This is a genomic window from Bauldia sp. (assembly GCF_020442045.1).
GTDB lineage: Bacteria > Pseudomonadota > Alphaproteobacteria > Rhizobiales > Kaistiaceae > Bauldia.
Genome location: NZ_JAGRLA010000163.1, coordinates 1 through 42,609, shown reverse-complemented (window position 1 = coordinate 42,609; position 42,609 = coordinate 1). Strand labels below are relative to the sequence as shown.

At 67.1% G+C, this 42,609-nt stretch carries 46 protein-coding genes; 17 read left to right on the top strand and 29 right to left on the bottom strand.

The genetic code is table 11. The features are described from left to right. The coding region (locus KDJ86_RS18170; RefSeq protein ID WP_291749100.1) for a Gfo/Idh/MocA family protein at positions 1-704 on the top strand (704 nt) is incomplete at its 5' end. Between the two features lie 10 nt (positions 705-714). Here KDJ86_RS18170 and KDJ86_RS18165 read toward each other — a convergent pair. The 5 genes from KDJ86_RS18165 to KDJ86_RS18145 form a co-directional block, all read right to left on the bottom strand. Next, positions 715-960 (bottom strand): type II toxin-antitoxin system VapC family toxin, encoded by a 246-nt coding sequence (locus KDJ86_RS18165; protein WP_291749098.1) that lies wholly within the window; start codon positions 958-960, stop codon positions 715-717. 167 nt (positions 961-1,127) lie between these two features. After that, the gene (locus KDJ86_RS18160; protein ID WP_291749095.1) at positions 1,128-1,784 is read right to left on the bottom strand and encodes a lysophospholipid acyltransferase family protein; all 657 of its coding nucleotides are present in this window, start codon (positions 1,782-1,784) and stop codon (positions 1,128-1,130) included. A gap of 1 nt (position 1,785) precedes the next feature. Next, the gene (locus tag KDJ86_RS18155) at positions 1,786-2,733 is read right to left on the bottom strand and encodes a phosphatidate cytidylyltransferase (RefSeq protein WP_291749091.1); all 948 of its coding nucleotides are present in this window, start codon (positions 2,731-2,733) and stop codon (positions 1,786-1,788) included. Then, entirely contained in the window at positions 2,726-3,343 is a 618-nt protein-coding gene (locus KDJ86_RS18150; RefSeq protein WP_291749088.1) for a CDP-alcohol phosphatidyltransferase family protein, read from the bottom strand. Before KDJ86_RS18150 ends, KDJ86_RS18155 begins: the two co-directional genes overlap by 8 nt. Then, the gene (locus KDJ86_RS18145) at positions 3,327-4,199 is read right to left on the bottom strand and encodes a class I SAM-dependent methyltransferase family protein (RefSeq protein WP_291749086.1); all 873 of its coding nucleotides are present in this window, start codon (positions 4,197-4,199) and stop codon (positions 3,327-3,329) included. Before KDJ86_RS18145 ends, KDJ86_RS18150 begins: the two co-directional genes overlap by 17 nt. A gap of 100 nt (positions 4,200-4,299) precedes the next feature. Here KDJ86_RS18145 and KDJ86_RS18140 point away from each other — a divergent pair, with 100 nt between their 5' ends. Beyond that, positions 4,300-4,908: a TetR/AcrR family transcriptional regulator gene (locus tag KDJ86_RS18140; protein ID WP_291749082.1), complete on the top strand. Its 609-nt coding sequence runs from the start codon at positions 4,300-4,302 to the stop codon at positions 4,906-4,908. Positions 4,909-4,910: 2 nt separating this feature from the next. Continuing rightward, complete coding sequence (locus KDJ86_RS18135) at positions 4,911-5,327, top strand: hypothetical protein (protein ID WP_291749079.1); 417 nt, start codon at positions 4,911-4,913, stop codon at positions 5,325-5,327. Positions 5,328-5,348: 21 nt separating this feature from the next. On the opposite strand, the gene KDJ86_RS18130 is transcribed toward KDJ86_RS18135, so the two are convergent. Then, complete coding sequence (locus tag KDJ86_RS18130; RefSeq protein WP_291749076.1) at positions 5,349-5,738, bottom strand: cupin domain-containing protein; 390 nt, start codon at positions 5,736-5,738, stop codon at positions 5,349-5,351. A gap of 486 nt (positions 5,739-6,224) precedes the next feature. Here KDJ86_RS18130 and KDJ86_RS18125 point away from each other — a divergent pair, with 486 nt between their 5' ends. Next, entirely contained in the window at positions 6,225-7,355 is a 1,131-nt protein-coding gene (locus KDJ86_RS18125) for a type III PLP-dependent enzyme (protein ID WP_291749074.1), read from the top strand. A 10-nt stretch (positions 7,356-7,365) separates the two neighbouring features. Continuing rightward, positions 7,366-7,887 carry a GNAT family N-acetyltransferase gene (locus KDJ86_RS18120; RefSeq protein ID WP_291749072.1) on the top strand — a complete coding sequence of 174 codons (522 nt, stop codon included), beginning with the start codon at positions 7,366-7,368 and terminating at the stop codon, positions 7,885-7,887. Between the two features lie 51 nt (positions 7,888-7,938). Here the strand turns inward: KDJ86_RS18120 and KDJ86_RS18115 are convergent, their stop codons facing one another. Then, entirely contained in the window at positions 7,939-9,996 is a 2,058-nt protein-coding gene (locus tag KDJ86_RS18115; RefSeq protein WP_291749068.1) for a M3 family metallopeptidase, read from the bottom strand. Between the two features lie 47 nt (positions 9,997-10,043). After that, complete coding sequence (locus KDJ86_RS18110) at positions 10,044-11,309, bottom strand: S41 family peptidase (protein ID WP_291749065.1); 1,266 nt, start codon at positions 11,307-11,309, stop codon at positions 10,044-10,046. A gap of 150 nt (positions 11,310-11,459) precedes the next feature. Here KDJ86_RS18110 and KDJ86_RS18105 point away from each other — a divergent pair, with 150 nt between their 5' ends. Both KDJ86_RS18105 and KDJ86_RS18100 read left to right on the top strand, forming a co-directional pair. Next, a complete protein-coding gene (locus tag KDJ86_RS18105) occupies positions 11,460-12,896 on the top strand; it encodes a homospermidine synthase (RefSeq protein WP_291749063.1) in 1,437 nt (478 codons plus the stop codon). A gap of 29 nt (positions 12,897-12,925) precedes the next feature. After that, on the top strand, positions 12,926-13,411 hold the full coding sequence (locus KDJ86_RS18100) for a hypothetical protein (protein ID WP_291749060.1): 486 nt from the start codon (positions 12,926-12,928) through the stop codon (positions 13,409-13,411). A 6-nt stretch (positions 13,412-13,417) separates the two neighbouring features. Here KDJ86_RS18100 and KDJ86_RS18095 read toward each other — a convergent pair whose 3' ends face one another. Next, positions 13,418-13,678 carry a hypothetical protein gene (locus tag KDJ86_RS18095; protein WP_291749058.1) on the bottom strand — a complete coding sequence of 87 codons (261 nt, stop codon included), beginning with the start codon at positions 13,676-13,678 and terminating at the stop codon, positions 13,418-13,420. A gap of 137 nt (positions 13,679-13,815) precedes the next feature. Between KDJ86_RS18095 and KDJ86_RS18090 the strand changes: the two genes are divergently transcribed. The 3 genes from KDJ86_RS18090 to KDJ86_RS18080 all read left to right on the top strand — a co-directional run bounded on the left by KDJ86_RS18090 (position 13,816) and on the right by KDJ86_RS18080 (position 15,690). Further along, on the top strand, positions 13,816-14,115 hold the full coding sequence (locus tag KDJ86_RS18090) for a hypothetical protein (protein WP_291749057.1): 300 nt from the start codon (positions 13,816-13,818) through the stop codon (positions 14,113-14,115). A gap of 146 nt (positions 14,116-14,261) precedes the next feature. After that, a complete protein-coding gene (locus tag KDJ86_RS18085) occupies positions 14,262-14,555 on the top strand; it encodes a hypothetical protein (protein WP_291749054.1) in 294 nt (97 codons plus the stop codon). Positions 14,556-14,691: 136 nt separating this feature from the next. After that, on the top strand, positions 14,692-15,690 hold the full coding sequence (locus KDJ86_RS18080) for a DUF4424 domain-containing protein (RefSeq protein WP_291749052.1): 999 nt from the start codon (positions 14,692-14,694) through the stop codon (positions 15,688-15,690). Between the two features lie 13 nt (positions 15,691-15,703). Here the strand turns inward: KDJ86_RS18080 and KDJ86_RS18075 are convergent, their stop codons facing one another. The 4 genes from KDJ86_RS18075 to KDJ86_RS18060 all read right to left on the bottom strand — a co-directional run bounded on the left by KDJ86_RS18075 (position 15,704) and on the right by KDJ86_RS18060 (position 20,186). Then, positions 15,704-16,678 carry a WD40 repeat domain-containing protein gene (locus tag KDJ86_RS18075; protein ID WP_291749051.1) on the bottom strand — a complete coding sequence of 325 codons (975 nt, stop codon included), beginning with the start codon at positions 16,676-16,678 and terminating at the stop codon, positions 15,704-15,706. Further along, positions 16,678-17,712 (bottom strand): CobW family GTP-binding protein, encoded by a 1,035-nt coding sequence (locus KDJ86_RS18070; RefSeq protein ID WP_291749049.1) that lies wholly within the window; start codon positions 17,710-17,712, stop codon positions 16,678-16,680. The genes KDJ86_RS18075 and KDJ86_RS18070 overlap by 1 nt, the downstream gene beginning before the upstream one ends. Positions 17,713-17,811: 99 nt before the next feature. After that, positions 17,812-19,410 carry an ABC transporter substrate-binding protein gene (locus tag KDJ86_RS18065; protein WP_291749047.1) on the bottom strand — a complete coding sequence of 533 codons (1,599 nt, stop codon included), beginning with the start codon at positions 19,408-19,410 and terminating at the stop codon, positions 17,812-17,814. Between the two features lie 29 nt (positions 19,411-19,439). Further along, a complete protein-coding gene (locus KDJ86_RS18060) occupies positions 19,440-20,186 on the bottom strand; it encodes an SDR family oxidoreductase (protein WP_291749045.1) in 747 nt (248 codons plus the stop codon). A 128-nt stretch (positions 20,187-20,314) separates the two neighbouring features. On the opposite strand from KDJ86_RS18060, the gene denD reads away from it, so the two are divergent. Continuing rightward, complete coding sequence (gene denD / locus KDJ86_RS18055) at positions 20,315-21,298, top strand: D-erythronate dehydrogenase (RefSeq protein WP_291749043.1); 984 nt, start codon at positions 20,315-20,317, stop codon at positions 21,296-21,298. Between the two features lie 6 nt (positions 21,299-21,304). On the opposite strand, the gene KDJ86_RS18050 is transcribed toward denD, so the two are convergent. From KDJ86_RS18050 to KDJ86_RS18005, 10 genes are all read right to left on the bottom strand, one after another. Beyond that, positions 21,305-22,276 carry a 2-hydroxyacid dehydrogenase gene (locus KDJ86_RS18050; RefSeq protein ID WP_291749041.1) on the bottom strand — a complete coding sequence of 324 codons (972 nt, stop codon included), beginning with the start codon at positions 22,274-22,276 and terminating at the stop codon, positions 21,305-21,307. 103 nt (positions 22,277-22,379) lie between these two features. Then, positions 22,380-23,222: a DMT family transporter gene (locus KDJ86_RS18045; protein WP_291749038.1), complete on the bottom strand. Its 843-nt coding sequence runs from the start codon at positions 23,220-23,222 to the stop codon at positions 22,380-22,382. Positions 23,223-23,286: 64 nt separating this feature from the next. Further along, a complete protein-coding gene (locus KDJ86_RS18040; protein WP_291749036.1) occupies positions 23,287-24,042 on the bottom strand; it encodes an SDR family NAD(P)-dependent oxidoreductase in 756 nt (251 codons plus the stop codon). A gap of 180 nt (positions 24,043-24,222) precedes the next feature. Then, positions 24,223-24,684, bottom strand: coding sequence for a MarR family winged helix-turn-helix transcriptional regulator (locus KDJ86_RS18035; RefSeq protein WP_291749035.1), 462 nt, complete (start codon positions 24,682-24,684; stop codon positions 24,223-24,225). 83 nt (positions 24,685-24,767) lie between these two features. After that, a complete protein-coding gene (locus KDJ86_RS18030; protein ID WP_291749034.1) occupies positions 24,768-25,349 on the bottom strand; it encodes an NAD(P)H-dependent oxidoreductase in 582 nt (193 codons plus the stop codon). 100 nt (positions 25,350-25,449) lie between these two features. Next, entirely contained in the window at positions 25,450-26,856 is a 1,407-nt protein-coding gene (locus KDJ86_RS18025) for an FAD-binding oxidoreductase (protein WP_291749032.1), read from the bottom strand. Beyond that, complete coding sequence (locus KDJ86_RS18020) at positions 26,853-28,175, bottom strand: cytosine deaminase (protein WP_291749031.1); 1,323 nt, start codon at positions 28,173-28,175, stop codon at positions 26,853-26,855. The genes KDJ86_RS18025 and KDJ86_RS18020 overlap by 4 nt, the downstream gene beginning before the upstream one ends. 4 nt (positions 28,176-28,179) lie before the next feature. Continuing rightward, a complete protein-coding gene (locus tag KDJ86_RS18015) occupies positions 28,180-29,067 on the bottom strand; it encodes an ABC transporter permease (RefSeq protein WP_291749029.1) in 888 nt (295 codons plus the stop codon). Beyond that, complete coding sequence (locus tag KDJ86_RS18010) at positions 29,064-29,891, bottom strand: ABC transporter ATP-binding protein (RefSeq protein ID WP_291749028.1); 828 nt, start codon at positions 29,889-29,891, stop codon at positions 29,064-29,066. The genes KDJ86_RS18015 and KDJ86_RS18010 overlap by 4 nt, the downstream gene beginning before the upstream one ends. 127 nt (positions 29,892-30,018) lie before the next feature. Then, complete coding sequence (locus KDJ86_RS18005) at positions 30,019-31,035, bottom strand: ABC transporter substrate-binding protein (protein WP_291749025.1); 1,017 nt, start codon at positions 31,033-31,035, stop codon at positions 30,019-30,021. A gap of 323 nt (positions 31,036-31,358) precedes the next feature. On the opposite strand from KDJ86_RS18005, the gene KDJ86_RS18000 reads away from it, so the two are divergent. The 4 genes from KDJ86_RS18000 to KDJ86_RS17985 all read left to right on the top strand — a co-directional run bounded on the left by KDJ86_RS18000 (position 31,359) and on the right by KDJ86_RS17985 (position 35,571). Next, entirely contained in the window at positions 31,359-31,754 is a 396-nt protein-coding gene (locus KDJ86_RS18000) for a RidA family protein (RefSeq protein ID WP_291749023.1), read from the top strand. Positions 31,755-31,902: 148 nt separating this feature from the next. Then, entirely contained in the window at positions 31,903-33,252 is a 1,350-nt protein-coding gene (locus KDJ86_RS17995) for an 8-oxoguanine deaminase (RefSeq protein WP_291749022.1), read from the top strand. 154 nt (positions 33,253-33,406) lie between these two features. After that, positions 33,407-34,204 (top strand): creatininase family protein, encoded by a 798-nt coding sequence (locus tag KDJ86_RS17990; protein WP_291749021.1) that lies wholly within the window; start codon positions 33,407-33,409, stop codon positions 34,202-34,204. Further along, positions 34,192-35,571 (top strand): FAD-binding oxidoreductase, encoded by a 1,380-nt coding sequence (locus KDJ86_RS17985; protein WP_291749020.1) that lies wholly within the window; start codon positions 34,192-34,194, stop codon positions 35,569-35,571. The genes KDJ86_RS17990 and KDJ86_RS17985 overlap by 13 nt, the downstream gene beginning before the upstream one ends. 9 nt (positions 35,572-35,580) lie before the next feature. On the opposite strand, the gene KDJ86_RS17980 is transcribed toward KDJ86_RS17985, so the two are convergent. Both KDJ86_RS17980 and KDJ86_RS17975 read right to left on the bottom strand, forming a co-directional pair. After that, positions 35,581-37,131, bottom strand: a complete 1,551-nt coding sequence (locus KDJ86_RS17980) for a permease (protein WP_291749018.1) — start codon at positions 37,129-37,131, stop codon at positions 35,581-35,583. Beyond that, positions 37,128-37,880, bottom strand: coding sequence for an ABC transporter ATP-binding protein (locus tag KDJ86_RS17975; RefSeq protein WP_291749016.1), 753 nt, complete (start codon positions 37,878-37,880; stop codon positions 37,128-37,130). The genes KDJ86_RS17980 and KDJ86_RS17975 overlap by 4 nt, the downstream gene beginning before the upstream one ends. A 79-nt stretch (positions 37,881-37,959) precedes the next feature. On the opposite strand from KDJ86_RS17975, the gene KDJ86_RS17970 reads away from it, so the two are divergent. Next, on the top strand, positions 37,960-38,589 hold the full coding sequence (locus tag KDJ86_RS17970; RefSeq protein WP_291749014.1) for a hypothetical protein: 630 nt from the start codon (positions 37,960-37,962) through the stop codon (positions 38,587-38,589). 37 nt (positions 38,590-38,626) lie between these two features. On the opposite strand, the gene KDJ86_RS17965 is transcribed toward KDJ86_RS17970, so the two are convergent. From KDJ86_RS17965 to KDJ86_RS17950, 4 genes are all read right to left on the bottom strand, one after another. Next, a complete protein-coding gene (locus tag KDJ86_RS17965; protein WP_291749011.1) occupies positions 38,627-39,382 on the bottom strand; it encodes an SDR family oxidoreductase in 756 nt (251 codons plus the stop codon). Positions 39,383-39,462: 80 nt separating this feature from the next. Next, on the bottom strand, positions 39,463-40,356 hold the full coding sequence (locus KDJ86_RS17960) for an alpha/beta fold hydrolase (RefSeq protein ID WP_291749008.1): 894 nt from the start codon (positions 40,354-40,356) through the stop codon (positions 39,463-39,465). Between the two features lie 245 nt (positions 40,357-40,601). Beyond that, complete coding sequence (locus KDJ86_RS17955; protein WP_291749006.1) at positions 40,602-41,270, bottom strand: GNAT family N-acetyltransferase; 669 nt, start codon at positions 41,268-41,270, stop codon at positions 40,602-40,604. Then, positions 41,267-42,112, bottom strand: a complete 846-nt coding sequence (locus KDJ86_RS17950; RefSeq protein ID WP_291749005.1) for an isocitrate lyase/PEP mutase family protein — start codon at positions 42,110-42,112, stop codon at positions 41,267-41,269. The genes KDJ86_RS17955 and KDJ86_RS17950 overlap by 4 nt, the downstream gene beginning before the upstream one ends. Before the next feature lie 123 nt (positions 42,113-42,235). Here KDJ86_RS17950 and KDJ86_RS17945 point away from each other — a divergent pair. Then, positions 42,236-42,609, top strand: a 374-nt coding sequence (locus KDJ86_RS17945; RefSeq protein ID WP_291749003.1) for an aminotransferase class I/II-fold pyridoxal phosphate-dependent enzyme, incomplete at its 3' end; no start/stop codon positions are given.

The window sequence follows — 42,609 nt, the reverse complement described above, 5'->3', positions numbered from 1 at the left end:
TCGTCGATTCCGGCCGGCTCGGCAAGATCTTCCACTACCGCGCCAACTTCCTGCAGGACTGGACGATCTCTCCGGACGTGCCACAGGGCGGCGCCGGCACCTGGCGGCTCGATGTCGAGGCCGCGGGCTCGGGCGTCACCGGCGATCTCCTCGCCCACTGCATCGACACCGCGATGTGGATCAACGGCCCGATCAAGGACCTCTCGGCGATGACCGAGACCTTCGTCAAGAAGCGCAAGGACGCCGGCACCGGCAAGATGAAGGATGTCGGCATCGACGATGCCGCGGCGGTGATGGCGCATTTCAAGAACGGCTCGCTCGGCCTTTTCGAGTCGACCCGCTATGCCCGCGGCCACAAGGCGCTCTACACGCTGGAGATCAACGGCGAGCACGGCTCATTCATGTGGGACCTGCACGACCTCAACCGGGTGGCGTGGTTCGACCATTCGGTGGAGGGACAGCTGCGCGGCTGGACGTCGATCCTCGTCACCGACGGCGAGCATCCCTATCTCGGCAAGTGGTGGGTGCCCGGCCTGACGATCGGCTACGAGCACTCCTTCGTCCACGCGATCGCCGACTTCCTCGAAGGCCTCCAGACCGGCAAGCCCGCCTCGCCGACATTTGCGGAAGCGCTCGAGACCACCAGGGTGTGCGACGCGATCATCAAGTCGGGCAAGTCCGGCCGCTGGCTCGACGTCAAGTAGACCTCACGCCTCAGTCGGGCGCGATGACAGGGAGCCGCGGGAAGTAGCTGCGGTAGCGCCCGGCGTCCCTGATCAGCAGGGCATAGCCCCTGACCGCCGCATGCGCACCGATCAAGAAATCCGGGAGCGGCGAACGTCGGATGCCGCCGCGACGCCGGTATTCGCGAAACGCCTTGCCGGCCAGGAATGCACCCTCGAAGGGGATCGCCTCGCGGCCGACCGAAGCCGACAGGAGGCGTTCGTCCAGTTCCTCCATTTCCGAGAAACGGACCGAGATTTCCGCATAGACGATCGGATTGATAACAAGGCGCGCGGCGTCGCCGGCGCGCGCCAGGGCATCGGCGGATCAGGCGAACCAGCGGCCGTCCTCGGTGAAGAGGTCGAGCAGGATGTCGTAAGAACAGGCTTCGCGGCACCGCAAGCTCAGTCCGCCACGAAACCGCTGAGCCGCGCTTCGCCCGCCATCCTCTCCACCGCATTCTGCAGCCGTTCCGCCATCTGCGCGCCGTCCCCGTCGGAGACCCTGAGCGCCGCGCCGATATGCGCCTCCGAGGCGAAGGGCACGAACCGCCATTCGCCGCGTGGCAGGCTCTTGCCGAGGCCGTGCAGATAGGCGGGCACGAAGGGGATGTCCGGATAGCTCCGCGCCAGCAGCGATATGCCGTGGCGGAAGCGGCTCATTACCTCCGGCGCGCCGCGCGTCCCCTCCGGGAAGATCACCACGATATCGCCGCGGTCGAGCGCGGCACGGACCGGCGCGATCGCCGCCTCGGCGCCCTTCCCGGACCGGTCGATCGGGACGATGTTGAGGAGGGTGCGGGCCATCCAGCCGATCGGCCCGGGCTTGAGGAAATGGTCGGCCGCCGCCACCGGCCGCACGCGGTGGAGCATTCCCAGCGGAAACAGGCTGAGCAGCGCCACCACGTCGAGATGGCTGTTATGGTTTGCCGCGATCACCGCCGGTCCGGCGACCGGCAGGTTCTCGCGGCCGAGGACCCGGAGACCCGTCGCCAGCAAAAGCACCGGCCGCGCGATGACCGCGAAGAAGAGGATGGCGGTAATCCTACGAAAGCGGTCCATCTCAGGCGCCGTAATAGTAGCGGACATAATGCAGGAAGATCGGCGCCGCGAAGACGAGGCTGTCGAGCCGGTCGAGAATGCCGCCATGGCCGGGCAGGATCGCGCCGGCATCCTTGATGCCGAGGTCGCGCTTGACCGCCGACACCGTGACGTCGCCGACGAAGCCTAGGAAGGCGAGGCCCGCGCCGACCGCCGCCGCCTCGAGCGGGCCGAAGGGCGTCAGCCACGGGCTGAGCAGCGCGGCGACCGCCATGCTCGTCATGACACCGCCGGCGAAGCCCTCGACGGTCTTCTTCGGGCTGACATGCGGCGCGATCGGCCGGCGTCCGAAGAGCTTGCCCCAGACATACTGTGCGACGTCGTTGATCTGGACGACGACGAGCAGGAAGAGGAGCAGCCCCGCCCCGCCGGCCGGCAGCGGCGCGGCCATGTCGAGCTGCATCAGGAAGGCGACGTGGCTGAGGTTGTAGACAGTGAGGAAGAGGCCCCATTGCAACGTGCCGGCGGACCGGATGAAGCCTTTCACCTCGCCGGCGAGCACCAGCCGGAAGGCAATCGCTGCCGCCGCGTAGACGGGGATGAAGATGACGAACATCCCGTACCAGTCGTCATGGACGAACCAGTATTGCAGCGGGATCGCCAGATAGGCGAGGAGGATCGCGGTGCGATCGACCTGGCGGACCGGGATGATCGACAGGTATTCGCGGAGGGCCAGGAAGCTGACCACCGCGAAGAGGATGGCCGTGGCGGTCGCGCCGAGCAGCATCGCGATGCTGACCGGGGCGACGATCCACCACCATGTCCGGGTGCGGGCGACGAGTTCCGCGCCATTCGATGCGCCGCGCCGGGCGATGATGGTGACCGCGACGGTCGCGACCACCAGCGCCAGCCACACGGCGCCGAGGCAATAGAGGAGCGGCGCCGGCCAGGATGCGACGAGGTCAGACATCGGAAGGGCTTCCCTCAAGTGCCCGCCGCACCCGATTGACAATCGTTACGCAGCCAAGCCCGAGCGCCAGCCAGAGCACTGCGGGCGGGAGCCACGCGGGCAGAACGAACAGGGCAAGGAGAACCGCGAGCGCGGAGAAAAAGGCGGCCCGGTCGGACTTGCCGAAAGGCCCGTCGTAGCGCCGGTCGCCACCGCTTGCGAGGCCAAGCACACCGGCAAATTCAGTGAGCGCGAAAACAATGACCATCGCTCCGGCTAGCAACGCATGAGCCGGCGCCGCGACAAGCGCCAGCGGCAGGTAGAGCGCGACGTCGGAGACGACGTCGCCGATCTCGTTGAGGAAGAAGCCGAGCCGGCTCGCCTGGCCGTGCTCGCGCGCCAGCATGCCGTCGATCGCGTTGAGCGCCATCCGCACGAACAGCACGACCGGCAGCCCGAGCAGCACGAGCGTCGCGCCGCCGGTCACGGCGATCACCGCCCCGTAGAGAAGAGAGAGGAGCGCAGCGGCGATCGTCACCTGGTTGGCGGTCGCCCCCCTGCCCGCGAGCCACGCCACCAGCGGCCGCAAGGCCAACTGGAAGCGCGGCTTCAGGTCATAGATCGTCGCCATCATCCACCGCCTTCCGCGCGCGCAGGACACCGAAGATGCCAAGCCGCTCCATCGTCACATCCTCTACCACGAAGCCTGCTTCTTCGAGCCAGCGGCGTGTCAGATCCAGCGGCCGGAGCCGCATCGCCCACCGCTTGCCGGTATGCGACCGCAGCACCCGGGCGATGAACTCGACCTGGGGATGGTCCGGCTGGACGGTGAGCAGCAGCGTGCCGCCAGGCGCGAGGATCCGCGCGACCTGTCGGAAGTGAGCCTCGACCAGCGCATCATCCTCGATGATCTCGTGCAGGCCCGAGACGATCGCGACGTCGACGCCGCCGAGGCGGGCGAGATCGCCGTTGAAGAAGGCGTCGCCCCGCTCGATCGTCGCCGTTATCCCGAGGCGCGCGGCATTCGCCCGCGCCTTCACGACATTCTGGCCGCGATAGTCGCGCAACGTCGCGCTGAGATCGGCCTTGTCGCCGATCCGGCGGAGAGCGCCGAGCACGTAGCGGCCGCCGCCGCAGGCGAGATCGACGAGCCGGACCGGCCTGTCCCGCCCGGCGCGCTCGAGGACCGCCTCGACGATCCGCGTCTCGAGCAGGCGGCCGCGATTGCGGATGCCCGCCCAGCCCGGCGCGTTGAGGAAGGCGCGGTCGATGGCGCGACCGAGCAGCCCCGGGCCCTCGGCGCGGTTGGCATAGACGTGGTCGAGCATGACGCCGGAGTCGAAACCGTGATCGAGGCCGATCCTGATTCCGCGGGACAGCCGCCCGACGGAATGAAGCAAGCCTCTCGCCGCGGCGAAATACCAGGCCTTCGGATGCCAGGCCGGCAGCGGCCGGAGGAGGAAATCGTGATCGACAACGGCAGTCATCTCTTGCACTCCCTCTGTTGAACGATGTACAACAACTAGCATCTTGTTGTACATCGTTCAAGTGACCATGATCACAGGCGGACGAATCGGGAGAAGGCCGATGGTGGCGCGAAGGCAGGAACACAGCCGCGAGGAGATGATCGCGATGGTCACGGCAGCGGCGGAGGATATCGGCGCGCGGGACGGGCTCGCCGGCATCACCATGCGCCGGCTGGCGGCGGCCGTCGGCTATGCGCCGAACTCGATCTACCACTCGGTCGGCGACATGGATCAGGTGATCCTGCGGTTGAACGCGCGGACCCTCGACCGGCTTCACCGCAGCCTCCGCCGGCGCACCAGGCCGGAGATGGCCCCCGGCGACGCGGCGCTGGCGATCGCCGACGGCTACATGGCCTTCGTCCGCCAGAACCACCGGCTCTGGTCGATCCTCGTCGACTACTCCCGGCGCGACCCGGGACCGTTGCCCGACTGGTACGACGCGGCGCTCGCCCGTCCCCTCGCCTTCGTCGGGGAAACCCTGGCACCGCTCTTCGCCGGCGTGGAGGACGCGCGCCGCTCGGTGGCGGCGCTGTGGGCCGGCCTCCACGGCATCGCCGCCCTCGCCCTTTCCGGCAAGCTCGGCCTGGTCACGCCGGACGACGCGCCGACACTCGCCCGGCTTCTGGTCAGCCGCTTTCTCGCGGGCACCACGGCTGGCACAGGACAATAGCCATGCGTTCGAGATGGCCGGCGATCGCAGGCCTGGTCTCCCTTGGTCTGGTAACAGCGCCGACCGAGCTCACGCCGGACCTAAGCCTGTTCGACAGACTAGAGCAGATCGTGGGGAATGCCGGGAAGGAAGACGCTGGCGACGGCGTCCTGATCTTGACTGACGTCGTGGACGATCATTTCGCCGGCAACATGTCCTTCGAAGCTGTTCGTCAGGCTCTGGAAGGCGACGGATTCAGGGTTTCGACTATCAAGCCAGGGAACCCGGAGCACAGCGAAGCAGCACGTTACATCGCCACTAGGATATCCCGCCACGCATTTCGCTTTTTCGCCTACTGGGAATACAAGATCGTTTTAGACGTCGCCGAAGGTGGCGCCGTGTATGACCTTTTTGCGGTCGCCAACTACGAGTCCCTGTAGGCGCCTTTCTTGAGCCGGTACCTAGACCGTCGGCTCCCAGGGGCCTTCCACCGGATAGGCCTCGTCCGGACCCGGCCACGGCGGGATCGTCACGCCGACCGCTTCGAGCGGCTCGTCGCCGTCGGCGCGGAACTGGAAGCTGGCGCCGACAGGGATCGCCAGCGACACGCCGGGCGACACCTCGACAGTCTCCTCGGCGTCGCCGGACTTGCGCCACATGCGGCCGCGGCCGGCGACGAAGAACCAGATCTCCTCGACCGTCTTGTGCGCGACCGCCACCGCCACCGCGCCGGGCTTCAGCCGGAAATGCGCCATGCTGCCGGTGCCGGCCGTCGCAAGCAGCCGCACCTCCGAACCGTCGGGCGCGATCGCATCGGCCTCGACACCGAGTATCCGCGTCACAAGCGTCATCGTCTTTCAGTCCCCCTGCCGTCGCAGCCGGCCCGCCGCCGGCGATTTATTTTCTTGCTTAGCCGCAAAGCCCTTGATTGTGAATCTCAAGGGGCATAGGTATCGGCCTGCCCAAATTCGCACGTGCCTGTGGTCGCAACATAGTCCGAGGGCGAACTTGACCGGGGCCTCACCCCGGTTGCTTCGAAGGACGCGACTTAAAGCAACGACGTAGCGGGCTTTTTTGGTCTCTGCCGACTGTCCAAATGTCGGGGTCACTGAAGAGGCACTACTTCCTTGCCGGGCGTGCGGAACGGGTTTCTCCCGCTCCAAGCGAAGGCAGCGGCAAACCGGACAGCCCTGTCCGCTTGACGACTGTCACCCGCAAACCAGCCGGCTAACCACCGGCAAACCGGACCGTGACCATCACGGGACGATCGTCTCCACAACGATCGCCCGCGATCGAGCGGCCGGCGGTTCGCAACCCTTCGCGTGGAGTGACACGCCATGACTGATCGTATCCGCGACTTCCTGCGTCTCCGACGTCCGGAAGGCCCCTGCCTCGTCGTCGACCTCGATGTCGTTCGCGACAATTACCTGAACTTCGCGCGCGCCCTGCCCGACAGCCGCGTCTTCTACGCGGTCAAGGCGAATCCCGATCCGGCGGTGCTCAAGCTGCTCGCCGGCCTCGGCTCGAATTTCGACTGCGCCAGCGTCGCCGAGATCGACATGGCCCGCAACGCCGGCGCCACCGCCGACCGCATCTCCTACGGCAACACGATCAAGAAAGAGCGCGACATCGCGGCCGCCCATAACCGCGGCGTCCGCCTCTTTGCGGTCGACTGCGTCGAGGAGGTCGGGAAGATCGCCCGCGCCGCTCCCGGCGCCCGCGTCTTCTGCCGCATCCTTTGCGACTGCGACGGCGCCGAATGGCCGCTGTCCCGCAAGTTCGGCTGCGACCCGGAGATGGCGATCGACGTGCTCGAGCATGCCCATGGCCTCGGCCTCGAGGCCCATGGCGTCTCCTTCCATGTCGGTTCGCAGCAGCCCAACCCCGAAGCCTGGGACGTCGCGCTCAAGGCCTCCGCCAGCATCTTCCGCACCCTTTCCGAGCGCGGCATCCAGCTCCGCATGGTCAATCTCGGCGGCGGCTTCCCGGCGAAATATGTCCGCGACGTGCCGGCGGTGAAGAGCTACGGCCAGGCGATCTTCACCGCGCTTCGCCGCCATTTCGGCAACCGCATTCCGGAGACGATCATCGAGCCCGGCCGCGGCATGGTCGGCGAGGCTGGCGTGATCAAGGCCGAGGTCGTGCTGATCTCGAAGAAATCGGCCGCCGATCCGGTCCGCTGGGTCTATCTCGACATCGGCAAGTTCGGCGGCCTCGCCGAGACCATGGACGAGGCGATCCGCTACCCGATCCGCACCCCGCGCGACGGCGAGGCGACCGAGCCCTGCGTCCTCGCCGGCCCGACCTGCGATTCGGCCGATGTCCTCTACGAGAAGACGCCCTACGAGCTGCCGGTCTCGCTGGCGATCGGCGACGAGGTGCTGATCGAGGGTACCGGCGCCTATACACAGACCTACTCGGCCGTCGCCTTCAACGGCTTCGACCCGCTCAAGTCCTACGTGATCTGAGGGGGAAGCGATGATTCATATCGACGACGAGACGCCGGCCGATGCCGGCGGCCGGGAGCTGCTGCTCGACCGCGTCATGCCGAACCGGCGGACGAAGCCGTCCGAACGGCTTCGGGAGGGTCGCATGCCGGCCACGGGGCTCGCCTTCGTCGCCCGCGACGGCGGCATGATCGTCGGCTCGGTGCGGCTGTGGCACGTGATGGCGGGCGACCGTCCGGCGCTCCTGCTCGGACCGCTCGCGGTCGAGTCGCATCTGCGCGGCAAGGGCGTCGGCGCCAGCCTGATGCAGGTCGCGCTGAACCGGGCCGAGCTTGCCGGCCATGCCGCCGTCATCCTGGTCGGCGACCCGGAATATTATGCCCGCTTCGGCTTCGTCGCCGACCCGGCCTCGGGCCTCCACATGCCGGGACCGGTGGAGCGCCGGCGCTTCCTCGCCAACGAGCTCGTCGCTGGCAGCCTCGCCCGCGCCGAGGGCCGGGTCGAGGCGCATGGCCCGGATGTCCGTGCGTGGGATCTGCGCGCCGCGGCGTGATGCTTGCCCGTCCGGCGTCGACACGCCGGGCGGCACCTCTGCCAGTCTCTCTCAGGCGACCTCGTCCAGTCCCCGCTTGCGGAGCAGCGCCTCCGGCGTCGGCAGCCGGCCGCGGAAGCGCTTGTATGCTTCCGCCGGATCACGGAGGTTGCCGGCCGAATAGACGTTCTCGTAGAGCTTCCGCGCGGTCTCCGGATCGAAGGGATCGCCCGCCTCCTCGAAGGCGGCGAAGGCGTCGGCATCGAGCACCTCCGACCACAGGTAGCTGTAATAGCCGGCAGCGTAATAGTCGCCGGCGAAGATGTGCAGAAAGTGCGGCATCCGGTGACGCATGGCGATCGCCGGCGGCATGCCGATCCGGTCGAGCGCCGCCTTTTCGAAGGCGACCACGTCGAGCTCGTCGGTATCGCCGGTCATGTGCAGGTCGAGATCGACCAGCGCCGAGGCGGTGTATTCGACCGTCGCGAATCCCTGATTGAAGGCCCGCGCCGACAACAGGCGCTCGAGCAATGCATCCGGGATGGCCTCGCCGGTCTCGTGATGGAGCGCGAAGCGCTTCAGCACCTCCGGCTCCTGCAGCCAGTGCTCGAAGAGCTGAGAGGGAAGCTCGACGAAATCAGTCGCGACGTTGGTCCCCGAAAGCATCGGATAGGTGACGTTGGAGAGCAGGCCGTGCAGCGCATGGCCGAATTCGTGAAAAAGGGTCCGCGCGTCTTCGAAGGAAAGCAGCGCCGGCTTGCCGGCCGGCGGCTTGGAGAAATTCATCACGTTGACGATGATCGGCCGGACGTCGCCGTCGAGCCGGTGCTGGCTGCGGTAGCTGCCCATCCATGCCCCGCCGCGCTTCGACGCGCGGGCGAAATAGTCGCCAAGGAAGAGACCGATCAGCCGGCCATCGCGGTCCGTCGCCTTCCACGCCCGGACGTCCGGATGATAGAGCGGCACATCATCGACCGGGGCGAAGGAGACCCCGAAGAGCCGGCCGGCGGTCCAGAAGGCCGCCTCGATCAGGTTCTCGAGGTTGAGATAGGGCTTAAGCTCCGCCTCGTCGAAGTCGTAGCGACGCTTGCGCAAGCGGTCGGCATAGTGCCGCCAGTCCGCCGCCGCGAGCTCGAAATTACCCCCCTCCTCGGCGACCAGCGCCTGGAGCTCGGCGGTTTCCCTGGCCGCGAGCCGGGTGCCCGGCCCCCAGACGGTGTTCAGCAGCTCCGCCACCGCCTCGGGCGTCTTGGCCATCGCATCGGCGAGGTTGAAATGGGCATAGCTCTCGGCGCCGAGCAGGCGCGCCCTTTCGTTGCGGAGCCGAATCATCTCGGCGATATGGGCGCGATTGTCGCTGTCGCCGGCATTCTCGCCACGCCGGATCCAGGCCTCGAAGGCCTTCTCGCGGAGATCGCGCCGGGTCGAGAATTGCAGGAAGGTCTCGATGCTCGACCGGGCAAGGGTGACGGCATGCCTGCCGGGCAGGTCGCGATCCTCGGCCGCCTGCGCCGCCGCCGCCCGCGCCCAGTCGGGAAGCCCGGCGAGATCGTCCTCGCCGTCGAGCACCATCATCCACGATGCCTCGTCGGCAAGCACATTCTGGCTGAACAGCGTGCCGAGCGTGGCAAGCCGCTCGTTGATCGCGGCGAGCCGCGTCTTGCCGGCGGCGTCGAGCCCGGCGCCGGCCCGCTCGAAAATCGTGTGGTAGCGCTCAAGCAGCCTGAGCTGCTCGTCGCCGAGGTCGAGCCCCTCCCTGTTATCCCAGAGCCTGGCGATCCGGTCGAAAAGAGCGCCATTCAGGTGGATCTCGTCGGAATGACGGGACAATGCCGGCGCGATATCGCGCTCGACCGCCTGCAGGGCGTCGCTGGTATTGGCGCTGGCAAGGCCGAAGAACACCCGCGAGACGCGGCCGAGCGGCATCCCGGAGCGCTCGAGTGCCAGGACCGTGTTGTCGAAATCGGGCTCGGCATCGTTCGTCACGATGCTGCCGACGGTCCGGCGCTGCTCCGCCATCGCCGCCTCAAAGGCCGGCCGGTAGTGCTCGGGCCGGATCCGGTCGAAGGGCGGCGCGCCGAACGGCGTCTCCCATGGGGTCAGCAACGGGTTCTCGTCTTTCACGCTCATCACGGCCTCCGGAAGGATTTCCCTCCATATAGCCATTCGACCGCCGGTCAGGGAGTGCGCGGCTCGGGAAAACCGGTCGCCAGCCGGTGCGTCATGGCGCCCAGCGCCGCCGCGAGCTGTTCGTCCCTGCCGGCGGCGTAGCGGATGTCGAAGGGAACGGCGATATCCGGGGCGACGCCGACATGCTCCAGCCGCTCCCCGTCGACCATGACGTCCGCCACCGCGATCTCCAGGATGCTGCCATCCGGCAGCCAGAAGGCGCGGCCGGCCAGCACGTCGCCGGCGGTGGTCTCGCCGATGAGCCTGACGCCGTTCTGCTTGAGCGCATAGGCGAGGATCTCCATGCCGCTCCGGGTTCCCTCGTCGATGATGGCGACGATCGGCTTGTCCCATCGGGTATGGATGAGCTCGGACTCGCCGCCGCGATAGACCATCGTCATCTCCGGCGACCCGCCAACGAAGGTGTCGGCCGCGTCAGCCGGCGCGCCGCCCCAGCGGCTGCGGAGGTCGAGCACCAGCCCGTCGGTCCCGGCAAGTGGTCCGGCGAGCGCCGCTTCGATGATCCCCTCGATCCGCCGCTCGGTATAGGCCCAGAGCCGGAGATAGCCGATTCGATAGCCGTCGCGCTCGATCACCTCGGCGCTGTCGGCGATTGCCGAGACGAAGGTCTCGGCCGGCGACAGCCTGGCGACCGGCACGGACACGTCGAAGCGCGGTCCGCCTTCCGTCCTGCGGATCGAAAGGACAGCCGATTGTCCGGCCTTGTCGCGGAAGGAGCCGATCTCCGAAAAGGGCGCGCCATCGACCGCGAGGATCTCGTCGCCGGCGAGCAGCCCGGCGCGGTCGGCGGGTGTGCCGTCATAGATGTCGGTGATGAAGACCTGTCCCCCGTCCGAGGTGCTGGCGATCCCGATCCCGTCATAGGTGACGTCGCCGTCGGGCGGGAAGAACCGGCGAAGCCGGTCGCGGAGACCGTAACGAAAGACGTCGGCCAGTTCGTAATAGGCGAGCTGGTCACGGGTGAAGCGACCGGTATGCGACACGCCGAGGCTCGCCGCCACGAAGTCGATCGCGTCGTCGACGACCGCCGCTTCGGCGTCGCCGAGACCGCCGAGGCTGTCGATCGTCAACGCAACCGATTCATTGAAATCCGTCAGCGCTTCCGGTGCATAGAAATTCCGTTCGATCAGCTCGACCGCCCGATCGAACAGGGCATTGCCGGAATTGCGGGCCGGGGCGGCTCCCGCCGAAGCGACGGAAACAGTCAGTGCCAGCGCCGCCGCGCCCAGTCGACTGGTCAATGTCCCGAACATGGGCCTCGTCCTCGATGCCCGCCGCCCCGCTCTCACATATGTCCCCGCCGCGGATTGTCGACCCGTCCGGCCAGACGATCGCGGAGGGTTGACCTCGACAGCCGTTTCCCGCGATGAAGGCCGGAAGCCAGAGATGCAAGGAGACCGCGCATGGCCGGGTGGCCGATCCACGGGAAAATCGATGGGCCGATCGTGATGATCGGCTTCGGCTCAATCGGCAGGGGGATGCTGCCGCTGATCGAGCGTCATTTCGAATATGACGCGTCGCGGATGGTGGTGATCGATCCGGAAGACGCCGGCCGCCACCTGCTCGACGAGCGCGACATCCGCTTCGTCCAGGAGGAGCTGACGCCCGCCAACTTCCGCGAGATCCTGACGCCGCTGCTGACCGAAGGCGAAGGCACCGGCTTCTGCGTCAATCTCTCCGTCGACACCTCGTCGCTCGAGATCCTGCGGCTTTGCCGCGAGATCGGCGTCCCCTATATCGACACGGTGGTCGAGCCGTGGCCGGGCTTCTATTTCGATCGCACCACGGTTGCCGAGGCGCGCACCAACAACGCGCTGCGCAACACGGTGCGCCAGGAGAAGGCAGCGAATCCCGGCGGCACCACCGCGGTGTCCTGCTGCGGCGCCAATCCGGGCATGGTCTCGTGGTTCGTCAAGCAGGCGCTGGTCAACATCGCCAACGACACCGGGCACGCCTTCGACGAGCCGGGTCCGGACGATCGGGAAGGCTGGGCGCGGCTGATGCGCGACCTCGGCGTCAAGGGCGTCCATATCGCCGAGCGCGACACCCAGCGCGCCCGTGACCCCAAGCCGATGAACGTTTTCGTCAACACCTGGTCGGTGGAGGGCTTCATATCCGAGGGCCTGCAGCCGGCCGAGCTCGGCTGGGGCACCCACGAGAAATGGATGCCCGACAACGCCCACCCCGAAACGATCGGTCCGAAGGCCGGCCTCTACCTGCTCCAGCCCGGCGCCGATACCCGCGTCCGGACCTGGTGCCCGACGCCCGGCGCCCAGCACGGCTTCCTCGTCACCCACAACGAGTCGATCTCGATCGCCGATTTTTTCACCCTCCGCGAGGGCGACGACGTGGTCTTCCGGCCGACCTGCCACTACGCCTATCACCCGGCCGATGACGCGGTCCTCTCGCTCCACGAGATGTTCGGCCAGGCGGGCAAGGCCCAGGACAAGGTCCATATTCTCGACGAGAACGAGATCGTCGACGGCATCGACGAGCTCGGTGTCCTGCTCTACGGACACGCCAGGAATGCCTACTGGTTCGGCTCCCAGCTCTCGATCGAGGAGACGCGGGACCTCGCGCCCTACCAGAACGCGACCGGCCTCCAGGTCACGTCGGCGGTGCTTGCCGGCATGGTCTGGGCACTGGAGAATCCGGATGCCGGCATCGTCGAGACCGACGAGATGGATTACCGCCGCTGCCTCGAGGTGCAGGTCCCCTATCTCGGACCGGTCAAGGGCTATTACACCGACTGGACCCCGCTCAGCGACCGCCCCGGCTTCTTTCCGGAGGATATCGACGAGAACGATCCCTGGCAGTTCCGCAACGTGCTGGTACGATAGACGCAGACCGAGGAGACCGGGGAGACATCATGCTGAGACTGGCAGCGGCCGCGGCCGCACTGCTCGCCGCCGCGGGCACCGCATCGGCGGAACCGATATCGGCGACCGACGGCGCTGGAACCGCCTACCAGCTCAACGAGGACGGCACCTATGCCATCGTCGTCACCGGCGAGGACGGCAGGACCTACCAGTTGTCGCCGGACGGCAGATGGTCGGTCACGGATGAGGCGGAGGAGGCCGCGCCACCGGAGGACCTGCTCGCGCAGTTCGACGCCTTCCTCGAGAAGGCCTTCGCCGAGCCGGGCGCACCGAAGCTGGTCGAAGGCGAATGGCCGACATACAAGGCCTGCCTCATGGATGCCTTCGCGAAGCTGCCCGTCGGCGCGCAGCGCATGATCCTGGCCTCGCCGGGACCGCGCGAAGCCTTCAAGCTGCTCCAGGAACAGGATCCCGCGTCGGCCAAGGCGCTCGAAGCGGCCGACAATGTCTGCCGCAAGATGGTGAAATTCCAGTAGCGGACGCTATCCCAGCAGGGCGATCGCCGCGACGATGACGATCACGACGATCGCGACGCCGCCGATCCACAGAATCCGGTTTCCGGACTCGGACTGGCGGAACCCGTCCCCGCGCTGACCGGTCGGACCGGCATCGACCCGGCCGCGTTCGATCGGCCCCTGTTCGAGGGGCGTGCCGGGATCGTCGAGCCGGCCGTGCCGCCCCTCCTCCGCTTCCTCGACAATGCGCTTGACCTGGTCCCGCTCCGGACCTTCTTCCGCCGACATCGGCTCCTCCCCCGGTTCGCGTGGCGATCACAACCTCCGTTATCTGTACCCAACCCGGACCGAATGAGAAAGGCATGGCCTTACGCGGCCGGCGAGGTCATGCTCGCGGAGATGCCTCAACGACCGGAGACCCGCACATGCCAGGACTGATTCTCGCCCTCCTGATCTCGGCATCGCTTCCTGCTCTCGGCCATGCCCAGACCGATATCGACACGCGTCTCGCGGACGCGGCGGCGGGCTTCGTCGCCGACGAGGCCGGCGATGCGAGCGCCATCGACCAGGCGGCGATGGTCGATTGCCTGCTTGCGCAGTTCGAGGGCCTCGACGCGGCCGAAAAGGAGATCCTGCTCGACCAGGAAGACTTCGAGGACACGCTCGACGCCCTCGTCATGGCTCACCCCGAAACAGAGGACGCCTTGGAGGATTGTCTCGGCTGACCGCCAGACGACCCAGCGGTCGCCCGCGGCGTGGTGGATGCGGGATGGCAACCGCCGCGAGATCATGACACATATGCTTCGTTGGTGATTCCGGCGCCGAGGCGGCGGATTCAGCCATTTTCGTCAACCAACCGTGAGAGCATTACATGCATCGCATCCTGCCACTGATCCTCCTTGGCCTGTCGCTGACTCCGGCACATGCCGCCGTTCGTGACGACCTTCCAGCCCTCGTCGCGGCCTTCGTCGCCGAGGAACGCCCCGACGCGGATCAGGCCCGGCAGGCCGCGATCTCCGAATGCATCATCAGTGCCTTCGAGGGTATCGGCGACGAGGAACTGGCGACGATGATCGTCGTCGACGACTTCGAGGAGAGCTTCGACAACCTGCTCGAGGCCTATCCGGAGCGTGAGGACATCGTCGAGACCTGCGAAGATATCTAAACCGCCTCCAGGCGGGCGCGAGGCGGCTCCTCAACAGTGCTCCTCGCGCCCGGCCCGAATCGCCATCATGCCCGCCGACGCGTTTTCGGATATGCTGCCGCTGCCTGACGGAGCGTCAGTCAGAGGGCGATGCATGATGACCCATACCCGCCTTGTCAGCCTGCCACGCGCCGCGCTTCTGGGGACGGCGATCCTCGCCTCTCCCGCCGCCCCCACGGCGAGCGCCAACGATTCGACTGCCGAGCTCGGCGCCGGCGGCCTCCAGCTCGTCCGCACCGAGGACATTGCGCTCCTGTCGGAGGATCTCTTCGTCTCGGTGGACCAGATTCGCGTCACCTATCGCTTCCGCAACCGGACCGATACGCCGCGCACCTACCTCGTCGCCTTCCCCCTGCCGACCATCGACGCGGTCGTCCCCGAGGCGATGAACGTCGTCATGCCGCGTGGCGGCGATCCGAACTTCGTCGACTTCAAGGTCACCGTCGACGGGGTTCCGGTCGCTCCCTCCATCGAGGAGCGGGCGACCGCTCTCGGCGTCGACCGGACGGCGGAGCTGAAGCGCTTCGGGCTGCCGCTCAACCCGATCGCCGAAGGCCTCTATCAGAGGCTGGAAGCGCTGCCCGAGAGCACCAGGGACGAGCTCAACCGCCTCGGCCTCATCTATGTCGATCCGTATAACGTCGAGGCGGCGTGGAAGCTCGAAACCACCTTCTACTGGGAACAGAGCTTCCCGCCCGGCCGCGACGTCGTCGTCGAACACAGCTATCAACCGGTGGTCGGCTACGGCTTCTTCGGCGACTATGCCCTGGACGATCCCGCCTACAAGGCGAGCTATTGCATCGACGCCGATTTCGATCGCGCGGCGCGGCGGCAGCTTGACGCCGTCAAGAACAGCAACCTCCCCTATCTCGAAGAGAGGCGGCTGAGCTACATCCTCACCACGGCGAACAACTGGTCCGGACCGATCGGCGACTTCACCCTGACCATCGACAAGGGTTCGACCGACGCGCTGGTCAGCTTCTGCGGAACGGGGGTGAAGAAGATCGCCCCCACCAGGTTCCAGGTGAAAGCGACGGATTTCATGCCGGACCGCGAGCTCGATGTCCTGATCGTCGCGCCAAGCCGCCAGAACTGACCCGCAAGCGGCTTCAGGCGATCGTCACGATTCCGGCGGCGCCTTCCTCGGTGCCGTAGGCGAGCCGCCCGCCGCGGTCGTCCCAGGCGAGCGCCGACACCGGCCCGCCACCCGGACGGCGAAGCAGCACCTCTTCCGCGTCGGCGAAGCGGACCGCCATCACCATGCCGTCCTGATAGCCGATCGCCAGCAGCTCCTCTTTCGGATGGCAGGCGACCCGGGTGACCAGCACCTCGCGGGCGCCGAGCTGCAGCGGCGGCTTGCCCTGCGGGCCATCCTTGTGATGGAACGGCCAGAGCACCGCGGCGTTGGCACCGGAGGTGGCGAGGAACCGGCCTTTCGCCGACCAGGAGAGCGACCGCGGCTTCGCCGGATAGCCACTCATCCGCATGTCCTTGCCATCGTCGAGGCGCCAGCCATGGAGCTGGTTATCCTGCATCGCCGTCAGCAGGTATTTGCCGTCCGGCGAGAAGGCGACGGCGATATGCGCGCCCTTCCACTCGAAGGCAACCGGATCGGCGTCGGTGCCGGCCCACCACAGCGTCGCGCCATCATAGCGGGCGACCGCCAGCCTCAGCCCCTTCGGCGCGAAGGCGACCCCGCCGACCGCGCGCGGCAGGTCGAAGGCACGCTCCCGCCCGTCGCCGAGACGGACCTCGGCGCGCCGCCCCGCGGCGAAGGCGACCGCGTCGTTCGGGCCCGCGGCGATCTGGTCGATCCACTTGCCCTTGCGTTGGGCAATCGTCGCGACCGTACCGCCCGCGTCGGTCCGCGCGACCAGCCCGTCGTCGCCGCCGGTGATCAGGCTCTCGCCGTCCCGGCTCCGCGCCGCGGCCAGGATCGCTCCGGCATGAACCGTCGTCGCACCTTCCCCGTCGCCCGTCATCCGGCGCACCGAACCATCACCAAGCGCGAAGACGGCCGTGTCGCCGAGGAACGCCACCTCGACGACATAGGCGCCAAACGGACGTTCCTGGATCTCCGGCACTAGGCGGCGCAGGCGGCGAAGCCGTCCTTGATCAGGTCGGCATCGAGGCGGCGGCCGATGAAGACCAGCCGGCTCTCGCGCGCCTCGCCGTCGCGCCACGGCCGCTGGTGGTTGCCCTCGATGATCATGTGGACGCCCTGGACCACATAGCGATCCGGATCGTCCTTCAAGGCAAGGATGCCCTTCAGCCGCAGGATGTCCGGACCGAAGCCCTGGGTGATCTGCTCGATCCACGGGAAGAAGCGTTGCGGATCGAGGTCGCCGGTCCGCAGCGACAGGCTGGTCACCAGCGGATCATGGGCGGCGTGGTGGTGGTGATGATCGTGGTCGTGCCCGTCGTGATCATGATGGTCGTGGTCATGGTCGTGATCATGGTCATGATCCTCGCCTTCGAGGAATTCCGGATCGAGGGAGAGGATGCGATCGAGATCGAAGGCGCCGCGATCGAGCACCCGGTCGAGCGGCAGGGCACATCGTTCCGTGCGGTGGATGACGGCATGCTCGTTGATCGCCCGGATACGGCCCTCGACCTCGGCCAGCTCCTCCGGCGTGACGAGGTCGGTCTTGTTGAGGATGACGACGTCGGCGAAGCCGATCTGCTCCTCCGCCTCGGGACTGTCGCCAAGCCGCGCGATCAGGTGCTTGGCGTCGGCGACGGTGACCACGGCGTCGAGCTTGGCCCTGGCGCGGACCTCGTCGTCCATGAAGAAGGTCTGGGCGACAGGCGCCGGGTCGGCGAGGCCCGTCGTCTCGACGAGGATGCCATCGAAGCCCCCCGGCCGTTTCATCAGCCCCTCGACGACCCGGATCAGGTCGCCGCGGACGGTGCAGCAGACGCAGCCGTTATTCATCTCGTAGACCTCCTCGTCGGACTCGACGATCAGGTCGTTGTCGATGTTGATCTCGCCGAACTCGTTGACCACCACGGCGTATTTCTTGCCGTGGTTCTCCGACAGGATACGGTTGAGAAGCGTCGTCTTTCCGGCGCCGAGATAGCCGGTAAGCACGGTGACGGGGATCTGGTTTTCTGGCATGGGAATGCGCTCCGAGGCGGGTCAAGGCCGCCGGTCTTGTTCGGCGACCGATATAGGCGAGTCCCGGCCGGATTGCCAACCGGGGGGGAGCGAGCCGCCCTAGTCGCCCGCGATGTCGACCGTGTCGAAGCGGTGACGGCCCAGCGGGTCGACGACGAAACCGGTGACGTCCTTGCCGTGCGCCACGGTCTCCGTGGCGTGGGCGATCGCCACCCAGGGCGCCTGGTCGACGAAGATCGCCTGCGCCTGCTTGTAGCCGGCGCTCCGCGCCTCCTGGCCCGAAAGCGCCCGGGCCTCCTGGATCAGCTTGCTGAAGCGGGCGTCGCACCATTGCGCAAGATTGGTGATGCCGACCGTGTCGCAATCGAGCAGGGTCGAGAAGAAGCCCGCCGGATCGCCATTGTCGTCCGACCAGCCGAAGAGTACCGCGCCGTCGCGTTCCGGATCGGCCGCCTTTTCGAGGAAGCCGTCCAGGTCGTCGGTGACGATCTCGGCCTTGATCCCCACCGCGGCGAGATCGTCGCGGATCATGTCGGCGGCCTGCGCCGGGTCGGGATCGTAGGGCCGCGCCGCGTCGGGCACGAGAATCCGCATCGACAGGTTGCCGGCGCCGGCCTCGGCGAGGAGCTTCCGAGCCGCTTCCGGATCATGCGGGTCGCCGGCCAGCCCCTCGGCATGGGACCACATGTCCGGCGGGATCGGCGTCGTCGCGGCAACCGCCGCGCCATGATAGACGCGGTCGACGATCGCCTGCTTGTGGATGGCCATGTTGACGGCCTTGCGGACCGTCGGCTGGTCGAACGGCGCCTGGGTGGTGTTGAAGGCGAGATAGGCGACGTTGGCGCCCGGCCTTTCTTCCACCACGATCGGCGTATCTCCCGGGAGAGCGGCGATTTCGGCGGCCGGCGGATCGGCGATCACGTCGCAATCGCCCGCTTTCAGCTTCTCCATGCGGATCGTGGCGTCCGGCGTGATGTCGAAGACCAGCTCGTCGATCGCCGGCCTGCCGCCCCAGTAATCCGGATTGGCGGCATAGCGCACGACAACTCCTTCCTCAAAGCCGGTCCGCACGAAAGGACCCGTCCCGACCGGCTCGCTGCCGAGCTTGTCGCGCTCGCCGGATTCGAGCAATGCGCCCGCATATTCGGCCGAAAGGATGGACGCGAAGTCCATGGCGAGATCGGCGAGCAGCGTCGCGTCCGGCCGGTTGAGGGTTATCACCACCGTCTCGTCGTCGACCTTCCTGACCGCGCGCAGCATCGACCCCATCGACATGCCGGTGAAATCGGGCCAGATGCCCCCGGCATAGTCGTAATAGGGATTGTCCTCCTTCCACTGGCGCTCCAGCGAGAACACCACGTCGTCGGCGTTGAAGTCGCGGGTCGGCGTGAAATCCGCGGTTCCCTGGAATGTCACGCCCGGACGGAGATGGAACGTGTAGTCGAGGCCGTCCGAGGAGACCTCCCAGCTCTCGGCGAGGCCCGGCGCGATTTCGGTGGTTCCCGGCTTGAAGGTGACGAGGCGGTCGTAGAGCGCCTGCGACGAGGCATCGAATGTGGTGCCGAGCGTGAAAGGCGCGGGGTCGAAGCCCTCGGGGCCGCCGGACGGGCAAAAGACCAGCGTTTTCGCATCGGCCGCCGTCGCCATCCCCGCCGCGAGGACGGCAAGCGCCAGCGGCAGCCGACCGGGACGCGCCATCGCCCCCCTGCCCGGTATCCGCGCTCCGTTCATCGTCCCCCCGTGACGTCGAGGATCGCGCCGCTGACATAGGAGGCGCTGTCGGAGAGCAGCCAGACGATCGCCTCGCCCACCTCATCGGCCGTTCCGGGTCTTTGCATCGGCACATTCGCGGCCAGACGTTCGGCCCGGCCGGGGTCGCCGCCACTGGCATGCATGTCGGTCAGGATCAGGCCGGGACGGATCGCGTTGACCCGGATACCCTCGGGCCCGAGTTCCTTGCACAGGCCGATGGTCATCGATTCCATCGCGCCCTTCGAACCGGCATAGTCGACATGCTGGTTCGGCGCACCGAGCTTGGCCGCCGCCGACGAGAGGTTGACGATCGAGCCGCCACGCCCGCCGCGGCTGGTCGACATCCGCCGCGCCGCCTCGCGCGCCGTGAAATAGGAACCGAGGATATTGACGTCGAAGATATGGCGCATCCGGTCCGCCGTCATGTCGGCGATCGGGCTCATTGGCGACAGGATTCCCGCATTATTGACCACCCCGTCGATTGGTCCGAAGGCCTCGATCGCCTGGTCGAACAAGGCAATGACCTCGTCTTCCCTGGACGAGTCGCTCTTGACCGCGATGGCCTTTCCACCCCCCGCCTCCGCCTCGGCGGTCGTTTTTTCCGCCGCCGCGTCGTCGTTGCGATAGCTGAAGATCACCGACCAGCCCCGTCTGGCGGAGAGCCGGACCGCCGCCGCACCGATCCCCCGGGCGCCACCGGTTACCACTATCGCCTTGCTCATTTGGTCTCCTGCCCCTATCCGTCTGTTGTCGCTGCTTTCCGTCGTGCGGGGGAAATGTAACAGGATAGCCGGCGACGCCGGGGAAAACATGCCGGAAAGTCCGGCGATTCTGCAATTGGGGGCACGAAATGGAAGTTCTGATTCTTGGGGCCGCTGGAATGATCGGCGCGAAGTTGACGGCGCGATTGATCCGCGACGGCAACATCGGCGGCAAGACCATCGAAAGGGCGACGCTCGTCGATGTCGTTGCCCCCGCGAAACCGTCGAACGCGCCCTTCGAGGTCGAGACACTCGCCGCCGACCTCTCCGGAACCGGCGTCGCGGCGTCCCTCGTCGCCAAACGGCCGGACGTCATCTTCCATCTCGCCGCCATCGTATCCGGCGAGGCCGAGGCCGATTTCGAAAAGGGCTACCGCATCAATCTCGACGGCACCCGGTATCTGTTCGACGCCGTCCAGGCATTCAGCAACCACTACGCGCCGCGGGTCGTCTTCACGTCGTCGATCGCCGTCTTCGGCGCGCCCTTCCCGGATGCCATACCCGACGAATTCCATCACACGCCGCTGACCTCATACGGCACACAGAAGGCAATCGGCGAATTGCTCCTGTCCGACTACACCCGTCGCGGCTTCATGGATGGCATCGGCATCCGCCTGCCGACCATCTGCGTTCGCCCGGGAAAGCCGAACAAGGCGGCATCCGGCTTCTTCTCCAACATCATCCGCGAACCGCTGGCCGGCGAGGAGGTCGTGCTGCCGGTCTCGGAAGATGTCCGTCACTGGCATGCCAGCCCGCGTTCGGCGATCAACTTCCTCGTCCACGCGGCGACCCTCGACGGCGACAAGGTCGGACCGCGGCGCAACCTCACCATGCCGGGGCTGTCGGTCACGGTCGGCGAACAGATCGAGGCGCTGCGCAGGATCGCCGGCGACAAGGTCGCCAGCCGCATCCGCCGCGAGCCGGACGAAACGATCATGAAGATCGTCGAGGGCTGGCCGCGCAATTTCGCGCCCGAACGCGCCGTCGCCCTCGGTTTCCGGGCCGAAACCTCCTTCGACGACATCATCCGCGCCCATATCGAGGATGAGCTCGGCGGCGAATTCGTCGCCTGACGGCTGCTACCGCGCCTGCCGCACCGGCGTCTCGGGCACCGGCGTCAGCGGCACCCCTGTCGCGAACCACGCCTTGAGGTTATCGACCATCAGCTGGCCCATGGCGTCGCGCGTATGGTGCGACGCCGAGCCGAGATGCGGCAGCAGGACGACGTTGTCGAGCGAGATCAGGGCTTCCGGAACGCTTGGCTCGTTGGCAAAGACATCGAGGCCGGCCGCGAGGATGGTCCGCGAGGCAAGCGCCTCGATCAGGGCTGGTTCGTCGACGACCGATCCCCGCCCGACATTGATCAGGATGCCATCCGGCCCAAGCGCCTTCAGCATGCCGGCATCGATCAGGTTCGCGGTCTCCGCCGAGCCGGGGACGACGATGATCAGCGTATCGACCGCTTCGATCATCGACTTGAGCTCGCGATAGTATCGATAGCCGACGCCGGGCCGCTCGCGCCGTCCGTGATAGACGACGGGAACCTGCATCGCATCGAGTCGGCGGGCGATCGCCAGGCCGATCCTGCCGAGCCCCAGGATCCCTATGGTGCGGTTGCGGAGCGTCGCCTTGCTCAGCGGATAGGCCCCGTCCGTCTCCCATCGCCCCGCCCTCAGATACCGCTCGGCCGCCGAGAGCTCGCGCACGGTATTGAGCAGCAACCCCAGCGTCGTATCCGCGACCTCTTCGGTCAGCACGTCCGGCGTGTTGGTGACGACGATGCCTCTGGCCGCGCAATAGTCGAGATCGATTCCGTCGTAGCCGACGCCGAAATTCGAGAATATCTCGAGTTTCGGAAACCGCTCCAGCAACGCCCGGCCGGCATGGACATGCGTACCGCGGGCGATGCCGCGAATCCGCCCGGCGACATCGGCCGCGATCGCCCCGGTTTCGGCGGCGTCCGAAGCAAAGTGGCAATTGAAGTCGCTCTCGAGCGCTTCGCGAGACGACGGGCGCACGCCGCCCAGCACCAGAATATCGGCCTTGGTCATGATCCCCCCGGATTCGGTGGCAGCGGCAGTATTGGCGGAGCATCGAGGGCAGGCAACCGGTAACCCGCGGCGCGATCCCGGGAATCGCCCCGCGGTCGCAAGGCTACTGGTCGCCGTGGACCCGCTGGCGATAGAGGATATAGAGCGCGCTGCCGACGATCAGCGTGGCTCCGACAAGCGTGTACCGGTCCGGCAGCTGCCGGAAGAAGACGTAGCCCGCAACCGTCATCCAGACCAATTGGGTATAGATGAAGGGCGCCAGCGACGAGGTCGGCGCCAGGCGGTGGGCATGGATCAGCATCCAGTGACCGAGCGCGCCGCAGATCCCGGTCACCAGCAGCGCGCCGGTGACAAGCAGCGTCGGCGGCATGACCGCCGACGGCAATGCGGCCGGCACGAAGAGCAGCGCCGGAATGACGGCCGATATCAGCAGCATGCTCTCGGGCGAGTCGGTGGTTGTCAGATGGCGCGTAAGGAGAAGGTAGGCGACGTAGCAGCACATCGACGCGACCGAGAACAGTATCGCCGGCTCGAAGCCGCTGGTGCCCGGCCGGATGACGATCAGCACGCCGATGAAGCCGACGATGATCGCCGCCCACCGTCTCGGGCCGACCCATTCGCCGAGGATCGGACCGGACAGCGCCGCCGTCACCAAGGCCGAGGCGAACAACACGGTCGTCGTCTGATCGAGGCGCAGCGTGCGCAGCGCCAGGAAGTTGAACGCCGTCGACCCGGCGAGCATGAGCGCCCGCATGATCTGCGCACCGGGCCTGCGGGTCCAGTAGAAGGACCAGTCGCGCCACGGCCTGAAGATCAGGACGGCGAAGGCGGCATGGACGACGAAGCGGAACCCGGCGATCTCGAGCGTCGGCAGGTAGGCCGTCGCGTATTTGGCCGCGCTGTCGAGCAGCGTGAAGAACACCATGGCCCCGCAGAACAACAGCACTCCGCGGAACCGGGCCGCGGCATCTCCTGCAGCCTGAGGGGAAATCGCCAAGAAACAAGCTGCCTCAGTAGGTCGCGCGGCCGCCGGAGATGTCAAACGTGAACCCGGTGGTGAACGAACATTCCTCGGATACCATGAAGGCAATCGTCGCGGAAATCTCCTCGACGAGGACCAGCCGGTTGCGCGGGATCTTGGAGAGCATGTAGTCGATATGCTCCTGGCTCACCTGCTCGAGGATCTTGGTCCTGGCGACCGCCGGAGCGATGGCGTTGACCGCGATGTCGTGCCCGGCGGTTTCCTTGCCCAGCGACTTTGTCATGCCGATGACGCCGGCCTTGGACGCCGAATAGGCGGCGGCGTTGGGGTTGCCCTCCTTGCCGGCGATCGAGGCGATATTGGCGATCCGGCCGTAGTTCCGCTCCATCATTCCCGGAACCAGCGCCTTGCAGCAGTTGAACGGGCCGGTGAGGTTGATCCGCAGCACCTCGGCCCAATGCTCCGGCGCGTATTCCCACAGCTTCTCGGATCGGCCGGCAATCCCGGCGCTGTTGACCAGGATGTCGACCTTGCCGAACCTGGCAATGGTGGCCTCACGGGCCTTGACCACCGCTTCATAGTCGCCGACATCGACTCCCACGCCGATTGCCTTGCCGTCCGGCGACACCTCGCTCGCGGTCGCCTCGGCGAGATCGCCGTCGAGATCCCAGATGGCGACTTCGGCGCCGTTGTCGACCAGCCGCTCGACCACGGCGCGGCCGATGCCCTGGGCGCCTCCCGTCACGACGGCGGCCCGACCGGAAAAATCGAATGTTATCGGCATGGAACCCGGTTTCCTAATTGCTTTTTGGGTGATTCGGAAACGTGCTGGCGCGGGACGCGTTCAGCGTCCGCAGCCGAAAATGCGCCAAAGCGGTGACCGAGGGCAAGCACTAGCTTTGCCCGCGACGTGGTTTCGGCCGTGGCCGGAATGGACCGGCTGTCTTCCGCGGGCAAACGCCCTTCAGGGCGACGCCTCTGCCGGAGACTTCTCCTCGAGTTCCTTGTCGTCGCCATTCGCGGCCGCGCCAAGATTGCGCTCGACCTGCCGGAGCAGTTTCCTCAGCCGCTTGCGATCCTTGTCGTCGATGCCGGCCAGCGCATCCTTCTCGATCCGCTTCCAGACCTTGTCGATCGACGATATCGCCTTCCTCCCGCGTTCCGTCAGGAAGACCATGGCCTGGCGGCCATCCCCCTTCGAAGCCCGCCGCTCGACATAGTCCTGCGCCGCCAGCCGGCTGATCATCTTGGTCACCGTCGGCGGCTGGACGCCCAGCGTGCTGGCGAGATCGCTCATCGACTGGCCGTCCCTGGCCTCGAGCGCCTTGAGCAGGTTCTCCTGGCCGGAATGCAGATCGATGCGGGACAGCCGGCTACCGGCGCGCACCCGGTAGATATGCGCCGCCTGCGCAAGCCTGAAAGTCACGGTTCGGCGATGATCGAAGCCCATGCTTATGCGTCTAAGTTAAAATGATGTCGGTTGGATGACGCCTGGCTCGCAAGTTCCCGTCAAAAAACGCCCATCGTCGCGGTGACCTTCTTCAGGAATGCCTCGCGCGTCGCGGCGGTATTGCGATTCATGCCGTAGAGGGGAAGATAGACCGTCCGCGCGGTGGGATGGACAACCGCCCGCACCGCCCGCTTGACCACCTTGCGCGGCGGGTCGCCGATCAGCATGGCGTGCCATCGGCTGCTGCCATAGGTCACCACCGCCCCCAGCTTGCGAATATTATGGAGCGTCGGCTTCACCTTGCCATTCGCCAGCTCGAACGACACGCCGGGCAGGAAGACCCGATCGAAATAGCCCTTGAGGATCGCCGGATACCCGAAGTTCCAGACCGGGTGGACGAGGACCAGCGCATCGGCGGCGAGCAGCCGGTCGACGTAGGACTGGACGGGGTTCCGACAGATCGCCTCGTCGTGGTAATTGAGCCGCTCTTCCCGCGACATCACCGGATTGAAGCCCTCGGCATAGAGGTCGCAATCGTCGACCGAATGCCCGGCCTGCTTCAGGCCGGCGACCACCGCCTGATGGGTGGCCGCGTTGAAGCTGGTCTCCACCGGGTGGGCGAAAACGACGAGCACCCTCATCGCCCGGCCTCACCGATGACGGCGGCCCAGGCCACCCGGTCTCCGTTTGCTTCCATCGCGATCCCTCTGGTTTCTCTCGGCGCGTGGTCCATTCGCCGGCTCAACGCGTCGCCGCGCGCAGGCCAGGAAACAGGAAGACCTTGTTCGATTTCCAGTCGAAATCAGGGTTCTCCCAGGCAACCATCTTGCCGGGGTTGAGCAGTCCCTTCGGGTCGGCCTCGTGCTTGAAGGCGAGCTGGATCTCGTCGGTCTGCTTCATTCCGCCCTCCTCCAGGGTGTAGCGGTGCGGATTGAAGATCGGGCAGCCATTGTCCTCGTGAATCGCCATGATCTCGTCGAGACGCTCGTCGCTGGTATAGCGCACGATCGGCAGGCCGGCGCAGGCGACATTGCCGTCGAAGCGGATGAATTCGAGGTGGCCGGGAACCTCATCACCGAGGATCCCGGTCATCGTGGCGACCTTGTCGACATGCTCGGGGAAAGGATAGAGCACCTGCAGATAGGTGATCGTCGGATCGACCCTTAGCCCCCTCAGCGTCGTGTGATTCCAGGTCAGCTCGTAGACCGGCGGCAGCCCCTTCTTCTCCTCCCCGGTGGCCGTGTCGGAGCGATAACGGATCTCGGCCTTCTCGCGGGCCGCCAGCGCCAGGAAGGGATCGATCGCATGAGGCGCGACCATCAGCAGTACGACCGAGTCCGTCCTGTGCAGGAATTTCTGGTGGCGAAGGAAATAATCATGCGGCACCGGAGCGGCGACCGTGGCGATCTCCTTGAAGAGCAGGCCGTCGGAATTGGCGAGGAGATTGGCGAAGTTCACGGCCCGCATGTAGTCGTCGAAACCGACGACCACGTCGACCCAGTCATAGGCGACATCGAGCGGCGCCTCGACCTCGGTGATGATGCCGTTGGTGCCGTAGGCGTGCATCACCTTGTGGAGGTCCCAGCCGCCGAGCTCGAGCACCCGCGGCTCCTCCTCCATGGTCACGATCCTCAGCCGCAGCACGTTGCCGAGGTCGCGCAGCCCCCCCCAGTTGATCGAGCCGACACCGCCCGAGCCGCCGGCGATGAAGCCGCCGAGCGAGGCGGTATTGTAGGTGGAGGGATGCAGCCTGAGCTCCTGATGGCCTTTCCGGGTCTCGCGGTCGATATGGGCGATCACCGCGCCCGGCTCGGTAACGACGCGCCCCCGCGACACGGATTTCACCGCGTTCATTTCGGCGAGATTGAGCACGACGCCGCCCGACAGCGGCATCGCCTGGCCGTAATTGCCGGTGCCCGAGCCGCGCGGCGTGACCGGAACGCCCGCGGCGTAACAGGCCTTCAGGACCCGGATCACCTCCTCCTCGCTCTTCGGCGAGACGATGAGGTCGCCGGTGACGTCGTCGAGCTCACGCTTCAGCACCGGCGAATACCAGAAGAAGTCGCGGCTCTTCTGCTTGACGATCGCCGGATTGTCCTCGGTCTTGATACCGTCGAGATCGGCTTTCAGTGCGGCGATGTCCGTCATTGCGAAAGTCCCATCAGGTCGTCGAGTTCGCGATAGTCGGGGAGCGTCCGGTCGATCGCCGCCCCGGCGCGCAGAATGGTCCGGTCGGACTGCGGCCGGGCGAGAAGCTCGGTCCAGGACCGCCCCCGGAAGAGCACCAGGTCGGCCAGCCGGCCGGCGCCGATCGTCCCGTGGTCGGATCGGCCGATGATCCCGGCCGGTACCCGGCTGGCGAGGCCGGCCCAGGCGCCGATCGGGTGGTCGAGATGGATGATCCGCACCGCCTCGCGAAACACCTCCAGCATGTCGAGGTCGCCATAGGCATAGAACGGATCGCGGGTATTGTCCGAGGCGACGGCGACGGGAACGTCCCGCGCCATCAATTCGTGGATCAGGGTCACCCCGCGCCAGCGGGGCGTCCGGCCGGCGCCCCGGTCCTGCAGGTACATGTTGCACATCGGCAGCGATACGACGGCGATCCCGGCCTCGGCGACGCGTTCCATCGTCGCGTCCGCTTCCTCCGCCGGCTGCACCGCCAGCGAGCAGCAATGGCCGGCGACGATCCGTCCCGGAAAGCCGTTGCGGATGGCGGCGTCGGCGATATGGCGCAGCGACCGGGCGGTCGGGTCGGCGGATTCATCGACGTGGAAATCGAGGTCGAGTCCGGCCGCCGCGGCGCGGCGCATCATGACGTCCAGCGCCTCGTCGAGCTCCGGCATCATGAAGGTCACCGCGCCGAGGACGCCGCCGCATTCCGCGACCAGGCCGACAAGTTCGTCGGCGAAGGCGGCGTCGAGGAAGAGATCGACGGGCAGGATGGAGACCGCCTGCAGGTCGACCCGACCCGCCCAGCGTTCGCGCATCCCGGCGAAGACCGGCCAGGATATCAGGTGTTGCGGCGGCGCCGAGTCGAGGTGGGTGCGAAGCAGCGACGTGCCGTGTGCATAGGCGGCGCGCAGGCTGAAATCCATGCGCCTTTCGACGTCACCGGCCGTCCATTCGGCCTCACGGTCCTCGACGACCGCGGCAAGCGCCGAATCGAAAGTCCCGTCCGGATTTGGCTTCCGCGGCCAGATATGGCCCTTGTCGATATGGGTATGCATGTCGACGAAGGTCGGCCAGACCATGCCGCGATCGAGGTCGAAGCTCGGCAATCCGGTCTCGCCGCCGGCCGGCATGACCTGTTCGACGATGCTTTCGTTGACGACAATATCGGCGCGAACCAGCCCCTCTTCGTCGGGCGGTACCGGCGGGTTGTCGAGGAAGATGCCCGGCACCGTCGCGTTTGCCAGCACAAGGCGCGGACCATGCGCCGGCAGCGCCGCGAAGCCCTTGTCCATCGCCTCAATTCTCCCGCCGCACGGCGCTCTCGTGCCATTTCCGCAAGAGCAGATGCGATACGAGGCTGGTTGCCGCGAAGATCAGCACGCCGGTCAAAGAGAGCAGGATCAGGGCGCCGAACAGGCGGGGGATGTTGAGACGGTATTGCGACTCGAGCAGCCGGAAGGCGAGGCCGGATCCGGCCCCGGCGGTGCCCGCCGCGAATTCGCCGACCACCGCGGCGATCAGCGCCAGGCCGCCGGCGATCCTCAGCCCGGCAAGGAAATAGGGCAGCGCATTGGGGAGTTGGAGAAAGATCAGCGTCTGCCAGCGGCTCGCCCGGTAGAGCTCGAAGAGGTTGAGCAGGTTATGGTCGGTCGAGCGCAGTCCCTGGGTGGTGTTGGACAGCACCGGGAAGAAGGCGACGATCCAGGCGCAGATCAGAATCGCGGCCTGGGTGGTTGGCGTGTAGATCAGGATCAGCGGCGCGATCGCCACGACCGGCGTCACCTGGAGGATCACCGCATAGGGATAGAGGGCCAGCTCGATCCATTTCGACTGCGCCATCAGAATCGCCAGCGCCACGCCTCCGACCAAGGCGATGACGAGCGCCTTGAGGGTGATGGTCAACGTCACCCAGAGCGCCGAGAGCAGGACCGGCCAGTCGGCAGCCAGCGCCTGCGCGACCCTGACCGGGCTCGGCAGGATGTAATGAGGCACGTCGTAGACCATGACATAGACCTGCCACACAACGATCAGCCCGACGAGCATCAGGACGGGTATCAGGAAGCGGAGCCAGCGACCGGTCGCGCTGCCGGCTTCCGCCGGACGCGGCGCCTCGTCGGTCGAGAGATCCTGCACCGACGTCCGCGCCATCTCGCCCTCGTGCTTTTCGGCCTCGACCGCTGTCATCGGTGCTCGCTGCCTTCCATTGCCGCATGCAGCGCGTCGGACGTCTTGCGGCAATATTCGTTGTAGATGCTGGAGGTACGGAATTCCTCCTCGCGCGGGTAGGGCGCATCGATCGCGAGCTCGTCGATGACCCGCCCGGGACGCGACGCCATCACCACGATCCGGCTCGACAGATAGACCGACTCGAAGACCGAATGGGTGACGAAGATCACCGTCCAGCCGAATTTCTCCCACAGGTGCAGGAGGTCGTTGTTGAGCTTGAAGCGGGTGATCTCGTCGAGGGCGGCGAAGGGCTCGTCCATCAGCAGCAGCTTGGGCCTGGTGATCAGGGCGCGGGCAATGGAGACCCGCATCTTCATGCCGCCCGACAGCTCCCGCGGATAGGAATCGGCGAATTTCTCGAGCCCGACCATGCCGAGCGCTTCCATGACGTCGCCGCGCGCCGCCGATCTGGACACGCCGCGAAGCCGGAGCGGCAGCCAGACATTGTTGAAGACGGTCGCCCAGGGCATCAGCGTCGGCTCCTGGAAGACGAAGCCGATCTCATGCCGCGACTTGGCCGTCGTGTCGTCCCTGACCCCCGGCCAGGTGATCGTTCCCGAGGTCGTGTCGCCGAGCCCGGCGATGATCCGCAGGGCGGTCGACTTGCCGCAACCGGACGGTCCAAGCAGGCTGACGAATTCCCGCTCGCCAATGTCGAGCGACATGTTCTGGAGTGCCACCGTTCCATTCGAGAAGGTCTTCGACACCCCGCGCAGCGAGACCAGCGGAGCATGGGAAGCCGTCGTCGGGTCGGGGGCGGTTGCGATCGCAGCGGTGTTCAAGCACGAGCTCCGTTTTTCGCCAGGAAGCCGGCGTCGGTCGGTCGCGAGACGGCCGGCGGGACGCCGGACGTTCGCTGGTTGGGTGCGCCGGTCGGCGCGGGAGGCGGGCGAGCGGCGGCGCCCGCGACTACTTCTTCATGTCCATGCCGACCTTCTTGCACACATACTTGTCGGTCACGACCTTGGAATAGTCGATATCGGCCTTGACCACGCCGGCATCCACCATTTTGTCGAAGAAGCTCTTGACCTGGTCGAGCGACAGGCAGCCGATGCCGCCTTCCTGCGCCGCGCCGGAATCGACCAGACCGAAGGTCTTCATCTTCTCGAGCGTGAAAGCGAGCTGCCCGTCGGTCATCTCGGGATTGTCTTTCTTGATCAGGTCGTTGGCGGCGGTGTTGTCGCCGTAGAGATAGGTGTACCAGCCGATGATCGAGGCATCGACGAAGCGCTGGACGATGTCGGGATTGGCCTCGACATAGTCGACCTTGGCCTCGATCATCGTCGAGGGCGTGTCGAAGCCGGCATCGGCGAGCAGGAAGAGCTCGGGCTTGAAGCCGCCCTGCGTCTCGACCGAATAGGGCTCGGACGTGATGTAGCCCTGCTGCGCCGACATCTTGTCGGCGAGGAACGGCGCCGGATTGTAGGTATAGGGCTTGATCTGCTCGTCCTTGAAGCCCGGATAGGCCTTCTTCATCCACTGGAAGCCGGTCGAGAACAGGTCCTTGGCCATGAAGATGGTCGGCAGCTTGGCAAGGTCGGCGAAGGTCTTCACCCCCGTATCGGGATGGGCGATCAGCACCTGCGGATCCTTCTGGAAGATCGCCGCCACCTCGACCACCGGGATGTCCTGCTCGACCGCCGAGAAGGAGCCGATCAGGTTGCCCTGCATGTAGAAGTCGATCTTGTCGGCCATCAGCAGCGCCTGGTTGGCGGCGCTCGGGCCACCCTGAACGATGGTGACCTTCAGGCCGTATTTCTCGTAGGTGCCGTCCGCCACCGCCTGGTAGAAGCCGCCATGCTCGCCCTCGGCGAGCCAATTGGTGCCGAAGGATACCTCGTCAAGTTCCTGTGCCGTGACCTGGCCGGCAAGAACCGTCGCCGCCCCGGCCAGAAGGCAAAAGGCCGTCGTCTTCAGGATGGTCATGTCCGTCGTTCTCCGCTTCCCGTTTTGCTGGCGCGAGGACTCGGCCCACGCCTAATTCCTGAAATCCACCGACTCGCGTGCGGGCCGCCGGCGGCACCGGTCGAACGCGGGCGGAACAGGCCTGGTCTCGCAAATCACGTGCCATTGCCGCGCCCGACAAAATGCTTGAGACCGGTGTTTTTCACCCGCATTCGTTTCCAAGACAGACAATCTAGGGCAAGGTCGCTGCACAAGAAAGCGGCGGCGGTGGCGAAATTGTCGTCCTCGTCCCGCTTGTCACCATCGCCGGGACACACGTAGCGTATCGGCACTGGAGTCCGGACATGCTGAAGCCGATCCTGCCGACGACCATCCGCGCGCCTTTCGCCCGTTACAGCCATGCGGTCGAGGTCCCGTCCGGCAGCCGGCTCGTCTTCTGCTCGGGACAACTCGGCATCGATCCCGACGAGACGATTCCCGCCACGGTCGAAGGCCAGGCCGAGCGCTGTTTCGAGAATATCAAGGCGATTCTCGCGGAAGCCGGCCTGTCGATGGCCGATATCATTCGCATCAACGCCTATGTGACGGCCCGCGAGCACATGCAGGGCTATATGGCGGTCCGCGACCGCTACACCGCCGATCCGCCGCCCGCCTCGACGCTGATGATCGTCGGTGGCTTCACCCGCGCCGAATTCGTCGTCGAGATCGAGGTCGTCGCCGCGGGAGCCGCCGATGGCTGACGACAGCCGGTCGGCTGCCGGCCGCGCGCGCGGTAACCTGGCTCGCGCCGGGTGATGACGCGCGTCCATACCCGCTGCGATGAATGGCTCGTTCGGGTCGCCGTCGGCGTCGGCGTCAACGGAGAAAGTCTGTCGCAATGAACGGAGAATGCCCATGCGCCTGTGGATCAAGGACCCGATAGCCATCCTCGCGACGGGCGCCGAGCGCGGCGTGGTGGTCGAGAACGGCCGGATCGTCGAGCTCGTCGGCAGGGGCGCGAGCCCCGGCAAGCCGGTCGACGAGACCTTCGACGCCTCCCGTCATGTCGTCATTCCGGGCCTGATCAACACCCATCACCACTTCTTCCAGACGCTGACCCGCGCCCATCCGGAAGCGATCAACAAGGAGCTCTTCCCCTGGCTGAAGGCGCTCTATCCGATCTGGGCGCGGAACGTCACGCCGGACGGTTTCCGCCTCGCCACACGGCTGGCGCTGACCGAATTGCTGATGTCGGGCTGCACCTGCGTCTCCGACCACCACTACCTCTACCCGGCCGGGCTCGAATCGGCGATGGACATCCAGGCCGAGGAGGCCGGGCGGCTCGGCATCCGCATGACGCTGACCCGCGGCTCGATGAACCTGTCCGAAAAGGATGGCGGCCTGCCGCCCGACACCATCGTCCAGGACGAGGACACCATCCTCGCCGACTGCGAGCGGGTGCTGTCGAAGTATCATGACCCGGACCAAGGCGCGATGCTGCAGGTCGCCCTCGCCCCCTGCGCCCCCTTCACCGTCAGCAAGCGGCTGATGGTCGATTCGGTCGGCCTCGCCGAGCGCTTCGACTGCCGCCTCCATACCCATCTCGCCGAGACCAACGACGAGAACGAATACTGCCTCGAGCATTTCAGCTGCCGTCCGGTCGACTATCTCGAGGAATGCGGCTGGATGAGCGAACGGGTCTGGCTCGCCCACGGCATCCATTTCAATGACGACGAGGTGAAGCGCCTTGGCCGTCACCATGTCGGCGTCTGCCATTGCCCGACATCGAATATGACCCTCGCCTCGGGCCAGTGCCGGACCAAGGAGCTCGAGGCGGCCGGCAGCCCGGTCGGGCTGGGCGTCGACGGCTCGGCCTCGAACGACAACTCGAACCTGATGGAGAGCCTCCGCCACGCACTGATGATCAACCGGCTGACCTACGACGCCGCCTCGGTCAGCCATTTCGACGCCTTCCGCTGGGCCAGCGAGGGCTCGGCCCGTTGCCTCGGCCGCGCCGATATCGGCGCCATCGAGGCGGGCCGCCAGGCCGACCTCGCCTTCTACACCCTCGACGAATTACGCTTTTCCGGCGCCGGCGACCCCCTCGCCGCGCTGGTGCTCTGCGGCGCCCACACCGCCGATCGCGTCATGGTCGCCGGACACTGGCAGGTCGAGGACAGCCGCCCGGCCGGAGTCGATATCGAACGGCTCCGCGCCGAGCATGGCGAGGCGGCAAGGCGCTTTCTCGAAACGGTCTAGCTCGCCGGCCGGTCGCCGCGCGTCGCGGTGGCCGTATCGCCGGCTGCGACGCCGACGGTCGGGCCGCGACCGCCTGACACGGGCGATGGCGACTGACATCGCCGGCCAAGTCTGTATGATCCCTGGAATCCGGAACTGATCGGCATTTTGTCCCATGCTTCCCACCCGCTACTGGCAGGATATGACCACCCGCGACTTCGTCGACGGCGATACCGCAAGCTGGATCGCGGTGCTGCCCGTCGCGGCGATCGAGCAGCACGGGCCGCACCTGCCCGTCGCCACCGATACCGCCATCGCCGAGGGCATGATCGCCCGCTCGATCGAGCTCCTGCCCGACGACCTGCCGGTGACCTTCCTGCCGGTCCAGGCGGTCGGCAAGTCGAACGAGCACATATCCTCGCCGGGCACGCTGACCACCACCTGGGAGACGGCGACGAAATTCTGGCTTGATCTCGGTGACAGCGTCCATCGCGCCGGCGTCAGGAAGCTGATCGTCATCAACTCCCATGGCGGCAACGTGCCGATGATCGATATCGTCGCCCGCGAGCTCCGCGTCCGCCACGACATGCTGGTGGTCGGGACCGCCTGGTCGCGCTTCGGCCATCCCGAAGGCGTGCTCGGCGCCGAAGAGGCGCTCTACGGCATCCACGGCGGCGACATCGAGACCTCGATCATGCTCCATCTCCGGCCGGATCTGGTGCGCATGGAAAACGCCATCGACTTCCGCTCGGCGCAACTCGATTTCATCAAGGAATTCAAATATCTCCGCGCCCACGGGCCGGTACAATTCGGCTGGAAGGCGCAGGACCTTGGCGCTCACGGCACGGTCGGCAACGCCGCCGCCGCGACGGCCGGCAAGGGCAAGGCCGTGGTCGACCATCAGGCCGATGCCTTCGTCGCGCTCTGCCGCGACGTCCATGCCTTCGACACGGCCCGCCTTTGGAAGCCCTGACCGGAGAGGTGGCCGACCGGCTGAGGGCCGCGCTCGACGGTGTTCCGCTCGCCGACGATCCGGCGACACTCCGTCTCAAGAGCCGCGACTTCTTCTGGTTCTCGCCGATCCTCAAGCCGCAGCTCGACGGCAGGCAGGCGACGATGGTCGCCATGCCGCGCAGCTGCGAGGAGGTGATCCGCGTCGCCGCCGAGGCGGCCCGCCTGCGCATTCCCGTCACGCTTCGCGGCGGCGGCACCGGCAATTACGGCCAGGCGGTGCCGCTCGAAGGCGGTCTGCTCGTCGATCTCACCGGCCTCGACCGCGTGGTGTGGACGAAGCCCGGCGCCGGACGCTTCGAAGCCGGCGCCCGCCTTCTCGACATCGATCGCGCGCTTCGCGACCGGCCGGAGGCAAGCGGCCGCTGGGAGCTGCGCTTCCATCCCTCGACCCGCAAGCAGGCGACGATCGGCGGCTTCATCGCCGGCGGCGCGGCCGGCTGCGGCTCCTGCACCTGGGGCCAGATTTCCGATCCCGGCGCGGTCCACGCGGTGCAGGTCGTCACCGTCGAGGAGACGCCGCGCGTTCTCGAGCTTCGAGGCAGCGAGGTCCTCAAGGTCCTCCATGCCTATGGCGTCAACGGCATCATCACCGAGGTCGAGCTGCCGCTCGCGCCCTGGCAGCCCTGGGCGGAGCGAATCGCGGCCTTTCCGACACTCGCAGATGCCGCGCGCTTCGGCTCGGGCTTGGGCGCGTCGGAGGGCATCGCCAAGAAGGAGATCGCCATCTTCGACGGACGCATACCGCCACTGCTCAAGCGCGTCGCGCCGCACGTGCCGGCCGGCCACGCCATGGCGATCGTCATGGTGTCGGAGGCGCAGGGGCCGGCTCTCGCGGAGTGTGCGGCTGCGCACGGGGGCGCCATCGTCTATGAGCGCGGTGCCGACGAGGCCGAAATCGCCACCTTCGATGGCAAGGGCGCCATGCCGCCGCTCTACGAATACACCTGGAACCACACCACGCTGCATGCGCTGAAGGTCGAGCCGGACATCACCTATCTCCAGATCCGCTTTCCCGAAGGGGCGGAGCTTTCGCTGGTCGAGGCGATGGAGGATCGCTTCGGCGACGAACTGCTCCTCCACCTCGAGATTCAGCGGCGCTTCGGCCGGGTCTTCGTCTCGGGCCTGCCGTTGTTGCGCTACAGCTCGCCGGAGCGGCTGGCCGAGGTCGTCGCCGAGGTCGAGGCGATGGGTGGCGCGGTGTCGAATCCGCATACCTACATCCTCGACAATGCCGGCTGGAAGCGGACCGACGCGCCGCAGGCAAGCTTCAAGGCGATGGCCGACCCTTACGGCCTGATGAATCCGGGAAAGCTTCTCGAACGGTAGGGCTGGGCGCTACCCGGGCGCTGCGACGGGCCGCGGCGGCCGCGGGTGGATCATCCAGGCGACCGCGAGCACCATCAGCGCCGCCATCGCGCTGCCGATCGCGAGCCATGTCCCGGCCGCCGCCAGTCCCGCCGTCGCCGCCCAGGTCATCGACGAGAGCGCCTCGGCGAAGGTCGCGACCCGCGAGGACGTCTGCCGGCGGCGGAAATGGCTGCGCTTGGCCTGTCCCCTGAACATCAGCTGGATCATGGTCGACGCGATCGCCGCGATCGCGATTGCCGCCGCCGTGACCAGCGCCGCCCATGGCGCCGACAGGGCGAGCAGGACGATCAGCGGCGCCGATACGATGGCGATGGCGCCGAGCACCGCCTCGACCTTGGCGCGGATGATCATCCGGCCCGGCACCGGCGCCGTGGCGATCAGGTCCGGCGCATCCTCGCCAGATACCGCCAGCCAGGCGAGGCCGCCGGCGAGTTGCCCCGTCGCCACGACAATGATCGGCACGATCACCGTGATGACGTCGCCTTCCTCGCCGAATTTCCGCCACAGCAGGAGTGCCGGGGGCAGCAGGTAAAGTAGCTGCATCAGCGTCTGCGAGATCAGCCACGGATCACGCAGCAGCAGGGTCCACTCCTTGCGCCTCAGCACCTGCATCGCCGACAGGGCACGGAACCGCCGCTCGCGCGCCGGGCCGGTCAGGCGCAATTCCGTCACCCCGGCCGTGGCGATCGCATAATCGGCGAAACGCGTCGCGAACAGCGCGATGGCGCCGGCGAGCGCCAGCAGGGCGACGCCGAGCACCGGGATCAGCGCATCGAGGTCGCCGGTCATCGCACGGGCCGGCAGCCACCAGGCGCTGTCGACCGGCGGCAGGATTTCCGCCAGCTTCTCGGACTGCAGGACAGCGAAGCGCGAGATCGTGCCGTTCGACAGGATGGCCGCCGCCTGCAGCCCGATGACGAAGATCGCGCCGACAATGGCCGCGACCACCTGCGCCACGAAGCGGGCGCGGCGCGGCCCGATGAGGTGGAAGAGCAGGATGGTGATCGCCACCGCCAGCGCCGTCGACACGCAAGCCGCGACGGCGACCATGCCATAGGCGGTCAGCCACCGCGTCCCGCCCTTGATGATCAGGATGTTGATGAACGGACCGGCGAGCAGCACCGCCATCGCGAAGGTGGTGAAGGCGATCGCCGCGATCCTGATCGCGAAGACCTTGGGCGCGACCACCGGCGAGGTCAGGATCAGGTCGAGGTCGGCGCGGGCGTAGAAGGCGCGGGTCACCGCCTCCAGGGCCTGCGAGATCATCAGCGACGACGACAGGATGCCGATCGCCGTGACATAGACCAGCACGTCGCGTTCGGGATCGATGCCGACATCGGCGAAGCCGCCGACCACGTAGTTGGCAAGCGCGTGCATCAGCGCGGCGAAGATGACGAAGCCGATGACGATCCCGATCGTCCGCCGCCGCCGGCCGGCGGTGATCATCGAGATGAAGTCGCGCCAGGCGAGGCGGATCTCGTGCCGCGCGAACCAGGCGAGGGTGCCGGGCTGGCTCATGCCGCCGCGCTCGCCGCCTCGGTGATGTCGAGGAAGATGTCCTCGAGGCTCGACTCGCCGCGGCCCGCCATCTGGCGGAGCTCGGCGAGCGTCCCCTCGGCGATCAGCCGGCCATTGGCGATGACGCCGATCCGCTCGGCCATCCGCTCGGCGACCTCGAGGATATGGGTCGTCATGATCACCGTCGCGCCGTTCCGCACCCGCTCGGCGAGCACGTCCTTGACCAGCCGCGCCGAACGCGCGTCGAGGCCGGTCAGCGGCTCGTCGAGGATGATCAGCCGCGGCTCATGGACCAGCGCCCCGGCGAGCGCCACCTTCTGCTTCATGCCCTTGGAGAAGCCTTCGCAGCGCTCCCGCGCATGGGGGGCAAGTCCGAGCCAGGAGCAGAGGTCGTCCGCCCGCGCCTCGGCCGTCTTCGCCTCGATGCCCCACAGCCCGGCGACGAATTCGAGGTATTCGATCGGCGTCAGCTTGTCGTAGATCATCGGCTCGTCGGAGACCCAGGCGGTCATCCGCTTGGCCGAGACCGGATCGGCGAGCGCGTCGACGCCGAAGATCGAGATCGCCCCGGCATCCGGCTTGAGCAGCCCCGCGACCATTCTCAGCGTCGTCGTCTTGCCGGCGCCGTTCGGCCCGAGCAGGGAGTAGAATTCCCTGCCCCGGATCGTCAGGTCGAGCTCGTCGACCGCCGGCCGATCGTAGCACTTGGTCAGGCCGCGAACGCTGAGTGCGGTTGTGATCGGGGTCATGGCGGCGGGTCCGGTACGGATGTAGCTTCGCCGGACCATATCCACATCAGGTTTCGGCCAGGTGAATCCGCAAGGCCAAATGCGATCCTCGACGCCCGGCGCGCCATCCGCACCCACGGCGACGCCGCCGGCTCACTACGCCCTCTTCATCCGGGAGGGGTCGTCCTACCGCTTCGTCTGGCGGATGCGCGACGAAGGCGTGACGCTCAACCCGACCGGGCTCGAATGGATGGTCGACGGAATCCGCCGAAACCCCTCCCTGGCGGAGATTTCCCGCATCCACCTGAGGACCGCGCATGTTCCCCGTTCCGGCGAATTCGGTGTCTGCTCGATCCGGTTCCGGAACGGCATCGAGCTTGTCGTCACCAGCCTCAACGGCTGGGGCTCGCCTGACGAGGACCGCATCGAGCCCTACGACGCCTTCGTTCGCGATCTCCACGCAAGGCTTTCGGGGGAGGACCGCGGCCGGATTCGCTTCGTCGCCGGCAACAGCGAGGCGCGGCAGCGCTTCGGCATCGTCATGGCGGTGATCGCCGGGGCCTTCTTCGTCCTGCTGCCGCTCGGCCTGGCGGTGGTCACCGGCGAGAGCGAGGCATTGTTCCTGACGCTCGCCGGCGCCCTGTTCGTCATTCCGGTCGTCACCTCGCTCCGCCGCAACGATCCGCGAAGCTACGATCCGGAATCGCTCGACGACGCCCTGTTCCCGTGACGGGAGACCGGCGGCGCCGGCTTCCCGGGTTCTGCGCCTAGAGCGCGAAGCCGCCGTCGGCGAGGAAGATCTGGCCGGTGGTGTAGCTCGACTCGTCGCTGGCGAGATAGACCGCGAGCGCCGCCATCTCTTCCGCCGTGCCGAGGCGTCCCATCGGCTGGCGGTCGATGAAGGCCTGGCGGATTTCCTCGACCGGCTTGCCGGTCTCCTTGGCCAGGGTCTCGATCCGGCCATCGAGCGACGGCGACTGGATCGTGCCGGGGCAGATCGCATTGGCCCGGATGCCCTGGCGGATAAAATCGGCCGCCACCGACTTGGTCAGGCCGATCACCGCCGCCTTGGAAGCGCCGTAGACATAGCGGTTGGGGATGCCGCGCACCGAAGAGGCGCCCGACGAGATATTGACGATCGCGCCGCCGCCCCTGTCCAGCATGCCCGGCAGGAAGGCGCGGACGGTGCGGTGCATCGCCTTGACGTTGATGTCGAAGGAGAAGTCCCAGTCCTCGTCGGTCGTCGAAAGAACCGTCCCGTGGTGCACGAAGCCGGCGCAGTTGAACAGGATGTCGATCGGGCCGACGTCGGCGGCCATGGCGTTGATCGCGTCGGTGTCGCGGACATCGAGCTTCGCGGTCCTGGCAACGCCCAGGCCCCCGAGATCGGCCATCAGGTCGGTATTGAGATCGGTCGCGACGACGTCCGCGCCTTCGGCGACGAAGGCGAGCGCCGTCGCCCGGCCGATGCCGGCGCCGGCCGCGGTCAGGAAGGCCCGCTTTCCCTTGAGACGATCCATCAAATCCCCCTGTTCTTGTCTTGGGTCGGAAAATCGCGCGGACCATGATCTGCGACAGGTTGCCGGTCAAGGGGCGAACCGTCTCACCTGCCCCCGGTTTCGAGCATCCAGTTGAGGGTCGTCCGCCAGTCGACCATCCGCCACGACAATCCATGGGTCCCGGCGCTGAACAGCACGTAGCGGATCGGGTAGTCGGGAACGCCCGTCTTCATCGCCACGAACAGGTCGCGCTGCGCCTTCCAGCCGACCCGCGTATCCTCGCGGCTGCCGGTGATCAGGATCGGCACCCGATCGGCCGGAGGAAGCGCGGCGGCGAAGCGGATGTCGTCGCGATCCATCACCGGATCAAGCAGCATCACCCCGCCGAGCAGCGGCCGCACCGCATCGTCGCGGAACAGGCGCCAGCAGAGCTTCGCTCCCATCGAGCCGCAGGCGAGAAAGACCGGCGCGTCCGGCGACATGACGGAGGCAAAGAGGATCAGGTCGCGCATCTCCTCGGCGCCGCCGCTGCGGTAGTTCGAGAAGCTCGGCGACAGGTAGACGCCGTCGTTGCGCATCATCAGGTTCTTGATGCGATTGAAATTGCCGCCGTGGATCCAGTCGTCGACGCCGGTATCCCGGCCTGTTCCTAGCCCGTGGACGAAGACGACGATCGCCTTGGCGCCGCCGTCGACCTTGCCGACCGCGTAATAGCTGATCGACTTGCGGCCAAGCTTGACGGTCCGGTCGGCGGTGACCGCATTCGGATCCAGCGACACATAGTCCGGCTTGACCTTCTCGCCGCGCACCGCATCGCGCGCGTCGAGGTCGCGCGGCCGGTCGTATTCGACCTCGAGATAGGCGCCGTCATACTGCTCGTCGAGGATCTTCGGGTAGGCGAAGAGATCGTCCTTGTAGGGCGCCAGCCGGTAGGGCTCGGCCATCGCCGGCGCGGACGCCGGCGGCAAGGACAGGCCGGCAAACACCATGATCGCCAACGTTGCGAACCGCCATCGCTGCATGCCGGCGCTTGGCGCGCGCGCACCCCCCTCCGCTCGTCCCCGCGCACGCGGGGACCCGGATTTGGGGTCCGAGACGCGTTGCGGAGCTGGATCCCCGCCTGCGCCGGAATGAGCGGTTTGCGTGTATGGCAGCGTAGCGCTCCAGAACCAGCCGAAACCAACTCGCGCCGCCATCCCGAGGCGCTCCGCGAAGCGGAGCCTCGAAGGACGCAGGGCCCCGCTCAGCCGAGCCCGTCCCGGATCGCCTCCAGGCTGCGCTTCTGCCGTCCCTCCGCGTCGAAGTTCTCCGGATCGAGCCACCGTTGGAGAGCAGCCTTCTTTTCTGGCCATTCCGTGTCGAGCATGGCGAACCACGCCGTATCGCGGTTCTTGCCGGCGATCATCATATGCTGCCGGAAGATGCCCTCGAAGGTAAAGCCCAGCCTGAGCGCGGCGCGTTGCGACGGCTCGTTGGTGCGATCGCATTTCCACTCATAGCGGCGGTAGCCGAGGTCCTCGAAGACGTGCCGCGCCATCAGGTACATGGCGTCGGTCGCGATCCGGGTCCGCTTCAGCCGCGGCGAATAGCCGATGGTGCCGACCTCGATCACCCCGTGGGCGGGCACGATGCGCATCAGCGCCGCCGAGCCCAGAACCTCGCCGGTCGCCTTGTCGAGGATGGCGAAGAACAGGGGATCGTCGCCGGTCATCGTCCGCCCGGCGAAATCGCGGAAGGCGGCCTCGTCGGCGAACGGCCCGACGTCGCGGAACCGCCACAGGTCGCCCTCGGTATCCTCGGCATGGGCGGCGTGGAGCCCCGCCGCGTGAATGGCCGGGTCGAACGGCTCCAGCCGGGCGTAGCGGCCCTCCATGACAGTGCGCGGCGGCAGCGGGCGGGGCGTCCAGCTCATGATTTCGCCCGCCCCGCGGCGTCGGCGATGAAGAAGCCGTCGATCTCGGCGTAGCTCACCGCTTCGCCGAGCGCATCGAACCTCCCGCTCTCCGCGAGTTCGCGCGCCGCCCGCATCACGCCGCCCCACGCGGCGCGCGCCAGGGCCCCGCCGACGCTGACCCGCCGCACGCCGAGGTCCGCGAGATCGGCCATCGTCAGGCCGACCGGCCCGCCGATCAGCACGTTGACCGCCTTGGGCGCCACCGCCTTGACCAGCACCGCGACGTCGTCGCGGGCGTGGACGAAGGGAGCGTAGAGGCAATCGGCTCCCGCATCCGCGAAACGCTCCAGCCGCCGGATCGCCTCGGCGAGCGAGTCCGGGTGGCCGACACGGACGGCTTCCGATCGCGCCACGAGGATCGCGTCCGCTCCGGCGGCATCGATCGCGGCGCGCGCCGCAGCGACGCGCTCCACGGCCAGGTCGATATCGTAGAGCTGGTTCCCCTTCGCGCCGGACATGTCCTCGATCGACAGGCCGGCGACGCCGGTCGCCATGCACAGGCGCACATTCTCGGCGACGTCCTCGGGATCGTCGGCGTAGCCGTTGGTGAAATCCGCATTGACCGGCAGGTCGGTGGCTTCGACGATTCCCCGGATATGGTCGAGCATCACGTCCCGGCTGACGCCGTCGTCCGGCCGGCCCATCCCCCACGAGGCACCGGCGCTGGTGGTCGCCAGCGCCTTGAATCCCAGCGACTGCAGGTAGCGCGCCGACCCGACGTCGTACGGGTTGGGGAGGGCAAAACAGCCCTCCCGGTGAAGATCGCGAAAGACGCGACGCTTGTCGGCGATTGTCGCCATGGCAACCCTCCCGGCCGGCAAGCGGCCTCCGACGGTCGCCACGCCGAACCCGTTTGATTTCGCATGACTTATGCGCCAAGACAGGCGCCGAAAGCAACGATAACCGGCCGGGAGGCTTCGTCCATGCTGCACACCATCGCTGGCTTCGACCGGATCGGGGAGGAGAATGCCTTCGCGGTCCTCGCCCGCGCCACCGACCTCGCGAGCCAGGGCCGCGACGTCATCAATCTCGGCATCGGCCAGCCCGACTTCCGCACCCCCGACCATATCGTCGAGGCGGCGGTCAAAGCGCTGCATGACGGCCACCACGGCTACACCCCGGCGAACGGCATCCGGCCGCTCCGCGAGGCGGTCGCCGCGGACACGCTGCGCCGCACCGGCGTCGAGGTCTCGCCCGACCGGGTGATGATCGTGCCCGGCGGCAAGGTGACGATGTTCTCGGCCATCCTGATGTTCGGCGAGCCCGGCGCCGACATCCTCTATCCCGACCCCGGCTT

Excerpts from the sequence above, each read along its gene's own strand:
- KDJ86_RS18100 (WP_291749060.1), top strand. The coding sequence starts at position 12,926 with ATGCTGAGACTGGCAGCGGCCGCGGCCGCACTGCTCGCCGCCGCGGGC.
- KDJ86_RS18015 (WP_291749029.1), bottom strand. The coding sequence starts at position 29,067 with ATGACAGCGGTCGAGGCCGAAAAGCACGAGGGCGAGATGGCGCGGACG.
- KDJ86_RS18130 (WP_291749076.1), bottom strand. The coding sequence starts at position 5,738 with ATGACGCTTGTGACGCGGATACTCGGTGTCGAGGCCGATGCGATCGCG.
- KDJ86_RS18120 (WP_291749072.1), top strand. The coding sequence starts at position 7,366 with ATGATTCATATCGACGACGAGACGCCGGCCGATGCCGGCGGCCGGGAG.
- KDJ86_RS17950 (WP_291749005.1), bottom strand. The coding sequence starts at position 42,112 with ATGGCGACAATCGCCGACAAGCGTCGCGTCTTTCGCGATCTTCACCGG.
- KDJ86_RS18030 (WP_291749034.1), bottom strand. The coding sequence starts at position 25,349 with ATGAGGGTGCTCGTCGTTTTCGCCCACCCGGTGGAGACCAGCTTCAAC.
- KDJ86_RS17955 (WP_291749006.1), bottom strand. The coding sequence starts at position 41,270 with ATGAGCTGGACGCCCCGCCCGCTGCCGCCGCGCACTGTCATGGAGGGC.
- KDJ86_RS18160 (WP_291749095.1), bottom strand. The coding sequence starts at position 1,784 with ATGGACCGCTTTCGTAGGATTACCGCCATCCTCTTCTTCGCGGTCATC.
- KDJ86_RS18005 (WP_291749025.1), bottom strand. The coding sequence starts at position 31,035 with ATGACCATCCTGAAGACGACGGCCTTTTGCCTTCTGGCCGGGGCGGCG.
- KDJ86_RS18125 (WP_291749074.1), top strand. The coding sequence starts at position 6,225 with ATGACTGATCGTATCCGCGACTTCCTGCGTCTCCGACGTCCGGAAGGC.
- KDJ86_RS17970 (WP_291749014.1), top strand. The coding sequence starts at position 37,960 with ATGCGATCCTCGACGCCCGGCGCGCCATCCGCACCCACGGCGACGCCG.
- KDJ86_RS18105 (WP_291749063.1), top strand. The coding sequence starts at position 11,460 with ATGGCCGGGTGGCCGATCCACGGGAAAATCGATGGGCCGATCGTGATG.
- KDJ86_RS18085 (WP_291749054.1), top strand. The coding sequence starts at position 14,262 with ATGCATCGCATCCTGCCACTGATCCTCCTTGGCCTGTCGCTGACTCCG.
- KDJ86_RS18020 (WP_291749031.1), bottom strand. The coding sequence starts at position 28,175 with ATGGACAAGGGCTTCGCGGCGCTGCCGGCGCATGGTCCGCGCCTTGTG.
- KDJ86_RS18060 (WP_291749045.1), bottom strand. The coding sequence starts at position 20,186 with ATGAGCAAGGCGATAGTGGTAACCGGTGGCGCCCGGGGGATCGGTGCG.
- KDJ86_RS18090 (WP_291749057.1), top strand. The coding sequence starts at position 13,816 with ATGCCAGGACTGATTCTCGCCCTCCTGATCTCGGCATCGCTTCCTGCT.
- KDJ86_RS18070 (WP_291749049.1), bottom strand. The coding sequence starts at position 17,712 with ATGCCAGAAAACCAGATCCCCGTCACCGTGCTTACCGGCTATCTCGGC.
- KDJ86_RS18110 (WP_291749065.1), bottom strand. The coding sequence starts at position 11,309 with ATGTTCGGGACATTGACCAGTCGACTGGGCGCGGCGGCGCTGGCACTG.
- KDJ86_RS18050 (WP_291749041.1), bottom strand. The coding sequence starts at position 22,276 with ATGACCAAGGCCGATATTCTGGTGCTGGGCGGCGTGCGCCCGTCGTCT.
- KDJ86_RS18150 (WP_291749088.1), bottom strand. The coding sequence starts at position 3,343 with ATGGCGACGATCTATGACCTGAAGCCGCGCTTCCAGTTGGCCTTGCGG.
- denD (WP_291749043.1), top strand. The coding sequence starts at position 20,315 with ATGGAAGTTCTGATTCTTGGGGCCGCTGGAATGATCGGCGCGAAGTTG.
- KDJ86_RS18135 (WP_291749079.1), top strand. The coding sequence starts at position 4,911 with ATGCGTTCGAGATGGCCGGCGATCGCAGGCCTGGTCTCCCTTGGTCTG.
- KDJ86_RS18140 (WP_291749082.1), top strand. The coding sequence starts at position 4,300 with ATGGTGGCGCGAAGGCAGGAACACAGCCGCGAGGAGATGATCGCGATG.
- KDJ86_RS18080 (WP_291749052.1), top strand. The coding sequence starts at position 14,692 with ATGACCCATACCCGCCTTGTCAGCCTGCCACGCGCCGCGCTTCTGGGG.
- KDJ86_RS18155 (WP_291749091.1), bottom strand. The coding sequence starts at position 2,733 with ATGTCTGACCTCGTCGCATCCTGGCCGGCGCCGCTCCTCTATTGCCTC.
- KDJ86_RS18115 (WP_291749068.1), bottom strand. The coding sequence starts at position 9,996 with ATGAGCGTGAAAGACGAGAACCCGTTGCTGACCCCATGGGAGACGCCG.
- KDJ86_RS17995 (WP_291749022.1), top strand. The coding sequence starts at position 31,903 with ATGCCCATGCGCCTGTGGATCAAGGACCCGATAGCCATCCTCGCGACG.
- KDJ86_RS18025 (WP_291749032.1), bottom strand. The coding sequence starts at position 26,856 with ATGACGGACATCGCCGCACTGAAAGCCGATCTCGACGGTATCAAGACC.
- KDJ86_RS18095 (WP_291749058.1), bottom strand. The coding sequence starts at position 13,678 with ATGTCGGCGGAAGAAGGTCCGGAGCGGGACCAGGTCAAGCGCATTGTC.
- KDJ86_RS18145 (WP_291749086.1), bottom strand. The coding sequence starts at position 4,199 with ATGACTGCCGTTGTCGATCACGATTTCCTCCTCCGGCCGCTGCCGGCC.
- KDJ86_RS17990 (WP_291749021.1), top strand. The coding sequence starts at position 33,407 with ATGCTTCCCACCCGCTACTGGCAGGATATGACCACCCGCGACTTCGTC.
- KDJ86_RS17980 (WP_291749018.1), bottom strand. The coding sequence starts at position 37,131 with ATGAGCCAGCCCGGCACCCTCGCCTGGTTCGCGCGGCACGAGATCCGC.
- KDJ86_RS17975 (WP_291749016.1), bottom strand. The coding sequence starts at position 37,880 with ATGACCCCGATCACAACCGCACTCAGCGTTCGCGGCCTGACCAAGTGC.
- KDJ86_RS18000 (WP_291749023.1), top strand. The coding sequence starts at position 31,359 with ATGCTGAAGCCGATCCTGCCGACGACCATCCGCGCGCCTTTCGCCCGT.
- KDJ86_RS18065 (WP_291749047.1), bottom strand. The coding sequence starts at position 19,410 with ATGGCGCGTCCCGGTCGGCTGCCGCTGGCGCTTGCCGTCCTCGCGGCG.
- KDJ86_RS18040 (WP_291749036.1), bottom strand. The coding sequence starts at position 24,042 with ATGCCGATAACATTCGATTTTTCCGGTCGGGCCGCCGTCGTGACGGGA.
- KDJ86_RS18165 (WP_291749098.1), bottom strand. The coding sequence starts at position 960 with ATGGAGGAACTGGACGAACGCCTCCTGTCGGCTTCGGTCGGCCGCGAG.